Annotated in this window: 59 protein-coding genes and 1 tRNA gene (1 of these 60 cut by a window edge); 22 read left to right on the top strand and 38 right to left on the bottom strand. The window is 68.3% G+C overall.

Annotated features, from left to right (window positions below; translation table 11 throughout):
* Window positions 1-112, bottom strand: partial view of a GyrI-like domain-containing protein gene (locus tag ON34_RS22815; RefSeq protein ID WP_040782680.1) — the start only. 332 nt of this gene lie to the left of the window's left edge; 112 of the gene's 444 nt are visible here — the first part of the coding sequence; the start codon lies at window positions 110-112; the stop codon falls past the left edge of the window.
* Window positions 113-340: 228 nt separating this feature from the next.
* Between ON34_RS22815 and ON34_RS22820 the strand changes: the two genes are divergently transcribed.
* The gene (locus ON34_RS22820) at window positions 341-1,096 is read left to right on the top strand and encodes a uracil-DNA glycosylase (protein WP_051022990.1); all 756 of its coding nucleotides are present in this window, start codon (window positions 341-343) and stop codon (window positions 1,094-1,096) included.
* 93 nt (window positions 1,097-1,189) lie between these two features.
* On the opposite strand, the gene ON34_RS22825 is transcribed toward ON34_RS22820, so the two are convergent.
* From ON34_RS22825 to ON34_RS22855, 7 genes are all read right to left on the bottom strand, one after another.
* Window positions 1,190-1,423 (bottom strand): metallothionein, encoded by a 234-nt coding sequence (locus tag ON34_RS22825; protein WP_040782682.1) that lies wholly within the window; start codon window positions 1,421-1,423, stop codon window positions 1,190-1,192.
* 155 nt (window positions 1,424-1,578) lie between these two features.
* Complete coding sequence (locus ON34_RS22830) at window positions 1,579-3,048, bottom strand: cytochrome P450 (RefSeq protein WP_040782895.1); 1,470 nt, start codon at window positions 3,046-3,048, stop codon at window positions 1,579-1,581.
* Window positions 3,049-3,141: 93 nt separating this feature from the next.
* Window positions 3,142-3,789: a TetR/AcrR family transcriptional regulator gene (locus ON34_RS22835; protein WP_051022991.1), complete on the bottom strand. Its 648-nt coding sequence runs from the start codon at window positions 3,787-3,789 to the stop codon at window positions 3,142-3,144.
* Between the two features lie 48 nt (window positions 3,790-3,837).
* On the bottom strand, window positions 3,838-4,317 hold the full coding sequence (locus ON34_RS22840) for an SRPBCC family protein (RefSeq protein WP_040782684.1): 480 nt from the start codon (window positions 4,315-4,317) through the stop codon (window positions 3,838-3,840).
* Entirely contained in the window at window positions 4,314-4,643 is a 330-nt protein-coding gene (locus ON34_RS22845; protein ID WP_040782686.1) for an ArsR/SmtB family transcription factor, read from the bottom strand. The genes ON34_RS22840 and ON34_RS22845 overlap by 4 nt, the downstream gene beginning before the upstream one ends.
* Before the next feature lie 43 nt (window positions 4,644-4,686).
* Complete coding sequence (locus ON34_RS22850) at window positions 4,687-5,451, bottom strand: glucose 1-dehydrogenase (RefSeq protein WP_040782687.1); 765 nt, start codon at window positions 5,449-5,451, stop codon at window positions 4,687-4,689.
* Between the two features lie 80 nt (window positions 5,452-5,531).
* Window positions 5,532-6,377 (bottom strand): helix-turn-helix transcriptional regulator, encoded by an 846-nt coding sequence (locus ON34_RS22855; RefSeq protein ID WP_040782689.1) that lies wholly within the window; start codon window positions 6,375-6,377, stop codon window positions 5,532-5,534.
* 159 nt (window positions 6,378-6,536) lie between these two features.
* On the opposite strand from ON34_RS22855, the gene ON34_RS22860 reads away from it, so the two are divergent.
* The gene (locus ON34_RS22860) at window positions 6,537-7,694 is read left to right on the top strand and encodes a phage tail tip lysozyme (RefSeq protein WP_040782691.1); all 1,158 of its coding nucleotides are present in this window, start codon (window positions 6,537-6,539) and stop codon (window positions 7,692-7,694) included.
* Window positions 7,695-7,782: 88 nt separating this feature from the next.
* Here ON34_RS22860 and ON34_RS22865 read toward each other — a convergent pair whose 3' ends face one another.
* Window positions 7,783-7,974, bottom strand: coding sequence for a ferredoxin (locus ON34_RS22865; RefSeq protein WP_040782898.1), 192 nt, complete (start codon window positions 7,972-7,974; stop codon window positions 7,783-7,785).
* Between the two features lie 36 nt (window positions 7,975-8,010).
* Complete coding sequence (locus tag ON34_RS22870) at window positions 8,011-9,237, bottom strand: cytochrome P450 (protein WP_040782693.1); 1,227 nt, start codon at window positions 9,235-9,237, stop codon at window positions 8,011-8,013.
* Between the two features lie 134 nt (window positions 9,238-9,371).
* Between ON34_RS22870 and ON34_RS22875 the strand changes: the two genes are divergently transcribed.
* Entirely contained in the window at window positions 9,372-12,533 is a 3,162-nt protein-coding gene (locus ON34_RS22875) for an ATP-binding protein (protein WP_040782696.1), read from the top strand.
* Here the strand turns inward: ON34_RS22875 and ON34_RS22880 are convergent.
* Together ON34_RS22880 and ON34_RS22885 are read right to left on the bottom strand one after the other, a co-directional pair.
* Window positions 12,517-13,260: an ABC transporter permease gene (locus tag ON34_RS22880; protein WP_040782699.1), complete on the bottom strand. Its 744-nt coding sequence runs from the start codon at window positions 13,258-13,260 to the stop codon at window positions 12,517-12,519. The genes ON34_RS22875 and ON34_RS22880 overlap by 17 nt on opposite strands.
* The gene (locus ON34_RS22885; RefSeq protein WP_040782701.1) at window positions 13,257-14,198 is read right to left on the bottom strand and encodes a daunorubicin resistance protein DrrA family ABC transporter ATP-binding protein; all 942 of its coding nucleotides are present in this window, start codon (window positions 14,196-14,198) and stop codon (window positions 13,257-13,259) included. The genes ON34_RS22880 and ON34_RS22885 overlap by 4 nt, the downstream gene beginning before the upstream one ends.
* A 179-nt stretch (window positions 14,199-14,377) precedes the next feature.
* Between ON34_RS22885 and ON34_RS22890 the strand changes: the two genes are divergently transcribed.
* The 4 genes from ON34_RS22890 (at window position 14,378) to ON34_RS22900 (ending at window position 16,646) form a co-directional block, all read left to right on the top strand.
* Window positions 14,378-15,190: an alpha/beta fold hydrolase gene (locus ON34_RS22890; RefSeq protein WP_040782702.1), complete on the top strand. Its 813-nt coding sequence runs from the start codon at window positions 14,378-14,380 to the stop codon at window positions 15,188-15,190.
* A gap of 92 nt (window positions 15,191-15,282) precedes the next feature.
* Entirely contained in the window at window positions 15,283-15,489 is a 207-nt protein-coding gene (locus tag ON34_RS37745; RefSeq protein WP_245548149.1) for a hypothetical protein, read from the top strand.
* Window positions 15,490-15,530: 41 nt separating this feature from the next.
* Window positions 15,531-15,689, top strand: coding sequence for a hypothetical protein (locus ON34_RS37750; protein ID WP_245548150.1), 159 nt, complete (start codon window positions 15,531-15,533; stop codon window positions 15,687-15,689).
* Between the two features lie 312 nt (window positions 15,690-16,001).
* A complete protein-coding gene (locus ON34_RS22900) occupies window positions 16,002-16,646 on the top strand; it encodes an HAD family hydrolase (protein ID WP_040782705.1) in 645 nt (214 codons plus the stop codon).
* Between the two features lie 163 nt (window positions 16,647-16,809).
* Here ON34_RS22900 and ON34_RS36225 read toward each other — a convergent pair whose 3' ends face one another.
* The 6 genes from ON34_RS36225 to ON34_RS22930 form a co-directional block, all read right to left on the bottom strand.
* Window positions 16,810-17,070, bottom strand: coding sequence for an acetyl-CoA carboxylase biotin carboxyl carrier protein (locus ON34_RS36225; protein WP_051022992.1), 261 nt, complete (start codon window positions 17,068-17,070; stop codon window positions 16,810-16,812).
* Window positions 17,071-17,531: 461 nt separating this feature from the next.
* Window positions 17,532-17,604: transfer RNA gene (locus ON34_RS22910), tRNA-Ala, on the bottom strand.
* A 91-nt stretch (window positions 17,605-17,695) separates the two neighbouring features.
* The gene (gene sepX, locus ON34_RS22915; protein WP_040782707.1) at window positions 17,696-18,790 is read right to left on the bottom strand and encodes a divisome protein SepX/GlpR; all 1,095 of its coding nucleotides are present in this window, start codon (window positions 18,788-18,790) and stop codon (window positions 17,696-17,698) included.
* Between the two features lie 263 nt (window positions 18,791-19,053).
* A complete protein-coding gene (locus ON34_RS22920; protein WP_040782902.1) occupies window positions 19,054-19,704 on the bottom strand; it encodes a GNAT family N-acetyltransferase in 651 nt (216 codons plus the stop codon).
* Between the two features lie 12 nt (window positions 19,705-19,716).
* Window positions 19,717-20,973: a molybdotransferase-like divisome protein Glp gene (gene glp / locus ON34_RS22925; RefSeq protein ID WP_040782709.1), complete on the bottom strand. Its 1,257-nt coding sequence runs from the start codon at window positions 20,971-20,973 to the stop codon at window positions 19,717-19,719.
* A 151-nt stretch (window positions 20,974-21,124) separates the two neighbouring features.
* The gene (locus ON34_RS22930; RefSeq protein WP_040782711.1) at window positions 21,125-22,081 is read right to left on the bottom strand and encodes a UTP--glucose-1-phosphate uridylyltransferase; all 957 of its coding nucleotides are present in this window, start codon (window positions 22,079-22,081) and stop codon (window positions 21,125-21,127) included.
* A 68-nt stretch (window positions 22,082-22,149) separates the two neighbouring features.
* Here ON34_RS22930 and ON34_RS22935 point away from each other — a divergent pair, with 68 nt between their 5' ends.
* From ON34_RS22935 to ON34_RS22945, 3 genes are all read left to right on the top strand, one after another.
* Window positions 22,150-22,755 (top strand): 5-formyltetrahydrofolate cyclo-ligase, encoded by a 606-nt coding sequence (locus ON34_RS22935; RefSeq protein WP_040782713.1) that lies wholly within the window; start codon window positions 22,150-22,152, stop codon window positions 22,753-22,755.
* A 69-nt stretch (window positions 22,756-22,824) separates the two neighbouring features.
* Window positions 22,825-23,115 carry an FmdB family zinc ribbon protein gene (locus ON34_RS22940; protein ID WP_040782715.1) on the top strand — a complete coding sequence of 97 codons (291 nt, stop codon included), beginning with the start codon at window positions 22,825-22,827 and terminating at the stop codon, window positions 23,113-23,115.
* Window positions 23,116-23,201: 86 nt separating this feature from the next.
* Window positions 23,202-23,867: an SAF domain-containing protein gene (locus ON34_RS22945; RefSeq protein WP_051022993.1), complete on the top strand. Its 666-nt coding sequence runs from the start codon at window positions 23,202-23,204 to the stop codon at window positions 23,865-23,867.
* A 130-nt stretch (window positions 23,868-23,997) separates the two neighbouring features.
* Here ON34_RS22945 and ON34_RS22950 read toward each other — a convergent pair whose 3' ends face one another.
* From ON34_RS22950 to ON34_RS22985, 9 genes are all read right to left on the bottom strand, one after another.
* Window positions 23,998-24,666 carry an MspA family porin gene (locus ON34_RS22950; RefSeq protein ID WP_040782717.1) on the bottom strand — a complete coding sequence of 223 codons (669 nt, stop codon included), beginning with the start codon at window positions 24,664-24,666 and terminating at the stop codon, window positions 23,998-24,000.
* A 66-nt stretch (window positions 24,667-24,732) separates the two neighbouring features.
* The gene (locus tag ON34_RS22955; RefSeq protein WP_040782719.1) at window positions 24,733-25,407 is read right to left on the bottom strand and encodes an MspA family porin; all 675 of its coding nucleotides are present in this window, start codon (window positions 25,405-25,407) and stop codon (window positions 24,733-24,735) included.
* Between the two features lie 317 nt (window positions 25,408-25,724).
* Window positions 25,725-26,393 (bottom strand): MspA family porin, encoded by a 669-nt coding sequence (locus tag ON34_RS22960; protein WP_040782721.1) that lies wholly within the window; start codon window positions 26,391-26,393, stop codon window positions 25,725-25,727.
* A gap of 65 nt (window positions 26,394-26,458) precedes the next feature.
* Window positions 26,459-27,127 carry an MspA family porin gene (locus tag ON34_RS22965; RefSeq protein ID WP_040782723.1) on the bottom strand — a complete coding sequence of 223 codons (669 nt, stop codon included), beginning with the start codon at window positions 27,125-27,127 and terminating at the stop codon, window positions 26,459-26,461.
* A gap of 496 nt (window positions 27,128-27,623) precedes the next feature.
* Window positions 27,624-27,812 (bottom strand): hypothetical protein, encoded by a 189-nt coding sequence (locus ON34_RS37755; RefSeq protein ID WP_083889653.1) that lies wholly within the window; start codon window positions 27,810-27,812, stop codon window positions 27,624-27,626.
* A complete protein-coding gene (locus ON34_RS22970) occupies window positions 27,813-28,370 on the bottom strand; it encodes a MogA/MoaB family molybdenum cofactor biosynthesis protein (RefSeq protein ID WP_040782907.1) in 558 nt (185 codons plus the stop codon).
* Window positions 28,371-28,399: 29 nt separating this feature from the next.
* Entirely contained in the window at window positions 28,400-29,821 is a 1,422-nt protein-coding gene (locus ON34_RS22975) for a S1C family serine protease (protein WP_083889635.1), read from the bottom strand.
* Window positions 29,822-30,132: 311 nt separating this feature from the next.
* Complete coding sequence (locus ON34_RS22980) at window positions 30,133-31,587, bottom strand: HAMP domain-containing sensor histidine kinase (protein ID WP_040782725.1); 1,455 nt, start codon at window positions 31,585-31,587, stop codon at window positions 30,133-30,135.
* A 9-nt stretch (window positions 31,588-31,596) separates the two neighbouring features.
* Window positions 31,597-32,283: a response regulator transcription factor gene (locus ON34_RS22985; protein ID WP_040782726.1), complete on the bottom strand. Its 687-nt coding sequence runs from the start codon at window positions 32,281-32,283 to the stop codon at window positions 31,597-31,599.
* 227 nt (window positions 32,284-32,510) lie between these two features.
* Between ON34_RS22985 and ON34_RS22990 the strand changes: the two genes are divergently transcribed.
* The 6 genes from ON34_RS22990 to ON34_RS23015 all read left to right on the top strand — a co-directional run bounded on the left by ON34_RS22990 (window position 32,511) and on the right by ON34_RS23015 (window position 38,476).
* A complete protein-coding gene (locus tag ON34_RS22990; protein ID WP_245548152.1) occupies window positions 32,511-35,411 on the top strand; it encodes a sensor histidine kinase in 2,901 nt (966 codons plus the stop codon).
* On the top strand, window positions 35,408-35,818 hold the full coding sequence (locus tag ON34_RS22995) for a roadblock/LC7 domain-containing protein (protein ID WP_039801134.1): 411 nt from the start codon (window positions 35,408-35,410) through the stop codon (window positions 35,816-35,818). The genes ON34_RS22990 and ON34_RS22995 overlap by 4 nt, the downstream gene beginning before the upstream one ends.
* A 7-nt stretch (window positions 35,819-35,825) precedes the next feature.
* Entirely contained in the window at window positions 35,826-36,197 is a 372-nt protein-coding gene (locus tag ON34_RS23000) for a DUF742 domain-containing protein (RefSeq protein WP_040782732.1), read from the top strand.
* A gap of 40 nt (window positions 36,198-36,237) precedes the next feature.
* Window positions 36,238-36,855, top strand: a complete 618-nt coding sequence (locus ON34_RS23005; protein ID WP_051023006.1) for a GTP-binding protein — start codon at window positions 36,238-36,240, stop codon at window positions 36,853-36,855.
* Complete coding sequence (locus ON34_RS23010; RefSeq protein ID WP_051022994.1) at window positions 36,848-37,651, top strand: MHYT domain-containing protein; 804 nt, start codon at window positions 36,848-36,850, stop codon at window positions 37,649-37,651. The genes ON34_RS23005 and ON34_RS23010 overlap by 8 nt, the downstream gene beginning before the upstream one ends.
* 381 nt (window positions 37,652-38,032) lie before the next feature.
* The gene (locus tag ON34_RS23015) at window positions 38,033-38,476 is read left to right on the top strand and encodes a coiled-coil domain-containing protein (RefSeq protein ID WP_157172379.1); all 444 of its coding nucleotides are present in this window, start codon (window positions 38,033-38,035) and stop codon (window positions 38,474-38,476) included.
* Window positions 38,477-39,236: 760 nt separating this feature from the next.
* Here the strand turns inward: ON34_RS23015 and rpmF are convergent.
* Genes rpmF through mrf form a run of 3 tightly spaced genes read right to left on the bottom strand, consistent with a single transcriptional unit; the run spans window position 39,237 to window position 41,018 of the window.
* Entirely contained in the window at window positions 39,237-39,410 is a 174-nt protein-coding gene (gene rpmF / locus ON34_RS23020) for a 50S ribosomal protein L32 (protein WP_040782737.1), read from the bottom strand.
* A gap of 1 nt (window position 39,411) precedes the next feature.
* Entirely contained in the window at window positions 39,412-39,672 is a 261-nt protein-coding gene (locus tag ON34_RS23025; protein ID WP_040782738.1) for a type B 50S ribosomal protein L31, read from the bottom strand.
* Window positions 39,669-41,018, bottom strand: a complete 1,350-nt coding sequence (gene mrf, locus ON34_RS23030; RefSeq protein ID WP_245548153.1) for a ribosome hibernation factor-recruiting GTPase MRF — start codon at window positions 41,016-41,018, stop codon at window positions 39,669-39,671. Before mrf ends, ON34_RS23025 begins: the two co-directional genes overlap by 4 nt.
* A 103-nt stretch (window positions 41,019-41,121) precedes the next feature.
* Here mrf and rpmB point away from each other — a divergent pair, with 103 nt between their 5' ends.
* From rpmB to ON34_RS23055, 5 genes are all read left to right on the top strand, one after another.
* Entirely contained in the window at window positions 41,122-41,358 is a 237-nt protein-coding gene (gene rpmB / locus ON34_RS23035) for a 50S ribosomal protein L28 (protein WP_040782740.1), read from the top strand.
* Window positions 41,359-41,369: 11 nt separating this feature from the next.
* Window positions 41,370-41,540 carry a 50S ribosomal protein L33 gene (rpmG, locus tag ON34_RS23040; protein WP_019049259.1) on the top strand — a complete coding sequence of 57 codons (171 nt, stop codon included), beginning with the start codon at window positions 41,370-41,372 and terminating at the stop codon, window positions 41,538-41,540.
* 1 nt (window position 41,541) lies between these two features.
* Complete coding sequence (gene rpsN, locus ON34_RS23045) at window positions 41,542-41,847, top strand: 30S ribosomal protein S14 (RefSeq protein WP_040782746.1); 306 nt, start codon at window positions 41,542-41,544, stop codon at window positions 41,845-41,847.
* Between the two features lie 34 nt (window positions 41,848-41,881).
* A complete protein-coding gene (gene rpsR, locus ON34_RS23050; protein WP_011211513.1) occupies window positions 41,882-42,136 on the top strand; it encodes a 30S ribosomal protein S18 in 255 nt (84 codons plus the stop codon).
* Window positions 42,137-42,238: 102 nt separating this feature from the next.
* Window positions 42,239-42,700 (top strand): hypothetical protein, encoded by a 462-nt coding sequence (locus ON34_RS23055; RefSeq protein WP_040782751.1) that lies wholly within the window; start codon window positions 42,239-42,241, stop codon window positions 42,698-42,700.
* A 60-nt stretch (window positions 42,701-42,760) separates the two neighbouring features.
* Here the strand turns inward: ON34_RS23055 and purH are convergent, their stop codons facing one another.
* The 6 genes from purH to sucC form a co-directional block, all read right to left on the bottom strand.
* Entirely contained in the window at window positions 42,761-44,329 is a 1,569-nt protein-coding gene (gene purH, locus ON34_RS23060) for a bifunctional phosphoribosylaminoimidazolecarboxamide formyltransferase/IMP cyclohydrolase (protein ID WP_040782754.1), read from the bottom strand.
* Window positions 44,326-44,988 (bottom strand): phosphoribosylglycinamide formyltransferase, encoded by a 663-nt coding sequence (gene purN / locus ON34_RS23065; RefSeq protein WP_373291973.1) that lies wholly within the window; start codon window positions 44,986-44,988, stop codon window positions 44,326-44,328. The genes purH and purN overlap by 4 nt, the downstream gene beginning before the upstream one ends.
* 53 nt (window positions 44,989-45,041) lie before the next feature.
* Complete coding sequence (locus ON34_RS36230) at window positions 45,042-46,547, bottom strand: cell division protein PerM (RefSeq protein ID WP_040782757.1); 1,506 nt, start codon at window positions 46,545-46,547, stop codon at window positions 45,042-45,044.
* 96 nt (window positions 46,548-46,643) lie between these two features.
* The gene (locus tag ON34_RS23075) at window positions 46,644-47,726 is read right to left on the bottom strand and encodes a DUF5336 domain-containing protein (protein ID WP_040782759.1); all 1,083 of its coding nucleotides are present in this window, start codon (window positions 47,724-47,726) and stop codon (window positions 46,644-46,646) included.
* A 441-nt stretch (window positions 47,727-48,167) separates the two neighbouring features.
* Window positions 48,168-49,082, bottom strand: a complete 915-nt coding sequence (gene sucD / locus ON34_RS23080; protein WP_040782761.1) for a succinate--CoA ligase subunit alpha — start codon at window positions 49,080-49,082, stop codon at window positions 48,168-48,170.
* Window positions 49,083-49,107: 25 nt separating this feature from the next.
* Window positions 49,108-50,274 (bottom strand): ADP-forming succinate--CoA ligase subunit beta, encoded by a 1,167-nt coding sequence (sucC, locus tag ON34_RS23085; RefSeq protein ID WP_040782763.1) that lies wholly within the window; start codon window positions 50,272-50,274, stop codon window positions 49,108-49,110.
* Window positions 50,275-50,813: 539 nt separating this feature from the next.
* Here sucC and ON34_RS33750 point away from each other — a divergent pair.
* Entirely contained in the window at window positions 50,814-52,115 is a 1,302-nt protein-coding gene (locus ON34_RS33750) for a M23 family metallopeptidase (RefSeq protein ID WP_051022995.1), read from the top strand.
* A 79-nt stretch (window positions 52,116-52,194) separates the two neighbouring features.
* On the opposite strand, the gene ON34_RS23095 is transcribed toward ON34_RS33750, so the two are convergent.
* Both ON34_RS23095 and pcrA read right to left on the bottom strand, forming a co-directional pair.
* Complete coding sequence (locus tag ON34_RS23095) at window positions 52,195-52,620, bottom strand: hypothetical protein (protein ID WP_040782765.1); 426 nt, start codon at window positions 52,618-52,620, stop codon at window positions 52,195-52,197.
* A 90-nt stretch (window positions 52,621-52,710) separates the two neighbouring features.
* Window positions 52,711-55,302, bottom strand: coding sequence for a DNA helicase PcrA (gene pcrA / locus ON34_RS23100; RefSeq protein ID WP_040782768.1), 2,592 nt, complete (start codon window positions 55,300-55,302; stop codon window positions 52,711-52,713).
* Window positions 55,303-55,469 lie beyond the last annotated feature (167 nt).

The raw sequence follows: 55,469 nt of genomic DNA on the forward strand, positions 1-55,469 counted from the left end.
CCCAGGCGGCCTCCAGGTCGCGGTCACGCAGTTCCCCGAGCGCACGCTTTGGGCTGCGCACCGGCAGCCCGGCAACCCACGTCTCGTCCCGCTCGACGATTTCAAACTGCATGGAAGACTCTTTCGAATGAAGCCGGCGGTGAGCTACCCGCATCCGGTCGGTCGGAACCGCCATGCTACCAACCCGGACCGGGTGGTACCGATCACATCTCCGGCTCGATATCCGGCCCGCCACGCCGCTGAACTGGACAGATGTCCGAGGGCGTCGGTCGGGATGGGACGGATCGGCTGTGAACAACCGAGCTGAGGCAGAGTGGGAGTACCTCCGAACGGAATTCCGATGAACAACAGTGAGATCTCCGGCCGCGTGTGCCGCAGCGTCGCCGAACTCGACGCCGCGGTCGCGGATTGCTTCGCCTGCCCCCGCCTGGTCGCCTGGCGCCAACTCGCGGCCGAGCAGAAGCGCCCCGCCTTTCGCGACCAAACGTATTGGGGACGTGCGGTTCCCGGATTCGGCCCGGACGACGCCCGGATGCTCATCGTCGGGCTCGCGCCCGCCGCGCACGGCGGCAACCGGACCGGGCGCATGTTCACCGGCGACCGCAGCGGGGACGTGCTCTACGCCGCGCTGCACGCCGTGGGCTTGGCCAATCAACCGACGTCGACGAGCATCGACGACGGGCTGCGGCTCACCGGCGTACGGGTCACCGCGCCGGTGCACTGCGCACCGCCGGACAACAAGCCGACCCCGGCCGAACGGGACCGGTGCGGTCACTGGTTGGACACCGAAATTCGCCTGCTGACCCCGACCCTCCGCTCGGTGGTGGTGCTCGGAGCATTCGGCTGGCAGGCGCTGTTCCCGGTGCTGGCGCGGGCGGGCTGGGTCGTCCCGCGTCCGCGACCGAAATTCGGCCACGGCGCGCACGTGGCACTCGCCGCGACCGACGTGGAACGGACGCCGCTGGAGCTGTTCGGCTGCTACCACGTGAGCCAGCAGAACACCTTCACCGGACGACTCACCCCGGCCATGCTCGAGGCGGTGCTCGGCGAAGCAGCGGCGGCAGCCGGGCTCCACGCGCCCGCTCAGCGCGAGTGAGCCGGTCTATCCCTCACGACTGCGCCTCGCTGGCGCTCGGCTCCGTCGTGCGCGAGAGCGCACTGTGTCCTCGGTTCGCTCGCTGACGCTCGCTCACACGTGATCGACCAGGGCCGGGTGGCCTGCTTCGTGGGCGCAGTGCGCGCAGCAGAAGTACTCACCGCGCGCCTCGACACCGTGCCCCAGGATTCGGCACGAACAGTGCGTGCACGTCGGGGCCATCGCGTTGATCGCGCATTCGAAGCTGTCGAAGATGGCGGATTCGCCGTCCCGGGTGATGGTGAATGTCTTGTCGTACTCGTTACCGCAGGTGGCGCAGGTGGCCATGGGAAATCACCGGTCCTCTCGAGTCGATGGACAGCTCGTCGAGATTCGCGGTACCCGCCGGAGACGACGCAAAACGAAGCGCGGCAGGTATCGCTGCGACGCGAGCGCTTCGCACATGCCATGGCCCGCGCAGACGGTGCGATCGGCGACGATCCTCATCGGCCGATCCGTTCCAGCCGGATCGGCAGACCGTCGGCCGGCATCGGGCCGGTCCCCGCGACCAGCGGTACCCGGTAGCCGTCCGGCACACTCCAGCGGTATCGCAACAGCATTTGGTGCACAAGGGCTTTCACCGTCATACCGCCGAAGTAGAGGCCGATACATTTGTGCGCGCCACCGCCGAACGGCGCCCACGCGAAGCGATGGGACTTGTCCTCACGGCGGTGGTCGGCGAAACGCTCCGGGTCGAACTCGTCGGCATCGTGCCAGTACTCCTCGGTGCGCATGATGGCGTAGGTGCCGCACAGGACGAGCGTCCCTTTCGGGACGTAGTAGCCGAGGATGTCGGTGTCGGTGACCGTCTCGCGGATCTGCTGGGCCACCGGCGAATAGATCCGCAACGCCTCCTTGAACGCGAGATCGAGCGAGGGCAACCGGTCCAGATCGTCGTAGCCGAGTGCGGGCTTGCCCAGCGCGACGGATTCGGCGCGCAGCCGCTGCTGCCATTCCGGATGTCGGCCGAGCTCGTAGACCAGCATGGACGCGGCGATGGTGCTGGTGTCGTGGGCGGCCATCATCACGAAGATCATGTGCTCGACCACCTCGGCGTCGGTGAAGGTCTCGCCGTCCTCGGTGCTGGCCCGGCACAGCACGCTGAACAGGTCGTTGCCGTCGCCGGCCCGTTTGGCGGGCAACGCGCGGCGGAAGTGTTGTTCGAGCACCCGCCGCCCGCGCAAGCCGCGAGCCCACACCCCACCGGGGACGTTGGTCCGGATCAGCGCCGCGCCACCGCGCACCGCGTCCTCGAAGGCACGCTCCAGCCGGGCGGCCTCCGCGCCCAGCTCAGCGCCCGCGAAGACCTCGGTGGCCTGCTGGAGCAGCAGTTTCTTGATCGCACGATAGACGCGGAAGTCCGCGCCCGGCCGCCAGTCCGCGATGCCGCGGGTGATCCGCGGCGTGGTCAGGTCGAGATAGCCGATCAATCGCGGCCGGGTGAACGCCTGCTGCATGATGCGCCGATGGAACCGGTGCTCGTCGAAATCACGCAGCAGCAGCCCGCCGCGAAAGAACGGGCCGATCAGGAATTCCCAGCCGCGCTGGGCCGACAGCGCCTTGTTCCGGTCCAGCATCACCGCCTGGAGTCCCTCCGGGCTGGCGATCCCGACCATGCGGCGCCCGAGCAGGCCGAACCATTGGATCGGACCCAATTTCTCCGATCTCGTCCGCGCGAAGTGGATCGGGTCGGCCAACGCCTGCAAGGTGTAGCCGATGCCGGGCAGTCCGAAGTCACCCGGCACCGGTTTGAGTCCGCTGCCGGGTGGCGGATCGGCCAGCGGCCGAACCGGCGCCGGATAACGTTCGGCGAGCCGCGCGCCCGCCCGCTGCGCATGCCAGGCCCACGTCGCCCGCGCCTGGCGGACCGTACCGGAGACCTCGTTGATCGATTGCGGCACAAGCAGACTCATGACGGTCATCCCTTCGCGACACTGCGACGGTTCGACCCTATAGGAAACAGCCGTATGGGACTGCTCGTCCGATAGGCGCAGGGGCCGCTCGTCTCACCGGGCGGCCGGATCCTCCCGCACCAGCTTCGTGATCAGCTGCGACATCAGCGGTTCCCGCAAACCCGGTAGGCCGCCGAAATCGCCCGCGACGATTCGGTTGGTCGCCAGCGCGACGACCGCGCCGATCACCGCCTCGGCCACCACCCGCTGCTCCGGCAGGCTCGCGCCGAGCGCCGCGGCGAATCCATCCACCAAACCGGACTGTGTGGCCAATCGCCGCTGCAGCACCGCCGTCCCCGCCGCGTACACCTCCACCAGGAAGACCTTGGCCACCTCGGGTTCCTGCGCGAGCGTCGAGAAGTAGGCGTCCAGTGCGCGGTCGATGCGTTCCAGCGCGGGACCGCTGGACGTGAGCGCGGCCCCGATCCGGCTCATCACGATCTCCACGGCCATGTCGTAGGCGGCGAGAAAGCATGCCTCCTTGTTCGCGAAATGCTGATAGAACGTCATCCGGGAGACACCGGCACGCTCGAGCACGTCCGCGACCGTCACCGCGGCATACCCTTTCCGCGCCGCGGCCTCGATCATGCCCACCAGCATGCGAGCCCGCTGCGCGGCCACCACCTCTTCCGGCGCGATCCCATGGTTGCCGCCGTGCAGCTTCCCGCCCGCGCGCGCCTTCAGTACCGATCCTGGCTCCACCATCCGATGCTAAGCACTCGCGCGGCCACGGTGCCCGTAAATGGCCGGTCAGCCTTGTGCTTCAGCGGTTTCGGCGAACAGCTCGAGCACCGTGCCCCATCCGCCGCCACGTTCGACGATCGTGTCGTGGATGGCTTTGCCGTCGACGAGGCGGTCGAGATGGCGGTGTTCGAGTTCGACGCTGGTTTGATTCGGGCCTTCCGGGGTGAAGCGGACCTCGATCTCGCTCGCATGCGCGGGATCGGGGTCGTATTGCCAGTGGCCGTTGATCTGCCAGGTCACGACCAGCCGGTGCGGTGGCTCCCAGGTGAGTACGCGGCCCCAGTCGCATTCGGTCCCGTCGACGCCGCGCTCGTACCAGCGTCCGCCCTCGCCGGTTTCGAGGATCGCGTCGGCCATCTCGGCCTGGCCGATGTGGTAGGCAGCGGGCCACCAGCTGCCGAACGATTCGGTGAAGAAGGCGAAGGCTTTCTCGATCGGCATCGCCACGCTGGCTTTGCCTTGCAGGGTGGGAAGGGTCGTGGTCATGAGGTCTCCTGTTCGGGATCGGCCGCCGCGTCCGCGGCCTTCTGAAAACTGGTCAGCGCGTCGTCCCAGATCCGCTGGAAGTACGCCTGGATCGCGGCCAATCCGTCCGGGTTGATCCGGTAGATGCGCCGCGTGCCCTCCGGTGTGGCCACCACCAGTCCCCCGTCCTTGAGCACCCGCAGATGCTGGGAAACGGCCTGGCGGGTGATCGGCAACGACTCGGCCAGATCGCCGACCGAGGACGGTCGCCGTGCGAGTCGTTCGAAGATCGCCTGCCGCATCGGATCCCCGAGGATCGTCAGCTCGACATCTCTGAAAGCAGCCACGTACGCAAGTCTGCGCTTTCAAAAGCTCCCTGGCAAGGGTTTGTCACAGCATCCCCGCCGGGATGGCGGAGATCAGGCCGCCGTCGACCAGCAGGTCCTGTCCGTTGATGTAGGACGCTTCATCGGAGGCGAGGAACGCGACCGCGGCGGCGATCTCGCCGGGCTCGCCGATGCGGCCTGCCGCGACCCCGCTGCCGATGGCAGCCTGGGCCTCGGCCGAGATCTCGGCCCGGAACGCCGGCGTATCGACGTAGCCGGGGCTCACCGAGTTGACCCGGATCCTCCTCGGCGCGAGTTCGGCCGCAAGGGTCCGGGTGAGGTTGTGCACCGCTGCCTTGGTCGCCGAGTAGAGAGCAGCGGAAGGCATCCCCCGATGCAGCCCGAACGACGAGTTGATCACGATCGCGGCTTGATCGGACAGCAGCGGCAGCGTCTTCTGGATGGTGAAGAACGCCGCTTTGAAGTTGATGTCCACGACACGATAGAACTCCGCCTCGGTGACCTCTTCGATGGGCTGGAACGCGCCGATTCCCGCGTTGGCGAACACGACATCCAGCCGCCCATACCGATCCTGAATGGTTGTCGCCAGTGTTTCGAGATCGGCGAGACTCGCTGCGTTACCGGGGATCGCGAGGACCCGCTCGCCGAGCTCCTCGACTGCGGCATCGAGCCGGGTCTTGTCGCGTCCGGTGATGATGACCAGCGCGCCTTCGGCGAGCAACCGGCGCGCCGCGGCCAAGCCCATGCCGCTGGAACCTCCGGTGATCAGTGCGATCTTGCCGTCGAATCGGAAGCTGTTGTGTGCCATGGCCACAGCGTGCCAACCCGCGCGGCGGGCAAACAGTGCGCAGTTATCGTGGGTTCGGCACCACCACGTTCGGACTCCGGTCAAGCCGGGGCGGCGAGACGGATGCGGTGCAGTCGTTCGAGCCGGGCCGCGGTGTCGGTGCCCGGTCGCGGGTTGTACAACACGAGGTGCCAGCAGGGATGATCGGCGACCGTCAGGGTCGTCGCGTCGAAGAACAGCGCACCGGCCTCGGGATGGCGCAGCGCGTTCACCGCCTGGCTCGCGACGCCGACCTCGTGGCGCGCCCACAACTCCGCGAATTCGGGGCTTGCCGCGCTGAGGTCGTCCACAATCCTCCGGAACTCGGGGTGGTCGGCGCAGTGCGCCGTATCGGCGCGGTAGGCGGCCACGACCGCGGGAGCAGCCGCCGCCCAGACATCGCGCATGGCGCGGTATCGGGGATTGGTGAAGAACGTGACCAAGCAGTTGTGTTCGGAGTCGTCGTAGCCGAACACCGTCCGAGCACTATCGTTGAACGCCAGCACATTCCAGTACCGGTCGCGCAACACCGCTGGTCGCCGCTCCCACCCATCGAGCAGTTGCCGCACTTCGGGAGTCACCTCGGCAGCGGGCGCCGCACCGGCGGGCGGCGGATTGAGACCCGCCAGCAGATACAGGTGCACCCGCTCCGGCTCACTCAGCAGCAGGGCCCCGGCGATCGCATCGAGGACCTCGGCCGACACCGTGATATCGCGCCCCTGCTCGAGCCAGGTGTACCAGGACACCCCGACACCGGCCAGCGCGGCGACCTCTTCGCGCCGCAGCCCAGGAGTACGTCGCCGCCCCGCCGCGACGAGACCGACATCACTCGGCGCCAGCCGCGCCCGACGAGAGCGCAGAAAGTCCCGGAGCTGCTCGCGGCGCCGATGCGCGGGTTCGCTGGTCATGATTCACGGTAACAACGGCGGCACGCACAGTTCCACGTCGACGGCCAGCCGGGCCTTTGCCCGGTTCACCGGACCAGCTCGGCAGCCGTTCCCACAACCGGGAACATCCGATACTCGACGTGTATCGACGTGGTCTGCCTGGGTGAGAGCGAGGCGCCGATGAGTCCCGACGGCACCAAGCGGCTGGGCGATTTGCACGAGCTTCCGGCCTGCGCACCGGCGGGATTGAAAGCTCTGTTCACCGCGGCCGAGGGGATTATTCAAACCCAAGTCCAGTTGCTGGGGTCGGGCACACCGTCCAAGGCTCCCGATCTGCGTCAGCTGCTGCGCGCTCGAGGAATCGCCAAACCCGAGGACCAGTCGACAATGATCGACCGATATGGCGACAACAAAGACAAGATGGAGAACGTCACGTCGGGCATCAACCGCAAGGACGACGGCATCGTCGTGCAGACCGCTGGGATCGGGGAGGTCGTCACGAAGGCTTACGGCGCCATCGACACCGCGGTGGGGGAGCTCAACGGAAAGATCGATGCCTCCCACAACGCGGTGCGGACCGTGACCGAAAAAACCGGCGAGCCGGAGACGGATGAGCACGGAAACGTCAAGAAAGAACTGCCGAAAGAAATAATCAACGGCCTGTTCACGGGTGTCTGGAGTACGTTGAACACGACATACACCCAGGTCAGCGGCGTCTCGGACCAGGCAGCGGCCGCGGCGCTCCAGATCCGCGGCGACGAGCCGAGCTTCACCCCCACATCCGGCAACAACAACAGCGGCATTCAGCCGGTGTCGTACCCCACCTCGGGGTACAACGGAACCACCCCGTGGACCCGCAACTCGGGTTCGATGGGCACCGCGATCATTCCCACCGCGGACAAGCCTGACGCGATGGCAATGATGGAATACCTCATCAACACACACCATTTCACCCCGGCGCAGGCGGCGGGAATCGTCGCCAACGCGAAGTTCGAGTCAGGTTTCCGGGTCGATGCCACGGGTGACGACGGAACGGCCAAAGGCATCTTCCAGTGGCGTTTCGACCGAGAAGCGGGGCTCAGGACGTTCGCGAGCAAGCCAGGCGAGAGTCTCGGCAACTGGGAGACCCATGTCGACTACATGGCTCAGGAATTGCGCACCGACCCCGCCTATCAACGCGCCGAAACCCTTATCGACTCGAACCCGAACGACCCCCGTGCGGTGGCGGAGGCCTTCGACCGGTATTACGAGAAGAGCTCCGGATCCTCGATCAACGACCGGCGCGAATACGCGGCGGGCCTCCTGAACGAGTGGAACAAATCCCACCTCGCCGTCTGAAGCCGGGGACGTGAGCACCCATGTCAGCTATTGCTGACCGGCGCGCTCACGTGAGCCGTGCCCGCGCAATACCGAACAGCGTCCAGCCTCAGGACTCGTCGAGTGCGAGTGCCCCGGACGGGCACGCCTCCACGGCCTCCCGCACAGCGGCGTGACTGCGCTGCGGTTCTGGGTCGACCAACCGCACCCTGCCGTCGTCCTCCTGATCGAAGACCTCGGACGCGATGAGAGCGCACATGCCCGAGCCGATACAGCGCTCCCGATCCGCAACGATTCGCATTCTCGTCATCTCCTTCGTGTCGCTCGGCCGACGGTTCTATCGGGCCGATTCCGTCCAGGTGACCGGCAGTTCATGGACGCCGTAGATGTTCATGTCGGTCCTGAGTCGCACTTCGCCGGCGGGGATGGCGAGTTCGAGGGTGGGGAAGCGACGCAGCAGTCCGGCGAAACCGGCGCGCATCTCGATGCGGGCCAGTTGCTGACCGAGGCATTGGTGGACGCCGTGGCCGAAGGACAGGTGACCGCGGGCCTTGCGGTGGAAGTCCAGGGTGTCGGGGTTGTCGAAGCGCCGCGGGTCGCGGTTGGCGGCCAGCAACGAGACGACGACGGTCGATCCCTTGGGGATCGTCTCACCGCCGAGTTCGATGTCGTCGGTGGCGTAGCGATAGAAGATGTCGGCAACGGACAGGTAGCGCATGAGTTCCTCGACGGCGTCGGGCAGCAGATCCGGGTCGGCGCGCAGTTCCGCCAGCTGCTCGGGGTGCTCCAAGAGCGCGAAGGTGCCCAGTGCCAGCATGTTGGCGGTGGTCTCGTGGCCCGCGAGCAGCAGCAGGAAGGCGATGCCGGTCAGCTCCTCGATGGTGAGGTCGTCATGGCGGGCCAAGTCGGACAGCAGGTCGTCGCCGGGTTCGGCGCGTTTGCGCGTGACCAGTTCGGCGAGGTACGTGGTCATCGCGCCGTACGCGGCCATCTTCTCCTCGAGCGACTGGTCCTTGACCAGGAACTTGGCGGAGTTGACCTGGAAGTTCTCCCGGTCCGCGTAGGGCACACCGAGCAGTTCGCAGATCACCAGCGAGGGCACCGGCAGCGCGAACTCCTTGACCAGGTCGACCGGCGGCGCGAGGCGCGCCATCTCGTCCAGTCGCCGCTCGACGATGTCGCCGATGTGCTCTTCGAGCATTTTCATGCGTCTGACGGTGAAGGCGCCGATGAGCTTGCGCCGCAACCGGGTGTGGTCCGGCGGGTCCATGGCGATGAACAAGCCCGGTATCTGCGGGGACGGCTCGGTAGCGGCGGGTATGCCGGGGGTCTCGTACGGCACGTGGACGATGCCGATGTCCTGGCGGGAGCTGAATCGGGTGTCGGCCAGGAGCTGGCGGACCGCGTCGTAGCCGGTGACGAGCCAGCCCTCGTGACCGTCGGGGAAGAGGAGGGGACTGACCGGGCGAACCTCGCGCAGCCGGGTGATCTCGCGGGGCGGGTCGAAGGGCCCCGCATCGCGAGTCATCGGGAGGCCGCGCGGGATGGAAGACGTTTCACTCATGCGACCACGATCACCAGCGAACCTGACATACGACTGTCACGGCTCTGACACCGGCCTGATCGACCAGCCCAGGGGCCGGTACCGCGGCAACTTTCCGCGCCGCGTCAGCAGATCGCCGTGGCAAGATCTGCCAGGTGCAGATCGGGATACTCGGACCATTCGAGATTCGCACGGACGACGGCGCTTTCGCCGACGTACCGGGCGCGCGGCTGCGCGGGCTGCTGATCGCGCTCGCGCTCGAACCAGGTCACCCGGTCCCGAAGGCGACGCTCATCGACTGGATCTGGGGTGAACGGCCGCCATCCGACGCGGCGAATGCCTTGCAACAGTTGGTTTCCCGGCTGCGAAAGGTGCTGCCGGAAGGGCTGGTCGAGGGACAGACGGACGGATACCGGTTGCGGGTGGAACCCGACGCTGTCGACGCCGTGCGGTTCGAACGCCTCATCGCCCAGGCGCACAAGGACGAGGACCTACGACGGGTAGAGCGGCTGCGCGAGGCTCTCGCATTGTGGCGCGGTGCGGCGATGCAGGACGTCGGTCTGCAGGAGAGTGCGGCGTTCGACGCGGCGGTCACCCGGCTGGAAGGGCTGCGCCTGGCTGCCATGGAGGACCGGTTCGACGCGGAGATCGGTCTCGGCCACGGTGCGGAGCTGGTCACGGAACTGACCGACTCGGTGGCCGCGCATCCGGTGCGTGAACGGCTTGTCGCCGCGCTGATGCGTGCCCTCGTCGCGACCGGTCGCGACACCGATGCGCTGCTCGTGTACGAGCGCACGAGAGAGACCCTGGCCGACGAGCTGGGCGTCGACCCCTCCCCCGAGCTGTCCGCATTGCACGTCGCACTGCTGCGGGGTGAGCTGGGACGGCGGGAGAAGAACCGCAAGACCAACTTGCGTGCCGAGCTGACCAGCTTCGTCGGCAAGGACGCTGATGTCGCCGCGGTCCGCGAACTCAACGCCGACCATCGGCTCACCACCCTGATCGGGCCGGGCGGCTCGGGGAAGACCAGACTGGCCACAGAAACCGCGCGCACACTGCTCGGCGACCTGCCGGACGGGGCCTGGCTGGTCGAACTCGCGGCCGTCGGCGCCGACGGTGACAAGGGGGCCGGGAACAACGTCGCGCAAGCGACGCTCGCCGCGCTCGGACTGCGGGACGCGCTGCTCGGCGAGGCGCCGGACGCGGAGCCGACGGATCGGGTCATCGCCGCGGTCCGCGAGCGGGCGATGCTGCTGGTTCTGGACAACTGCGAGCACGTGATCGAGTCCGCGGCGACCTTCGCCCATCGAATGCTCGGAGAGTGCAGGCGGCTGCGGATCCTCGCGACGAGCAGGGAACCCCTCGGCATCACCGGCGAGGCGCTGTGGCCGGTCGTGCCCCTGGCCCTGCCGAAGGGGGACGCCGGGCCCGGCGAGATCGAGTCCTCCCCGGCCGTCCAGCTGCTGTTGGACCGAGCCAGGGCGGTGCGCAAGGACCTCGCGACCGACGCCCACACATTGTCGACTTTGGCCCGCGTCTGCCGGGCGCTGGACGGGATGCCCCTGGCGATCGAACTCGCCGCGGCCAGGTTGCGCACCATGTCCCTCGATCAGCTCGCCCATCGGCTCGACGACCGGTTCCGCTTGCTGACCGGCGGCAGCCGTACCGCTCTGCCACGGCACCGGACGCTGCGCGCGGTGATCGATTGGAGCTGGGAGCTGCTCACCGACGCCGAACGGATGGTCCTGCGCAGGCTCTCGGTGTTCTCGGGCGGGGCGAGTCTGGAAGCAGCCGAGCGGATCTGCGCGGGCACGGGGGCGGGCGAGGAGTGGGAAGTGCTCGAGTTGCTCACCGCGCTGACCGAGAAATCGCTCGTGGTCACCGATGGTGAGGGGGCGCCGCGCTATCGGATGCTCGGCACGATCAAGGAGTACGCCGAGCAGCGTCTCGCGGAGGCAGGGGAATCGGATCCGGCACGCCGGGCGCATCTCGCGTACTTCACCGAACTCGCCGAAACAGCGGATCCGCATCTGCGCCGCGCCGAGCAATTGGAATGGCTCGCCACGCTCGACGCAGAGCACGACAATATCGCTGCCGCGATGCGCGGTGCGCTCGCGGCCGGCGAGGCAGATGGGGCGATGCGGCTCGCCGCTGCCGCCGGCTGGTACTGGTGGCTCGGCGGACACAAGGCGGAGGGCAACGAGCTGATCATGGCGGCCACGGCCCTGCCCGGCGAGGTTGCCGACGAGGTCCGGGCCGTGGTGTACGGATTCGTCATCCAGTTCGTGATTTCCGGGCCGCAGAGTGACCAGTACCGGGCGGAGGAGTGGATCCGCAAAGCTTACGAACTCAGCCGACGTGTACAGAGCCGCCATCCGGTGCTGAGGTTCGCCGCCCCACTGGAACGCATGTTACAAGGGCCGGACGCGATCCTGCCCGCGTGGGAACCGCTGCTGGGCGACAAGGATCCCTGGGTACGCGCCATAGGTCGGCTACAGCTCGGCAAGATGCGGATCCAGCTCGGCCAGGGCGGCCGGGATGTGGACGCATGTCTCGACACGGCGCTCACCGAGTTTCGCGCGCTCGGCGAACGGTGGGGTATTTCGTTCGCCCAAACCGAGCTGGCGAATCGAATCGCCATGCGCGGCGAGTTCGCCGGTGCCTGCGAGCTTTACGAACAGGCGATCGCGGTCGTCACCGAAGTCGGCGCCATCGAGGATGTCGTGCCGATGCGGTCACGGCAGGCCCAGTTGTACTGGCTGCTGGGCGATGCGGACTCGAGCGCGGCGGCCATGGCCGAAGCGCAGCGGTCCGCGGAACGAGTCGCCTGGCCGAATGTGCTGGCCGAGCTGGCGCTGTCGAAGGCGGAGCTCGCGCGCTGGAGCGGCGACGCCGAGCAGGCACACCGGCAACTCGACGTCGCGACAGCGCTGCTGGGCGATGACGCCGATCGGGCGATCGGCCGCGTAATGAAACACGATCTGCTCGGCTACCTTGCCGAGGATCTCGACGAGGCCCGTGAACACCGCGTCGCAGAAGTTCAAGCGGTGTCCGAGGCGGGGCACGCGCCCTTGATCGCCCAGGTGCTCGTCGGGATCGCGGATCTGGCGCTGCGTGAGCACCAGTACGAGCAAGCCGCGCGCCTGCTCGCGGCGAGCGCCGCCGTGCGCGGTCTGCCGGATCGCTCCCAACCGGATGTGGCCAGGATCGAGCAGGCCGCGCGAAGTCGCCTCGGTGACACGCGGTTCACCGAGGCGACGCAGGAGGGGGCGCAGGCCAGCTGGCAGGAGTTGGTCGCGGTCACGCTCGCTTGCTGAACGTGGAACGCGCCCAGAGGTACCCGACGAGAGCGATCCCGGTGCACCAGGCGACGGCGATGATCGCATCGCCGGTGTCGGGTGAGCCGCCCAGCAGTCCGCGCAAGGTTTCGATGATCGGCGTGAAGGGCTGGTACTCCGCGAACTGCCGCAGGCCCGGCCCCATCTTCTCCGCCGGCACTATCGCGCTGCTGAAGAACGGCAGCATGACCAGCGGCACGGAGGCCATACCCGCCGTTTCCGGAGACTTCGCCGCCAATCCCAAGGCGACCGTGAGCCAGCTGGCCGCGAAACCGAGCAGCACGACGATACCCGCCACGCCGAGCCAGTCGAGGAAACTCGCCGCCGGGCTGAATCCCAGCAGGAAAGCCACTCCGATGAGGGCCACGATGGCGATCAGATTGGTCAGCACCGTGGCGATCACATGACCGCTCAACACCGCGCCACGGGAGACGTCCATGACCTTGAATCGGTTGATGATGCCCGTCGTCATGTCGGAGTTCACCGACGTCGCGGTGGCCCCCAGCCCGTAGCAGACGGCCAGCAGGATCAGTCCCGGTGTCGCGTAGTCGATGTAGTCGACACCGACGTCGAAGGCGTCGCCGAACATGTACACGAACATCAACATGATGATGATCGGCATCAGGACCGCGTTGAACACCGAAGTCGGGTTCCGGGCGATGTGTTTGACGTTGCGGCGCAGCATCACCATCGAATGGGATTTCATTTCGCTTCCGCCTCCGTGGCGTGGCCCGTCAGGGCGAGGAAAACGTCGTCTAGGTCGGGTGTGTGCACGGAGAACTCGTCGGCGCTGAGCGAGTACTCGTCGAGCCTGTCCAGCAGAGCCCGCAGCGATGTCGTCCCGCCATCGCTGGGAACCCGCAGGGTCAGTGCCTCGTGGTCCGCCGTGGAGTCGGGGAAGAGACGCGCGGCCGCGTCGAGTTGGGAGACGTGGGTGAACCGGAGCCGGACGTGCGTCCCGGGGATCTGGCGCTTCAGGTCGTCCGGAGTGCCCTGGGCGACCAGGCGGCCCTGGTCGAGCACCGCGATCCGGTCGGCGAGCTGATCGGCTTCCTCGAGGTACTGGGTGGTGAGGAAGATGGTCACGCCGTCGGCCACCAGGTCACGGATGATCGACCACATCGTGCGACGGCTGCGCGGGTCCAGACCCGTCGTCGGCTCGTCCAGGAAGATGATCCGCGGGTTGCCGACGAGCGTCATCGCCAGGTCCAGCTTCCGGCGCATACCGCCGGAGTAGGTCGACGCGGGTTTGTTCGCCGCCTCCACCAGATCGAAGCGTTCCAGCAGCTCCGCGACCGTCTGCTGGCCGTCTTCGGCGGAGACCCCGTTGAGGTCCACCATCAGCCGCAGGTTCTCCTGCCCCGTCAGCAACTCGTCCACCGCCGCGAACTGGCCGGTGACTCCGATCGCCGCGCGCACCGCCTTCGCCTCGGTCGCGATGTCATGTCCGGCAACGCGTACCGACCCGCCATCGGCTTTTATCAACGTGCTCAGCACATTCACCGTCGTCGTCTTACCCGCTCCATTCGGACCGAGCAGGGAGAAGACCGTTCCCGCACGGACATCCAAATCGATGCCGTCGAGCACAACCTTGTCCCCATATTTCTTCCGCAGCCCTGACACCGCGATCGCTGTATTACTCATGCGACCACCATCGGCACCCGGCCTGACACCGACCTGTCACGCGCCTGACACGGTGTGCTACCGCGTCGTGCCAGGCCGCGCAACGTCCTGTCCTGGCGCGACCAGGCGTAACACCGTCTCAGTGGCAGTGTCAGGCGGGTGTCAGGGGGGTGTCAGGCCAGACGCCGACAGTGGTTGCCATGACGAAGAACAGCACGTCCTCGACCGATTCGAAGTGGACCGGCATGGTGCCGGTCGACGATACGGCCCTGGCGGTCACTGACACCGGCGGTTCCGGGATTTCCGTGGTCTATCTCAATGGCCAGTTCGCCACTCAGGGTTACTGGCGGAAGGTCATCGCTGAACTCGGCCCCGGGTTCCGGCACATCACCTACGACGAGCGGGCTCGCGGCAAATCGCTGTGTTCGGCGGACTATTCCTTCGAGGCCGCCGTCCGGGATGTCGATGCCGTTCTTGCGGCCAGGGGCGTGGACCGGCCGCTGGTGGTGGGCTGGTCCTACGGGGCAGTCGTCGCCGCCCACTGGGCGGCCCGGAATCCGGACCGTGCCGTGGGCGCGGTCCTGGTGGACGGCGCGTTCCCCTACGACTGGCTCGACGAGGCCATGGAGCAGCGGATCCGCAAGCTGTTCAAGCGGCTGGGCTGGGTCACCCCGCTGCTGCGTCCCACCGGGCTGACCCCGCGGATGAACGCCGAACAGATGGCCGACAGCAACATCGAGCTCGGCAGGCTTTCCCGCGAGCGCGAACTGGGTCCCGTGCTGGACGACATCACCGTCCCGGTGCGGTATGTGGTTGCTTCGGGGACGTCCTTCGGAAGCCGCGGCGATGAGCAAGAACGGATTCGCGCCAGCCTCGATTCGCTGACCGACCGCAACCCGAACATCCACAGCGCGAAGGTCGCCAGCAACCACGGCGCCATTCTGCGCAAGGACTTCCGCGCGATCGCCGAGTCCGTGCGCGAGGTCGCCGCTTTCGACCGCTCGGTCCGCTGAGACCCTCTCGGGCTTCGGTCGGCACCAAAACGAACACCTCCGTCTTTATTCAATTCACTTTCAGCACAACGAATTCGAAGGAGCACACCACCATGTCCATCACCCTCACCGACCAGGACAAGACCACCCTGCGGACCGCCGCGTACGGCGCCATCGCACTGCTGGCAGCCGCCGATGCCATCGGCTCGCCCCATAAGATCGCCACCGCCGGCTCCATCGCGCTGGGCTCGGCGACCGGCCTGGTCGGGCACGTCCTCGCCGAGAAAGCAAGGGCGTTGAAATCAACGGCAAGTCCGTAGCCGCCATCGCCGACCAGGTACTGCCCGCCCTGACGGAAGCCATGAGCCTGCTCGACAAACAAGACCCGGCCGAAGCCGACAACTTCCGCAACACCATCAACGTCGCCATCGAAGCAGCCACCCGCGCCCGCAAAGGCGAGCCCAGCCCCATCATGGCCGACATGACCCGCAAAATCACCGAAGCCCTCAACGCCGCCTGATCGAACCCCAACGCGCGCAACCAAAAAGGCGAGTGCTCTGCGCGAGCACTCGCCTTTTGGCCGTCTCCTCGGCCACGTCGCCGGTCAGACCTTCGAACAGCACTTTGTGGAGCGGATCACCGAGGCCCGTTTCGAGTGGTAGCTTGCCGTACCCCTTGGTAGGTTTCGGCTTGTTCGCTCAGCGTCGCGCACCACCTTCAGCCTTCGACTCGCGGAACCTTTCCCCCGATCCACAGTTCGTGCGCCTCTTTCGTCGTGGAAGGAGGCGGGAATCGTCATACCCGCCCTGTCTCATCGAGCCCTGGAGAACCGGTGGTAACTGCCCTACCTCACCAGCCCGCGCAACTCGACGCGGTCATCTTCGACTACAACGGCGTCATCGGCCTGCAGCCCACCGTGCCCATGTGGAGCAGGCTCGCCGAACTTGCCGGATGGCACACCGACCAGCTCGGACTCTTCCAGAATGCTTTCTGGAGCGCCCGCGAACCCTACGACTCCGGCGAGTTCGACGACGTGGAATTCTGGACCGCCGTGCTCGGCCATCGCCCCGACCCGGAACTGCTCACCCAGTTGCGTGCCGTCGACACCGCGCTGTGGACCCGCACCGACGACCGCGTCGTCGCACTGCTCCACCATGCCCGGCGGGCAGATCTCCCGATGGTGCTGCTGTCCAACGCACCCCACCCGGTCAGCGACGCCCTCGACGCCTCCGACTGGCGCACTCTGATGACCGACGCCCTCTACTCGGCCCGGCTCGGCATGAACAAACCGCACCCCGACACCTATCGAAACGCGCTCGCCGCGACCGGAGTTCGCGACCCCGGCCGCGTCCTGTTCGTCGACGACCGCGCCGACAACTGCCAAGCCGCCGCTCGCCTCGGCCTGCGCGTCCTCCACTACACCGGTTCACCCGCCGATCTCGAGAATCACCTCCGCCCCGCTACCCTCGCCGCGTAATTCCCGGCGTCGCCACAAAATTTCCGGGTTCGGCGCGACGCCGCTACCGGTCGGTGGCGGCCACGAACCCGGCCAGACGCTCGGCTGGAGTACCCAGCCGAGCGTTTCGCGTGGGGCGCGCTATACCGGTTGCGCGGAGCCGGGCTTCTCCGCGGCTGTGGGGTCAGGGACGGATGATCATCAGGGCTTGACCGTACTCGACTTCATAACCGTTCTCGAGGATTTTCACCACGGTTCCGGCGATGTCGCTATCGACCTCGTTCATCAGTTTCATGGAATAAACAAAGCCCACCGCATACCCCTCGGGCACGTAATCGCCGACTTCCACCAGAGGTTGCGCATCGGCATTCGCGGCCCGGTAGAACGTGCCATTGAGGGGTGAGGTGATGACATGGCCGTCGGATTCCGACGAAGCAGATCCCACAGCAGAGCCTCCTTCGGTCGATGATGCCACCTGGCACCGTCTGATGATGCCCGACTCTTGCTGCAATAAACTCGTACCATCCATGGGACACGCCGCTACCGACATCGGCGCCCCTAGTGCCCCGATACCAGCGGTACGGGTATCGACTCGGCCGGTGATGTCGTGGCCGGACGATTCGCCGATCCCCTCCGCGTCACGAATGCGATGCCCGGCCCGGCGGCATGAAGGCCGACCCGCTGAAAGCCCGTCTGCGTCCGGCGACGCAACATCCGGACTGAGCCCAGCACGGGGGTCCCGGGAAGGCGAAGCCGACCAGGGCACTATGGCGACGCCGAAGGCGAGCCCGAAGGGGGGTCCCGGGGGGCGAAGCCCCTCCGGGCTGGGGTGTGGGGGCTCGGCCCCCACAAAACACGCGGAACGCAAAAGGCTCATGCTCTCTATGAGCATGAGCCTCCGATGCGTGGAGCTAAGGGGAATCGAACCCCTGACCTTCTCGATGCGAACGAGACGCGCTACCAACTGCGCTATAGCCCCGTGCGGTTCCGGGGAACCGCGCTGTGACACTGTATCAGGCCATGCCCCCGGACTCCGAATCGGTGCGCTGACCTGCTCTTATGGTGGTGGTCTATGCGCCCTCCGCGCGGCGGGCGTCACCGGTGGTGCGGCTGCGGAGGGCGCGGGCGGTAGCGGGGTCGAAGGGGTCGAGGTGCTCGAAGAGGGGGTCTTCGTCGTCGGGGTCGACGAGTGCGGAGCGGCGGCGGAGGGCGCGGGCGGTGTCGCGGTCCATGGTGCCGTGCGGGGTGGCGGCTCGGCGCGCGCGTGGGTCGGCTGCGCCGCGGCCGCGGTTGAGGCGGGCGGCGCGCTTGCGGCGGATCTCCTCCTCCATCCGCACTTGCTTGCGCAGGTAGGCCAGGTAGGTCACGAGCACGACGGAGGAGAGCCCGGTGCCCCACCACAGCACGGGAGTGAGCACCAATGCCAGCGCGCCGCTGAGGATGGCGGTGAGCACAAGGCCGAGCACGGCGCGCTGCCGGAAGGTGTAGCGGGCGGCGCGGGCGATGGCGTCGGCCTCGGGGTCGAAGCCGCCGCGGCCGCGGCGGGTGGGGACGAATTCCGTTTCGTCCGAATCGCTTTCGTCGTAGTCGGGGTAGGTCACGCGGGCGGGCGCGGTGGAGCGCGCAGGCGGGATTCTGGCCGCGGCCGGTGCTGGGTGGTGTGCGCCCACGCCGTCATCATCGGTCGCCGCGTCGATCTTCGCAGCGACTTCGGCCGCTTCCTCGTCGTCTTCCGACTCTTCGTCCGGCGCGGCGGTCGCGTCGGCAGCGTCGTCGGCGTCGAGCGCGTCGATGCCCTCCGGTTCGGCGTCAGCGATGTCGGATGCCGCGGCGTCGAACGGCACGGGCAGGTTGTCCTCGTCGGTCTCGGTGACGGGCTCGTCGGCCGGTGTCGTCATCCGGTCCTCCGCATCATCGCTGTGGGAATACTCTCTCGCTACGCGGCGTCCAGCGTGTCGCCCACGGGGCCGCCAGTTCGGATCGGTTTCGTGCCCGGCAGCCGGGCCTTTTCTGAGACGTCGTTTGCCTCCGCCGCGGTGCAGGACCCGGGTCGCCAGCGCGGCGTCGGTGGTCCGGCGGATTCTCGGGTGACGGTCGGCGAGCATCGGGAACAGGACGAAGACCCAGAGCACGACAAGACCGATCCACAGGATCGAATTCGGCATCGCGTCAGCACCTCCGTCCCCGCCTGGATTTCGTCCGGCTCGGCCCGCGAGCGGCGCGTGATACGCCGCGCTCGTCCGGCTCCCCGTCCGACGCAACCGCGTCGACGCCGGACGCCCGCAGGCTCCCTGCCGATGACGCAGGACGCACCATCGACGTCCGTAGGCTAATTCCGGGTAGCACCAAGTTCCGGCAGGCGCGCCGTGCACATCCGCCACACCTGTCACATTTCCACCAATGCCACCGTGTTCGGTGGTAGCGAGCGCTACAGCAGGGTGACGCGCCCCTCTCGCACCAGCCGGTCCAGAACCGTCCCGACCACCTCCTCGATGGTCATGCCGACCAGGAGATGGTCGCGCCAGGCGCCGTCCACGTCGAGGTAGCGCCGTAGTAGCCCCTCCTCCCGGAAGCCGACGTTGCGCAGCACCGCCTGACTGGCCAGATTCTCCGGTCGCACGGTCGCCTCGACCCGGTGCAGGCCCACCGGCCCGAAGCAGTGGTCGAGCCCGAGCGCCAACGCCGCGGTCGCGACGCCCTGCCCGCTGAGATCCTTGGCCACCCAGTAACCGATCCAGGCAGAGCGCAGCGCGCCACGCACGATATTGCCGACGGTCAACTGCCCGCTGAACGCGCCGTCCACCTCGATCACCAGGGGGATCATCGCGCCACGACGAGCCTCCGCCTTCAGGCTCGACCACAGCGAAGGCCAATTGGACGCGTGGTTGCGCGCCTCCCACGACCCCCGGCCGGTCGGCTCCCACGGCTCGAGATGGTCCCGGTCCCGCAATCGGATCCGGCTCCACGCCGCCGCGTCGCGCAGCCGCACCGGACGCAAAGTCACCTGTCCCGCGGCCACCCGGACCGGACCGAGTCGCGCGGGCCACCCTGGATGCTGCGTGACCCGGAAAACGTTCATCGCGTCCACGTCTCAGCCGCGCTGCGCGAGAAAGGCGACCTGAACCTCGTCACCGGTGCGGATCTCGGTGTCGTCCGGGTCGATCACGATCAGGCTGTTCGCCTCGGCGAGCGTGGCGAGCAGGTGCGAGGACGAGTTCGCGCTGCCCAGCGGTTGCACCAGGTATTCGCCGGTCGCCTCGTCTCGCATGAGTTGCGCGCGGAGGTATCCCTTGCGTCCGGCCATGGAACTGATCGGCATGATCGTGCGCGCGCGGACGATCCGGCGCATGGGATGCCTGCGCCCCAACGCGATTCGGATCAGCGGCCGCACCATCACCTCGAACACCACCAGCGCGCCGACCGGGTTGGACGGCAGCAGGAAGGTCGGCACCTCGTCGCGGCCCAGCTTGCCGAAGCCCTGCACCGAGCCGGGATGCATGGCCACCCGGGTGATTTCGAGCTCGCCGAGCCCCTCGAGCGCCTCCCGGACCTGCTCGGAGGCCCAGCCGCCGACCGCGCCCGCGATGACCACGACTTCGGCGCGCACCAACTGCCCCTCGACCACGTCACGCAACCGGCGCGGATCGGAACTCACGATGCCGACCCGGTTGACGTCCGCGCCCGCGTCCCGGGCGGCCGCGGCCAGCGCGTAGGAGTTCACGTCGTAGACCTGGCCGGGGCCGGGCGTTCGGTCGATGTCGATCAGTTCCCCGCCCACCGAGATCACCGACAAGCGCGGTCGCGGATGCACCAGCACCTTGTCCTGTCCGACCGCGGCCAGCAGGCCGACTTGCGCCGCGCCGATGATGGTTCCCGCCCGGACCGCGACATCGCCCGGCTGGACGTCGTCGCCGACGCGCCGGACGTAATCCCCGGAGCGCACCGGCTCGTACACCTTGATCCTGGCCCGTCCACCGTCGGTGAAATCCAACGGCAGAACCGCGTCGGCCAGGGTCGGCATCGGCGCGCCGGTATCCACCCGGACGGTCTGGCGCGGCTGCAACCGGATCGGCTGACGCGATCCGGCGACCACCTCGCCGACCACGGGAAGGGTCAAGTCGACGAGATTGCCCTCCTCGTCGCGGATGTCGGCGCCCGCGGAGGCGACGTCGACGCTGCGCACCGCGTAGCCGTCGATCGCGGCCTGATCGAAGCCGGGCAGCGGACGCTCGGTGACGACGTCCTCGGCACACAGCAGGCCCTGGGCCTCGGAAATCGCGACCCGGACCGGCCGCGGCGCGACGGCCGCGGCGGTCACCTTGATCTGCTGATCCTCAACCGAGCGCATCCAGCCCTTCCTGATCCTCTCCGCACTCCATCCGATTCCGCCTGCGCCCGCGTGCGGGATCGCACCGCGGCGCAAGCGCGTTCGCGCGCACCGCGGTGAACCACCATTCGTACCCGACGGTCCACTCTCGGCGAAACCCCGGACGGTCCCGTCAGTCGTCGGTAGTCAGCTGCGGATCCCAGTCCGGACCGAGGCGGTGCTGCAGCCACTCCCGGAGGGCGGGGCCGTATTCCTCTCGTTCCAGTGCGAAATCGACCGCAGCACGAAGATAACCGCCCGGGTTGCCCAAATCGTGGCGCGACCCACGGTGCACCACCACATGAACCGGATGCCCTTCGGCGATGAGCAGGGCGATGGCGTCGGTGAGTTGCAGCTCGCCGCCCGCCCCTGGCTCGATCCGGCGCAGCGCGTCGAAGATGGCGCGGTCCAGCAGATACCTGCCCGCGGCGGCGAACGTCGACGGCGCGTCGGCGAGCGCGGGCTTCTCCACCATTCCCTTCACGCGCAGCACGTTCGGATTCACGGCGTCCGGCACCGGCGCCACGTCGAATACGCCGTAGGCGCTGACCTCGTCCTTCGGCACATCGATGGCGCACAGCACCGTGCCGCCGCGCTTGCGGCGCACCCGACTCATCACGTCGAGCACACCGCAGGGCAGCACGAGGTCGTCGGGCAGCAGCACCGCGATCGCGTCCTCGTCGGCGTCGAGGACCTGCTCGGCCTGGGCGACCGCGTGACCGAGCCCGAGCGGCTCCTCCTGCACCACCGAGGTGACGTCGAGGAGCGCCGGCGCCTTGCGCACCTTCTCCAGCAGCTTGTACTTGCCGCGCTCGGCGAGCGTGCTCTCCAGCACCAGGTCCTCGACGAAGTGGGCGACGACGCCGTCCTTGCCCGGCGACGTGACGATCACCAGGCGCTCGGCGCCGGAGTCGGCCGCCTCGCTGGCGACCAGCTCGATGCCGGGGGTGTCCACCACCGGAAGGAGCTCCTTGGGCACCGTCTTGGTCGCGGGCAGAAACCGTGTTCCCAGCCCGGCCGCGGGCACCACGGCCGTGCGGAAGCACGACACCGCCGCGGTGTCAGCGGGCTGTCCGGCCTTTGCTGTCATGCGCTTACCCTATCCATCCATCACGCCGCCGGATCGGCGTCGCGCCGACCCGGTACCGGGGTGAGCCTATGGTGATCACTGTGAAGATGCCCGGCGAGCGCGATAAACATGCATGGCGCATCGAACTGGCGGCCCGGCGAGCTGTGATGAGTGCCACTGTCCACGCGGACGAGGCGCTTGCCTTGGCCGCCGCGGTCGGCGCGCTCGGCGCGCGGGAGTGGGTCTGCGCGTACGTGCCGGTGGACCGGGAGCCGGGCTCGACGGCCATGCTGGACGCGCTGCTGACCGGCGGCGCGCGGGTGCTGCTGCCGGTCACCGGGCCGCCAGGGCCGCTGAGCTGGGCCGAGTACACGGGAACGGACGCCATGCGCCGCGCCCGCTTCGGGCTGCTGGAGCCGATCGGCGCGGTGCTGCCTCCGGCCGCGGTGGCCAGGGCCGAGGTGATCCTGGTGCCCGCGCTCGCGGTGGACCGTCGCGGCGTCCGGCTCGGCCGCGGCGCGGGCTACTACGACCGCACCTTGGCGGCCGCACGCCCGGAAGCGCGGCTGATCGCGGTGGTGCGGGACGAGGAAGTGGTCGAGCGGCTGCCCGAGGAGCCGCACGACCTGCGGATGGGTTGGGCTCTGACACCGCGCGGCGGCCTGCGGCGACTCGGCGATAGCGCCGCGGAATGAAATGCCGATTGGCGGTGTTGGCACTGTCGGCTGTAGAGTGCCAGATTGACGAATACCGCGGAGGATCCTGTGCCAACTTACTCGTACGCGTGCACCCAGTGTGACAACCGCTTCGACATCGTTCAGTCCTTCACCGACGAAGCTCTGAGCGTCTGCTCGGAGTGCTCGGGAAAGCTGCGCAAGCTGTTCAACTCGGTCGGCATCGTCTTCAAGGGCAGCGGCTTCTACCGCACCGACAGCCGCGGTGGCGCGTCCACCGCGAGCGAGCCCGCGAAGACCGACGGCGGTTCGAGTTCGTCCTCCGACTCGAGCTCGTCCAGCGGGACGACCTCGGCCGCCACCACGGCCGTGGCCAGCTGATTCGACGTTTTCCACAGGCTCATCGCCATCCACAGCCCCCGGTGACCCGAGGCGGCTGAGTGTGAGTTCGGCCATAGGATCCGGCCATGACTCGCGCACTCGCCGACCTCGGCCGGGGCGGCTGGAATCCCTCCGGATGGCAGCGTCCGCCCTGGGCCGACGCCGTCCTCGCCCGACGGCTGCTCGCCGCCGTCCTCGCCGCGCTCGCGGCCGTCCTCTTCGTGCGGGGTGACCCGGACACCGAGAGCACGACGGTCGTGATCGCGGCCCGGGATCTGGCGCCCGGACGGCTCCTCGAGCCGGGCGACGTGCGCTCCGCGCCGCGTGCGGCGGGCACAGTGCCCGCGGGCGCGCTCGCCGATCCCGCCGCTCTCGTCGGCGCGACGCTGACCGGCGCGATGCGTCAGGGCGAACTCTTCACCGACCTGCGCGTCATCGGTCCGCGGTTGGCCGCGGCAGCCACCGGAGCGCGCGATGCCAGGATCGTTCCCATCCGTCTTGCCGACACCGCGGTCGCGGACATCCTCCGTGCGGGCGATCGCGTCGACGTGATCGGCGCGGAGGACTCGAACGGACCGGGTACCCGCCCGGCCCACACTCTGGCCACCGACGCCGCCGTCATCCTGGTCTCGCGGCCGGGTGACGAACGGGGCGCCTCCGAACGCGTGGTCTTGGTCGCGATGGACGCCGACCACGCCACCACGGTGGCCGGGGCTTCGTTGCGCACCGCGCTCACCGTCGTCTTCCATTGACGCGGGGCGCTGATTCGACTCCGTGTCTGCTCGCCGAGCGTCAGACCAGCGCGAGATCTCACCTGGCACAAGGGAACGGGCCCGTCATGACGACGGACCCGTTCACGTTAAGCGGGTGGATGTTCAGCGCTCAGCCGAGGCTGAAGGGCTGGCCCCACAGCGTCACCCAGGTGATGACATTGTCGGTCTCCACCTCGACGCTGACGAAAGCCCGCGCCTGGGCGTAGCCGCCGCAGCCGTTCAGGCCGATGGTCTCATCGGCCCAGGTGACCGAACCACTGGTGCCCTTGAAGGCGTTGCGGGTCTTGTGCGATTCGTTGCCGAAGTCGTCGGCCTGCTCCAGATCGAGCACGTAGAACGACTTCGCCTGGCCGGGGCCGAGCGACAGGTTGCCGCCGCTGTTGGCGCCGACGCCGCCGGTGACGGTGTCACCGCTCCAGTCCACATTGCCGTCCACACCGCCGGTGGCGCCGCCGCCGGCGATGTTGACCTGGCAGCCGACGGTATAGCCCGGGAAGATCTTGCCACCGGCCGTACCCGACAGCTCGACCTGCGCGCTACCGGAGACCCACGCGTTGCGGTGCAGCGGCGTCGCGCCCATGGACGGGCTGATGGTGGCCGACTCCCCGACCAGACGGATCGTGACCACGGTGCCGTCGGACAACGTCTTGACGAGTTCCCCGCCCGGCAGCGGGACGAAGGTGTCGGCGTTCGCCGCACCCGTCGAGAGCAGACCCACGGTGATGGCCGCGGACGCGCACAGCCCCGCCGCACGCGCCAGTATTTTGCGATCGAACATGATGGTAATACCCCTAGAGGATCGAGTTCGCTTCAGCGAAAAGAGATTTGGCAGGTCGGAGCGGTGTCAGCCGATGCTGAACGGCATCCCGTAGAGGGTGGTCTTCGAGTAGTGATCACCGATGATCTCGACAACCGTGTACGAACGCGCCTGCGCGTAACCCGCACAACCCTGGATCTGAATCTCGGCATCCTGATACTCCACCGAGTACACACCCGGCTTCAGAATGTCCTTGTAATCGATCTGAACGAACTTCACCTCACCCGGCCCGAGGTTGATACCGATCGACCCACCAGCACTCGCGCCACTCAGATTCACACTCCCGGACACACCCGCGGAGATCGCGTCGTCGGCGATGCTGATCTGGCAACCCACGATGTACCCAGTGCTCAACTGCGAAGCACCATGCGTCGAAGAGTTATTCGTCCCCGGATTCCCCGTAGGACCATTGTTCGGACCGATCTCACCTTCCGGCGTCACAGCCACATCGGCAATGGCGTTCCCCGACACCCACACGACACGGCCGGCACCGTTCGCGGCGAGAGAAGGGGAGATCACGGCGCGCTCACCCATGCGGGCGATGCTCACGCCAGGGCCGTTCTTGTGGCCGTCCGGCAACGGCACGAAGACATCGGCATCGGCGGCACCGGTCGACAACAGACCGGTGGCTACGGCCGCCACGGCGGCAGCGCCCGCGACGCGGGCGCCTCGAGACAGACCGTTGGTGCGGTACTTCCTCATCTTTTCCTCATCAGGTTGATCCGCCGCCCCAGGGTGTCGAGGCGGACATGTCCTCCAAGCCGACGCCCGGGTGGTGGAATGTGAAGTCCACCAAGCGATCCGCCGACCATCGCGTCATCGAGCGATATCGGACGAAACAATGCTATTCGGTTTCAACCAGACTTTTCCGGAAATTCGGGCAAGTTACCGCGGCGCGGCAGCGATCCCGCTAGGATCGCCGAACTGTTGCGCGGCAAGAGAATTCATGACGAAATGGACCCGCCGCCGACGCGACGGGCCCATTTCCCTGATGGCTACGGGTTTTTACCCGCCTTCACTCAGCCGAGGCTGAAGGGTTGGCCCCACAGCGTCACCCAGGTGATGACATTGTCGGTCTCCACCTCGACGCTGACGAAAGCCCGCGCCTGGGCGTAGCCGCCGCAGCCGTTCAGGCCGATGGTCTCATCGGCCCAGGTGACCGAACCACTGGTGCCCTTGAAGGCGTTGCGGGTCTTGTGCGATTCGTTGCCGAAGTCGTCGGCCTGCTCCAGATCGAGCACGTAGAACGACTTCGCCTGGCCGGGGCCGAGCGACAGGTTGCCGCCGCTGTTGGCGCCGACGCCGCCGGTGACGGTGTCACCGCTCCAGTCCACATTGCCGTCCACACCGCCGGTGGCGCCGCCGCCGGCGATGTTGACCTGGCAGCCGACGGTGTAGCCGGGGAAGATCTTGCCGCCCGCGGTGCCGGAGAGCTCGACCTGCGCGCTACCGGAGACCCACGCGTTGCGGTGCAGCGGGGTCGCGCCCATGGACGGGCTGATGGTGGCCGACTCCCCGACCAGACGGATCGTCACGACGGTGCCGTCGGACAGGGTCTTCGTGAGCTCGCCGCCCGGCAGCGGGACGAAGGTGTCGGCGTTGGCCGCGCCGGTGGAGAACAGGCCCATGGCGATGGTGGCAGCGGCGCCGACGCCGGCCATCCGTGCCAGGTTCTTACGGTTGAACATAATTGGTTTCCCTCGAGGATTGAGTCCGCTTCAGCGGGAGGATGGTTCGTTGGATTCGACAGACGTCAGCCGATGCTGAACGGCATCCCGTAGAGGGTGGTCTTCGAGTAGTGATCACCGATGATCTCGACAACCGTGTACGAACGCGCCTGCGCGTAACCCGCACAACCCTGGATCTGAATCTCGGCATCCTGATACTCCACCGAGTACACACCCGGCTTCAGAATGTCCTTGTAATCGATCTGAACGAACTTCACCTCACCCGGCCCGAGGTTGATACCGATCGACCCACCAGCACTCGCGCCACTCAGATTCACACTCCCGGACACACCCGCGGAGATCGCGTCGTCGGCGATGCTGATCTGGCAACCCACGATGTACCCAGTGCTCAACTGCGAAGCACCATGCGTCGAAGAGTTATTCGTTCCAGGGTTTCCGGTCGGACCATTGTTCGGACCGATCTCACCTTCCGGCGTCACAGCCACATCGGCGATCGCGTTACCCGAAACCCAGACCACGCGACCGGCGCCGTTGGCGGCCAACGACGGCGAAATCAGGGCCCGCTCTCCGGTCCGGGTGATCGTCACGCCAGGCCCCACCTTCTGGCCGTCCGGCAACGGCACGAAGGTGTCGGCATTGGCGGCACCGGTCGAAAGCAGGCCCATGGCAACGGCCGCGGCAGCGCCGATGCCCGCGACGCGGGCACCGCGGCGCATGGTGCGGTTCTCGCTCATACTTCCCCTCATCAGGTTCAAACAGTCAACCTCGACCGTCGAGGCTGGACGTGGTCCTCTCAGGCCCAGCTCAGTGTGTCGCTCCTTTGTTGCCGGTGTGTAACCGGTTGTTATTTCGTCGCAACGTACTAGCTGGCAACGGAACCGAGCCCAGTTCCGCCGAGCGGCCGCATGCGTGCCGATACCCGGGCCTGCGGGGTCCAAATGTGCGTGGCTCGATGGGGACATTAAACGGTGGATAACGGCGCTCGCAACGCGGCGGTTCGTAAAGTTCAGAGTGACCTAAGTCACAGGTGCGAACATTTGAATATCGCGTGACGTGCATAAATGCAGGTTCGCTACAGCCGAGGCGATCCGAAGCCTACCCAGGGGAGCCGTCGCCACATACGGGACAGGGCCGTAAAAATCTCGCTCGAATTACTTTCGGCCGGAAGCGATCACGGCAGAATCACGAGCAGGATGGTTCGAATACGTAGCTACTACGTAGATAACGCCCTCAGCCGTGGTGCGGAGGGACTTGAGCGCGGAGCCAGTCGTCGGCGGACCGGGCGTCGCCGGGCTCCTCGCCGCGCTCGTCGCTGGTGGTCTCGGGCAGGGTGTCACCGAAGATCTTCGCCAGGCGCGCGGCATCCCTCGCCCGGCGCGCCGCCGGGCGAGGGTCGTCGGAAGAAGCGTGAGCGGTGATCTACTCGACCAATCCGGAGAGCTCGCCGATCACCCGGCTGGCGAGCGGCCCGAGAGTCGCCATACCGTCCCGGATCGCGGATCTGGAACCGGGCAGGTTGACCACCAGGGTGCTTCCGGACACGCCCGCCACGCCGCGGGACAGACCCGCGTCCAGCGACCCGGCCACCCGGCCGGAGGAACGTAGCGCTTCGCTGATACCAGGCAGTTCGCGGTCGAGCACCTGAGAAGTGGCCTCCGGCGTGACGTCACGCGGGGACATGCCCGTACCGCCGACGGAGATCACCAGATCGACCCCGCCGATCACCGCGGTGTTGAGCGCGTTGCGGATCTCGACCTCGTCGGCCTGTACCGACACCGACGCGTCGACGAGGAAACCCGCCTCGGTGAGCAGCTCGGTGACCAGCGGGCCGAGCGAGTCCACACCTCCATGCGCCGTTCGATCGTCGACGACCACCACCAGAGCACGCCCCGCCACAGGAGCATCGATTTCCATGCTGCTCACCGTAGCGCTTGCGTCCAGCAACTCGGCGGCCGCGCCGAGAACGCCGGCGTCCATGTCGGTCAGCGCAGCACGTCCGCCCCGCATCATCGGCCGCCCTCCGCGGGCGCGCCGGACAGGGTCACCTCGACGGTCCTGGCGTTGTCGCCTTGGTCATCGGTGTAGGTCACTTTCACCTTGTCTCCTGGTTGATGAGACCGGACCGCGGCGACGAGCGCGTTTCCGGAATCGATCGGGCGGTCGTCGAGCTTCGTCACCACCGCACCCGGCGGAATGCCCGCCCGGGCGGCGGGGCCGTCCGGCGTCACGTCGCGCACCTTCGCGCCGGACACCTGCTGCGCCGGGTCCTGCTGGCGCGACACGGTGATCCCGATCTGGGCGTAGGTGGCTTTTCCGGTCTTGATGAGCTCGTCGGCGACCCGGCGCGCCTGATCGACCGGGATCGCGAAGCCGAGTCCGATCGAGCCCGTCTGCCCACCGACGGTCTCGGCGGGCCCGAGTGTCGCGATGGCGGTGTTGATGCCGATGAGCTTGCCGTTGCCGTCCACCAGAGCGCCACCCGAGTTGCCCGGATTGATCGCGGCGTCGGTCTGGATCGCGTCGATCACCGGGGTGACCGCCGGGCTCGGCTCGCTGCCGTTGCCCGAGGTTACGACGGGCCGGTTCAACGCCGACACGATGCCCGTGGTGACCGTGCCCGCCAGTCCGAGCGGCGAACCGATCGCGACGACCGGCTGGCCGACCTGCAGACTCGCCGAGGTGCCCAGCTCGATCGGCGTGAGCCCGCTGCGGCCGGACGCCTTGATGACGGCCAGGTCGGAGACCGGGTCGGCGCCGACCAGCGTCGCCGGTGCGCTGCTGCCGTCGGCGAACACGACCTCCATCTTGGCGTTCGGCCCGCCGCCCGCGGCCACGTGATTGTTGGTGAGAATGAGACCATCGGAGGACAGGATCACCCCGGAACCCTCGCCCTCGGCCCTGCTGCTGGCCACCTTGATCATGACCACACTCGGCAGGACCTTCTGCGCGACCGCCTGGGTGGATCCGGCCGGGGCGGTGGAGGCGTTGTCGATGTTCGGCTTCGGCGCGTCCAGGGCGTTCGTGACCGGGGCGCGTCCGTCATCGGTCCGGGTGACCAGCGCGCCGACCGCGCCGCCGACGCCGCCGCTGACCAAGGCGAGCGCGACCGCACCGGCGACAAGGCCGGTGCGGATCGGACGCCGGGGCGGCGTGCCATAGGCGCCGTCGTGCGGCTTGCCGTAGGGCGGGGCGTATCCCCCGAAGGCCTGAGTGGGATTGTGCGGGGGCGGGTACTGCGCCGACGGATGCTGCGGCCCCTGCGCGCCGTACCCGTGGACCTGCGCCTCTCCCGGCGCGAAGGGCCCGCCCTGCGGCGTACTCGCCGACCACGGCTCGGACGGCGCGCCGTGGATCTGCTGCGTCGGCTCCCGGTCCGCACCTGCACCGGCCGCCCCGGATTCCGGTCGGTCCTTCGAGTCCTCGGTCATCACTCCTCGTTTCCGCGCACGTCGTCACCTCGCTGGCGCTCGGCCCGCCGTGCGCATGGCGCGCTGTGTCCATGGTTCGCTCGCAAGCTCGCTCACGTGCCGACCAGGTTGGTCCGAGCGACTGAGAGCGGACTGAGACCGTGCTTTCAGTTTTCCGAGATGTCCCACCGAGACCAGCGTTAGAACCATTGACAAGGCGATGTCTCAAATCATGCGACAAACCCGATCAGTGCAATCTCGAATTATCGATCAATATTTCGCACAGAACTGACCATTGTGGTGGAAATAGACACCCATCGGGCGGTATTCCGTCAATCCGGCGCGGGAGCTCCCGGCTCACCCGGCAGCACGATGCGAACTACGGTGCCGCCGCGTTCGGAGGTATCGACGGCGATGGTGCCGCCGTGTTTTGTCACCACTTGCTTCACGATCGCCAGACCGAGGCCCGAACCCGGCATCGATCGGGACGAGGTGATCCGGTAGAAGCGCTCGAATACCAGCTCGCGCTCGGCCGCGGGAATTCCCGGCCCCGCGTCGTCGATGGACAGTTCCAGCAACCCCGGGCCGCTCTCCCGCATGGCGATGCGGACCTGTGCGCCCGCTGGGCTCCACTTGGCCGCGTTGTCCAGAACGTTGAGCACCGCGCGCTCCAGCCCCGCGTCGTGCCCGTAGACGAACCACGGCCGCAGATCCGCGACGAACTCGATACCCGCGCGGCGGCGGCGGGCCCGCTCCAGCGCGCGTTCCACCACTTCGCCGAGATCCACGCGCTCGTAGACCGTTTCCGGCGCGTCTTCCCGCGCGAGGTCGACCAGGTCGCCGACCAGTGTCGACAGTTCTTCGATCTGAGCCATGACGTCCGCGCGCAGCCCGGCCATGTCCTCGTCCGGTATCCGGGGCGCGCCCGGGCGGCTCGACGCGATGAGCAGCTCCATGTTGGTCCGCAGCGACGTCAGCGGCGTGCGCAATTCGTGCCCCGCGTCGGCGACCAGCCTGCGCTGCCGATCACGCGACTCGGCCAACGCGCGCAGCATCGTGTTGAAACTCTCGGTGAGCCTTGCCAGTTCGTCGTCGCCGGTCACCGGGATCGGCGTCAGATCGTCGGTGCGCGCGATGCGTTCGGTGGCCGCGGTGAGCCGGGCGATGGGTCGCAGTCCGGTCCGGCCCACCGCGGTGCCCGCCGCGGCGGCCAGCACCACGCCGCAACCGCCGACCACGAACAGCAGCCACGCGAGCCGGTCCAGCACCTCCCTGGTCCGGTCCAGTCGTTGCGAGATCACCAGCGTCGCACCGGAATTCGTGTGAACGGCCAGAACGCGCTGGTTGCCGACCGTGCGCAGCGAGGAACTGCGCTCCCCCTCCGCGACGTCCATCTCCTCCGCGCCGACCGGCGGGTCGGTCGACTGCGGTGGCGAATAGGGCTTGAGATCCGGATAGATCAACGCGATGCCCGTGTCGTCGTAGAAGGCCGAGGCGATCATCAGATTCTGGATGTTGAATCCGTACGGATTGCTGGCGATCACGGCGGTGGCGCGGCTGCGCAGCTGCGCGTCCACGTCGTCGTACAGCGCGCGCGCCACGAGGGCGTAGGCCGCGATCGACGTGACCGCCACCGCGATCGCCACCACGGAGGCCGCCAGCAGGGTCACTCGCCAGCGCAGCGAGACCGAGCGGGTCAGCGGCATCGGCGGACGCATGTCGGCGGTCTCGGGCGGTCGCTGGCCGAGTGCGGCGACGACGGGTCGCCTGGGAGGTGTCCGTGCCATGAAAGGGGCCTACGGGGGTGTTTCGCGTAGCACGTAGCCGACGCCGCGCACGGTGTGGATCAACCGCGGCTCGCCCTCGGCCTCGGTCTTGCGGCGCAGATAACCGATGTACACCTCGAGCGCGTTTCCCGAGGTTGGGAAATCGTACCCCCAGACCTCCTCGAGAATGCGACTGCGCGTCAGCACCCGGCGCGGGTTGGCCATCAGCATTTCCAGCAGTGAGAACTCGGTGCGGGTGAGGCTGATCGGGCGGGCGCCGCGGGAAACCTCGCGCGTCACCGGATCCAGCGACAGGTCGGCGAACTTCATCGCCTCCGATGCCTCACCCGGATCGGCGGCCGTGCGGCGCAGCAGCGCCCGCAGCCTGGCCAGCAGCTCCTCCAGCGCGAAGGGCTTCGGCAAATAGTCGTCCGCCCCGGCATCGAGCCCGGCAACCCGCTCGGACACCGAATCTCGCGCCGTGAGAACCAGAATCGGCAAATCATCGCCCGTGCTGCGCAGCCGACGGCAGACCTCGAGCCCGTCCAACCGGGGCATCATCACGTCCAGCACGAGCGCATCCGGTCGCTGGACGGTTGCCTTCTCCAGCGCGTCCACGCCATCCACCGCGAGATCGACGGAGTAGCCGTTGAAGGTGAGCGACCGGCGCAGCGATTCCCGGACCGCCCGATCGTCGTCGACTACCAGAATGCGCATGCCACCAGTTTGACCGCAGCGACTGAGAGGTAACTGAGAGGCCACCCCCGACACGCCGCGACGAGTCCGGCCGAAGCCTTCGGCGCGTCGCCCCGCTCCGACCCCGGGTGACCAGCGGGTTCCACGACCCTGCCGAGAAGTTGACGCGTCCTTAACGCATTCCACCGCGAAAGACGTTCTCTATAGCCATATTCGACAATTTGCGTACCGACTCCCCCGGATTGCCGATGACCACTCTGCACGGTATGTTCCGTGCGGTAAAAAGAAGACCTCTAGTTGGTTCTTTGCGGGTTGAATCAATACTGAACAGCCACGCGCAACCGAGGTCACTGGTGAAGCGGAGGCGACGGAAGCGGATGGAAGCTGCACCGCGGTCCTGGCAATTCAGCCTGTCGAACTGGTCGGTCACCCGCAAGGTCGGCGTGGTGCTCGTGCTTCCGGTGCTGCTGGCCACCGTCTTCGCCGTGCTCCGAATCAACAACGAACTGCGTACCATGACGCAGTTGGACGCGGCCACCGAACAAGCCATCATCATCCGTCCGATCGTCAAGTTCGGTACCGCCACCGAGCACCTCGGTGTCACCGCGACGGCCACCTGGGGCAACACCGCCGACCCGCAGACCGACGCGGCGCTGACGAAGTTCGACCAGGCGCTGGCCGAGCTGGAAGCGGCGCTGCAGAACACCAAGGCCAGCACCAGGGTCACCTCCGAGCTCGCCTCGGCCATCGCGACCGGCACCACGATGCGCAACAGCCTGCGCAACGGCTCGCCCGCGATGGTCGGCGAGCAGTCCGACGAGATCATGGTGCGCATCGGCAACGCGCTCGCGCTGTCACCCTCCGTGGACGACCTGGTGATCCAGCGGTACTTCCTGCAGCTGGCGTCGGTGCAGACCGCACGGCGCGTGCTCACCCAGCAGCGCATGCTGATCGGCTCCCCGGACGCGGGCCGCAACACCAGCGTGCGCCCGCGCGTGCTGGTCGCCGCGGGCGCCGAGATCACCATGATCTACCAGTACGCGCAGATCCTGCCGGACTACGCGGGAAATATGCGCCCGCTGCTGGACGCGGTGCAGACCCGCCTCGGCACGTTCAGCCAGAACGTCGCCGACCCGGCGACCAACCCGGCCGTCCTCGATTCGCTGCAGATCAGTTCGGACACCTACGAGAAGACCACCGCGCAGCTGATCGACACGATCGACGCCGCGCTGGCCGATCGAACCACCGAGGCGCAGATCGGCGCGCTGCGCGAGACGACGATCGTCATCGGCATGCTGCTTGCGGGCCTGGCGCTGGCCCTGTCGGTGGCGCGCACCCTGGTCGTCCCGGTCCGCAGGCTGCGGCGCGACGCGCTCGAGGTGGCGCACATCAAGCTGCCCGACGAGCTCGCCGTGGTGCGCGCCGGCGGCACCACACCGGAGATCACCCCGGTCGCCGTGCACACCACCGACGAGATCGGCCAGCTGGCCCGCGCCGTCGACGAGATCCACGAGCAGGCGCTCAACCTCGCCGCCGACCAGGCCCGGCTGCGCCTGCAGATCGGCAACATGTTCGAAACCCTCTCCCGCCGCAGCCAATCGCTGGTCGAGCAGCAGCTGGCACTGATCGAGGATCTCGAACACGACGAGGACGACACCGAGCGGCTGCAGAGCCTGTTCCGCCTCGACCACCTGGCCACCCGCATGCGCCGCAACGGCGACAACCTGCTGGTGCTCGCGGGCACCGCGCTGCGCCGCGGCCAGCTGCACCCGGTGCACCTGTCGGACATGCTCTGGAGCGCGGTCTCCCAGGTCGAGGACTACCAGCGGGTCGAGATCGGCACGGTGCCCGACGGCATCGTCGCGGGCGAGCCAGCGGTCGACATCGAGCACCTGCTCGCCGAGCTGATCGACAACGCGCTGCGCTACTCCCCGCCGACCACCCCCGTCACGGTGATGGTGTCGCGCGCGGTGGACGGCGGCTACCTGATCGAGATCACCGACCGCGGCCTCGGCATGTCCCTGGAAGACCTGCAGACGACCAACGACCGGCTGGCCTCCGGTGGTGAGGTCACCGTCGAGACGGCGCGCCGGATGGGTCTGTTCGTCGTCGGCAGGCTGGCCAAACGCCACACCATCACGGTCAGCCTGCGCCGCACCTCGACGATGGCGCAGCAGCCCGGCATCACCGCCAGCGTGCACCTGCCCGGCGCTCTGGTCGCGCCGCCGATGGACGCCACCGATCCGGCGGGCAAGCCCCTCGATCTCACCGCCGACCATCAGCTGCCGACGCTCGCCTCGTCGCCCACCGGAGCGCAGCCCCGCAATCTCGTACCGGTGCCGAGCCTGCCGCAGCGCGACGCCGCGCGCTTCGGCGTGACGAGTTCCGGGCTGCCCCAGCGTCGTCCGGCCATCCGGGTCGCCGATTCTCCCGACCAGCCCGCGGTCTCCGCGCCGGTCGGCCGCGCGGTCAATCCGGCGGACCAACCGCCCACCCAACCCTGGCCGGTGCTCGCTCCACGCACGGAGACCGATCGCCCCCCGACCGGTCCGTTCGGTCCGCTGCCGTCGGCCGGGAGCGAACAGTCCGGCGACGCCGAACAGCAGCCCGCGCCCACCGATCTGTGGACCGAGATCCAGGACGACGAGCCGGCCACCGGACCGAATCCGGTGGTGGCGAGGGACAGCGTCGCACCGCAGACCACCGCACGCTCGGGTCTTCCGATCCGCAAGCCGTCCACCGCACCCGCCGACCCACCGCAGGAGGTGGCACCCGAACCCGCGACGGTCACCTCATCCCGGCTGCAGCCGGTGGCCGGCGCCTCGCCCACCCCGATCTACCAACGCATGGTCTCGGAGTGGCTGGTCGAGCCCTCGACCGCGCAATCGTCGGACAGCACGTGGTCCTCGCCTGGTGACGCGGGCTGGCTGGCCGCCGAGGATGCCAGCCATCCGACGACCACCGCGCGCACCGCGGGCGGGCTGCCGATCCGCAGGCCGGGCGCCCAGCTGGTGCCCGGCGGCCTGGCGCCGGCGGAGGATGCCGGAACGCGTGACCCGGAAGAAATTCGCAACAACTTGACCAGGCATCTCAGTGGGGTCCGCAGCGGGCGGGCCAATGCGCAGTACAACGACGGAGGGCTTGCATGACCAACGCGAACAACAGCACCACGGACGAGAATCTGAACTGGCTGGTCGCCCGCTTCACCCGGGATGTGCCCGGCGTGTCCCACGCGGTACTGGTGTCGGCGGACGGCCTGCTGCAGGCCACCAGCCCGCATCTGCCCAGCGACCGCGCCGAGCAGCTCTCCGCCGTCACCGCCGGTCTGGCCAGCCTCTCCATGGGCGCGGCTTCCCTCTTCGACGGCGGCAAGGTGATGCAGTCCATCGTGGAGATGCAGCGCGGCTACCTGCTGGTGATGAGCGTCGGCAACGGCTCCCACCTGGCCGTGCTGGCGAACAAGTCGCACGACATCGGTCGCATCGGCTACGAGATGGCGCTGCTGGTCGATCGGGTGGGCTCGGTGGTCACCGCCACCGCCCGTACCGCCGTCTGAGTGTGAGATGTCCAACCCATACGGCCCCGGACCACGACCAACCACCCGCGTCCGGCCGTACGCCCTGACCTCCGGGCGTACCGAACCGGCGATCGACCTGCCGCTGGAGGCGGTCATCGAAACCTTGTCGTACACTGCACATCTCGACTGGCCGACCGGCGACATCCGCACCGAGATACTGCGACTCGGCACGCATCGGCTGTCGGTCGCGGAGATCGCGGCGCATCTGGACCGGCCACTGGGCATGGTGCGGGTGGTGATCGGCGACCTCGTCGTCGACGGCACCATGCGTGTGCATTCGACCCTGACCGAAGAGGCGAGCTATGACGAGCGACGTTCGCTGATGGAGAGGACATTGCGTGGACTCCGCGCCCTATAGGAATCTGGGGCCCAGTGGAAATCCCGGGCCAAGTGGGAATATCGGACCGGGCAGCGCCCCGGGGCCGGACGGCTTCGAGAACCGGGTCGCCTCGACGAAGATCGTCGTCGCCGGCGGCTTCGGCGCGGGCAAGACCACGTTCGTCGGTGCGGTGTCGGAGATCGTTCCGCTGCGCACCGAGGCGATGGTGACCCGTTACTCCGACGGCATCGACGATCTCGCCGAGACGCCGGAGAAGGAAACCACCACGGTGGCCATGGATTTCGGCCGGATCATCCTGCCCGGCAACCTGGTGCTCTATCTGTTCGGCACACCGGGCCAGCGACGGTTCTGGTTCATGTGGGACGACTTGATCCGCGGCGCGATCGGCGCCGTGGTGCTGATCGACACCAGGCGGCTGGAGGACAGCTTCGCCGCGGTCGACTTCTTCGAGGCGCGCAAGCTGCCGTTCCTGATCGCGGTGAATCGCTTCCCCGACGCGCCGCGCTTCCCGATCGCCGAGCTGCGCGAGGCGCTTTCGGTCCGCGAGGGTGTGCCGATCGTGGACATCGACGCCCGCAACGCGATCGAGGTGCGCCAGGCGCTGGCGGCGGTCACCGAGTACGCGATCGCCCAGCTGAAGGCGAGCGAACTGGAAGGAACCGCCCGGCATGCGTGAGGTCGCGACGCTGGCCGCCGCCGACGGCGCGTCCGTCGATCAGTTCGCACTCGGCTACTGGCTGGTGACGCTGACCTTGGGCGTCTCCGTGCTCGGCGCGGTCGTCGGCCTCGCGTGCCTGGTGCACAGCGCGCGCTCGGTTCAGTTCCGGCTCGTGTGGCTGATTTCCGCGTCCATCTCGCTCGGCGGCGTCGGGGCGTGGCTGGCCACATCGGTGGCCATGCTCGGCCTGCGCGTGCCGGGTAGCGCGATCCGTTACGACTCGGGCCGCCTGGTCGCGGCTCTGGTGGTGTCGATCGTGACGGTCCTGGCCGCGCTGCTGACCATCGGCCGCACACCGCGCCTGACGCTGCTGTTGCCCGGCGGGCTGGTTCTCGGCCTCGGTATCGCTCTCACGCACTACCTGGGCATCGGCTCGATCGCGATCCAGGGTTCGGTGCACGTGACGATCTGGCTGGCCGCCGTCTCCGCCGTGATCGGGGTGATCACCGCGACCGCGACGCTCTGGTCGTTCCAGACCGTGCGGTTCCCGCTGGCCCGCGCCGCGACGGTGCTGCTGTTCGGCGTCGGTGTGGCCGCGACGTACTACACCGCGCTGGCCGCACTGCATTTCGACGTGGACCGGTCGGCGAAGGTACCCGAGGGTGTGGAGTTGTTCGACTTCGTGTTCCCGATGTTCGTCATCGGCTTGCTGTCGCTGGCGGTCCCGATCTCCGCGGTGCTGATCGCTCCGGACCGCCGCGAATTCGCTAGCCCGCCGAAACCGCGCCGACCGAAGCTGCAGCCCGTCAGCTGACCCGCGGCAGCCCGGGCCGGCGAATCGCGCTGCGGTTGGTCCGGTTTCCGCGGCGGCGCTGGTCGACCGCCTGCTCGATTCGCGCTGAGCGTTGTCGGCGGGATTCGGCGATGACCCGTGAAGACCCGTCCGGTCGACTTACAGTGGGGGCCATGCGTTTCGGTCCTGGCTTCGCCACTGGAGGTCCAGCGCGCGCTGTGGAGTTCGATTTCGCGGTGCGAGCCGATGCCAGGGGCGCCTGCCCAGCGAGCTGCTCACCACCGCCGTAGCGTCGACACGCCGTGCGCCGGATGCGTTGCCCGGTGACGCTCGGCGGCACTGCGATGTGCGGCTGTGACCCCATCTCGGCCAGTGGATTTCTTCGAACGGGAGGATCCGGACGTGAATCCGGAACAAGAGGCAGTGCTGCGCGACATCCAGCTCCAGCTGCGCGGCCCGGGCTTGTCCGGCTGGCCGCAGCTGGGCAGCGACGCGGACGGCGAACATCGCACGCTGGTGGACGGTTTGGCCGCCGCGCTGACACGCATCGGCGAGTTGGAACACCAGTCCGCCGAATTGCGAACGCAAATAGTCGAATTGCGGACCGAGATCAGCGAACTGGAGGCGACGACAGCCGAGCTGACCGAGCAGGTGCGGCGGTTGGACGGGCCGCACCTGCCGTGGCCGCTCTCGCTGATCGAGGGTCCCGCCGCGCTGGTCGGTGAGCAGCTGGCGCGGTTGGAGGCGCTGCTTGCGGACTTGGCCGGGTTGCGCAGCCACGACGGCGCGGAGCGGCGAGAGGCCGACGGCGACACCGGTCCCGCGGAGCTGACCTCGAAAAACTGAGCCGCACACGGCCGCGACCGTGACGATGCGCAGATCCGCAGCGGGAGAAGGAAATAGGGAGAGCCGGATCGGCGAAACGCCGTTCAGATTGGCGATGAGCGGGTTCTCCTGGGAACCAGGAGAACCCGCCCTCGAGCACGAGGGTACCGCTGTCCGGCCGCGCGCGCATCATTTTCGGCAGACTTTTTCGTCGCCAAAAACCAACCGGCGGTATCGATTTCATGGCGTAGCTATTTGATCGCAACCGCGCCGGGCGCAATAGTGCGACGTGATGCAGTCCATACCGGTAGCTAGTTGATAGCTACAAGAGGTGTTGGTTCGTTACCAGGTCACGTGACCATTGGTTTTTCGGACAAGCGACCAGCAGCGCCGCGTTTGCCCGCTGTGAGAGCAAACGTTGAGCAGTAGCAAGCCGTCACTCGGAGTCCCACACCGAGGTTCGTCGAAGAAGTCCGTACGGCCGTCACTGTGGTGCTCGACACGACGCACGATCCCTCGCAAATCCTCGCGCCGACCAACCCTCATCTCGTGCGTGCTCGCCGAATCGCACGGGAAAGCAACTGCGACAGAGTGCGTTTGCCCTGGCGCAACGACTCAGGCCCGCCGCCGGTTCGAGCGCAGCGAGAGGCCGAGCATTCCCCGTTCGCGGCCCGGCTCGCGTCCGAGTGGCCGAGGCCTCCGTGACGAAAGCCAGCGGCGGTCACTCGAGCGCCAGCCACCAAGTGCCGCGAACACGCAGTGCCGCAGGCGCTGCCACGGATTACAGCCGATCGAGGTCTATCAGCCCGCGCCGCACGGCCGCGACCAGTCTGCGCGGCACCTGATGCACGACGCCCCCGACGGTGACCGGCACCAGGTCGACCGGTGCGGCCTTCCAGTTCGCCCTGCGGCTTCGAGTGTTCGATCGCGACATCTTCCGCTTCGGCACCGCCATGTCAGGCCTCCCCTCGGACGCGCTTGCCGTACTTGCGCTCGAACTTCTCCACTCGCCCCTGGGTGTCCAGCACGCGGTGCGCGCCGGTCCAGAACGGGTGCGAGTCGGCCGTCACGTCCACGGTCAGCAGCGGATACGTGTTGCCGTCACTCCACTCCACGGTGCGGGCGCTGGTGGCCGTGGAACGGGTGAGGAACCGCTTGCCTGTGCTGACGTCCTCGAAGACCACCGGGTGGTAGTCGGGATGGATTCCCTTTTTCATTTCGCCTCTCCTCTCGGGCTTTTCACGTCTTCGACCGCATGGGCGGCGTCGCCGTCCGAGCAGGGATCGGCGTGCCACTCCCCGAACGGGTCCTCCCACTGGGCCACCAGCTCGGGTGCGTGCTCGACCAGCCGCAGTTCCTCGTCCTCCACCAACGCCCAGTGCAGCGCCTCCCGGATCTCCGCCGGATCGGCGTCGTGCACGAGGATCGCCAGCGAGACGTCCCGGTCCCCGAAACGCTCGTCCCAGCGCAGGGCGGCCATCGCGCGGCGTTCCGGGTCGACCTCGGCCAGCTCGTCCGGGGACATCGCGGCCAGCCACCGCCCCGCGCCGCCCACCCGCAGGCCGCCGCCCGCCGATTCCAGCCAGACGACCTCGTCGGGCTGGGTCGCCAGCCACAGGCGGCCGCGCGCGGTCACCACGCCGTCGAACAGCACGTCGAGCGCCTCGTGCAGGCGGGCGGGATGGAATGGGCGTCCCGCGGCGAACTCCACGAGCACGACGCCGTAGTCGCTGGTCAAGGGCGGGGTGCCGCGCAGCAGCGGTGCGTGCGCGTCGAAGATCCGGCCGCGCCGCGAGTCGGCGGGTATACGCGCGAGCAGCGCTTCCACCCGGGCGGGCGTGAGTTCGCGCGGCTCGTCGATCCAGGCAACCGGCGCACCGGGGACCAGCCGCGCCAGCACCGCGGCGAGTTTTCCCCGATCGGCCCGCGCGTCGCCGAGCAGCGCCCCCTGGGCTTCGACAGCGCCGAGGACGATCACCGCGTCGGCGAAGTCGACCTGGCCGACCGCGACCTGCGCCACCGTGCGGTCGTCGTCGGCGCGGGTGAGGCCGCGTTCGGCGAGTGTCTCGTCCCCCGTCGCGTCGGCGAGCCAGGCCCCGGCGTCCAAGCAGGTGAGCACCGCGTCCACCCGCACGTCGCGACCGGCGGGGCCGTCAACGCGACCGTGCACGCCGGTGACCACGACGTGCTCGATGGCATGGCACACGGCTTCGGCCTCGAAGGCGGGATCGAGCGCGAGCACGATCCGGTCGACCGAATCACGCCGGGCGAGGGTGCACAGCAGCGGGAGCAGGTCCATCCGCAGCGTGCAGGAGACGCAGCCGTGCGCGAGCTCGAGCACGGCGGAGGTCTCCCCCGTCGCGGTGCGCACCGTGCGGTGCACGATGCCTTCGCGCAACTGGGCGAGGTCGTGGCGGACGACGACCGTGCCCGGCGCCGCGCCCAGCGCCGCGGCCGCGCGATCCACGCCCGCCGCGGCGAGTCCGGCGAAACCGGCGAGCACCACCACGGGCGTCCTCCGGTCGGACTCGGGTGGGAACAGGGTGGAATCCGCAGCAGCCACCAGGGAGCCCCTTTCGGTAACGATTTTCATTTGCCGTCGCACCACGGTACAGTCCCGGGCAGCCTTTGTCGAAAACGATTGTCATCTACTGGAGGGAGTCCGCATGTCGGCCCACTGCCAGGTCACCGGGCGCGCGCCCGGATTCGGCAAGTCCGTGTCGCACTCGCACAAGCGGACCAGCCGCCGCTGGAACCCCAACATCCAGCGCAAGACCTACTACCTGCCCAGCGAAGGCCGTCGCATCACGCTGACCGTCTCCGCCAAGGGCATCAAGACCATCGACCGGGACGGCATCGAGGCCGTGGTGGCCCGGATCCGGGCACGCGGCGACAAGATCTGAAGGAGCGACCCATGGCGTCGAAATCGACCGACATCCGCCCGATCGTCAAGCTGAAGTCCACCGCGGGCACCGGGTACACCTATGTGACGCGCAAGAACCGCCGCAACGACCCGGACCGCTTGGTGCTGCGCAAATACGATCCGGTCGTGCGCAAGCACGTCGACTTCCGCGAGGAGCGCTGAGATGGCCAAGAAGTCCAAGATCGCGCGCGACCAGCAGCGCAGGGCGATCGTGACGCGTTACGCCGCCCGCCGCGCCGAATTGAAGGAAATCATCCGGAAGCCGGGCACCTCGGACGCCGATCGGGCGGCCGCCCAGGCCGAACTGCGGCGGCAGCCGCGCGACGCGAGTCCGGTACGATTGCGCAATCGGGACGCCGCTGACGGACGACCGCGCGGTCATCTCCGGAAGTTCGGACTCTCCCGTGTGCGTGTGCGCGAGATGGCCCACCGGGGCGAGTTGCCCGGTGTGCACAAATCGAGCTGGTAGACAACCACTGATCTCCTGAGAAGGAACCCGTCATATGGCAGTCAAGCGAGCACCGTCGAAGAAGGTTCGCGCCGAGCAGGCCCGTCGCCCGAAGAAGAACCCGCTCATCGCCGCGGGTATCGAGACGGTCGACTACAAAGACGTGAACCTGCTGCGCACGTTCATCTCCGATCGCGGCAAGATTCGCAGCCGCCGGGTCACCGGGCTCACCCCGCAGCAGCAGCGCCAGGTCGCTGTCGCGGTGAAGAACGCCCGTGAGATGGCGCTGCTGCCGTTCACCAGCCGGTAGTCGGGCTTTCGCCGCGCGAGGGACCCCCGAGGAACTCGGGGGTCTTTGTCGTTCCCACACGAGGCCACCGATCGCGAAAGAGCTCGCGACTAGGGTTGCGGTATGGATCGGATATCGGCCGGACGCATGACCGCAGCTGTCGCCGTAGCGCTCGCCTGCCTCGCGACCACGAGTTGCGGCGACTCGAAAGACGCGGAGCCACAACCGAAAACGAGCACGACGCAGACCGCGGGGCCGAGCACACCGATCGAGGACCCGAAAGGTGACCAGGGGACGATACTCACCGCCGACCCGACCATCGTCGGCGCGCATCCGATCCCGTTCCGGTCCTGGACCAGGTTGGCGGACGACAGGATAGCGGTGAACTTCGAAACCGGGATCCCGGAGTGTTACGGCGTGGACGCCACGGTCACCGAAACCGATTCGACGGTGACGGTCGAACTGCGCTCGGGCACCCGCGCCGATGCGGTGGGCCGAATGTGCACGATGATCGCGGTTTTCGGCACGCTGGAGGTCCCGCTGAAAGCGCCGCTCGGCAACCGCGCGGTGCTCAGCGCGGTCTAGGGAACGGCGAAGGCCGCGCCGGACCTGGAGCCCGACGCGGCCTTTCGCTGCTGCCCTGCGTCAGTGGGCGAAGTGGCGCGCCCCGGTGAGGTACAGGGTGACACCCGCCTCGCGCGCGAGGTCGATGGTCTCCTGGTCGCGCACCGAGCCGCCGGGCTGGACGATGGCGCGGACACCGGCCTGGATGAGGGTCTGCGGTCCGTCCGGGAACGGGAAGTAGGCGTCGGAGGCGGCCACCGAGCCCTTGGCCCGGTCACCGGCTCGCTGCACCGCGAGGCCGACCGCGTCCACCCGGTTGACCTGGCCCATGCCGACGCCGACCGACGCGCCGTCGTGGGCGAGCAGGATCGCGTTGGACTTCACCGCACGGCAGGCGCGCCAGGCGAACGCCAGATCGGCCAGCGTCTGCGGGTCGGCGGCTTCGCCAGCGGCGAGGGTCCAGTTGGCGGGGTCGTCACCGGCGGCGTCGAGCACGTCGCGCTGCTGCAACAGCGCACCGCCGCTGATCGGGCGCAGTTCGGTGCCCGCGCGCCGCGGCGGCTCGGCGACGAGGATGCGCACGTTCTTCTTGCGCTGCAACACTTCCACGGCGCCGTCGGCGTAGGAGGGCGCGACGATCACCTCGGTGAAGATCTCCGCGACCTGCTCGGCCATCTCCACGGTGACCTCGCGGTTCGCGGCGATTACCCCGCCGAACGCGCTGACCGGGTCGCACGCGTGCGCCTTGCGGTGCGCCTCGGCGATGTCGGCGCCGAGCGCGATGCCACACGGGTTCGCGTGCTTGATGATCGCCACGGCCGGGTCGTCGTGGTCGAAGGCCGCTCGCCAGGCGGCGTCGGCGTCGACGTAGTTGTTGTACGACATCTCCTTGCCGTGCAACTGGCGTGCCTGCGCCAGCCCGAGGCTGCCGTCGCCGTTGGTGTACAGCGCGGCGGCCTGATGCGGGTTCTCGCCGTAGCGCAGCACCGCCGAGCGTTCCCAGGTGCCGCCCAGCCATGCGGGGAACCGGGTCGCCGCGTCGGCCTCGCCGTCGACGGCCAGCACGTTGGTCAGCCAGCTCGCCACCGCGACGTCGTAACTCGCGGTGTGCTGGAAAGCCTTTGCGGCCAAGGCGGCGCGCTCGGCCAGCGTGAAGCCGCCGGACGTCACCGCGGCCAGCACGTCGTCGTAGTCGCGGCTGTCGACCACCACCGCCACCGACGGATGATTCTTGGCCGCGGCGCGCACCATGGACGGCCCGCCGATATCGATCTGCTCGACGCACTCGTCGGGACTCGCCCCGCTCGCCACGGTCTGCGTGAACGGGTAGAGATTCACCACGACCAGCTGGAACGCCTCCACGCCGAGCTCGACCAGCTGATCGACGTGCTCCTGCTTGCGCGAGTCGGCCAGAATGCCCGCGTGCACGCGCGGATGCAGCGTCTTGACCCGGCCGTCGAGGGTCTCCGGGAACCCGGTCAGGTCCTCGACCTTGGTCACCGGGATGCCCGCGTCGGCGATCTTGCCCGCAGTGGACCCGGTCGAGACCAGCTCGATGCCCGCGGCGTGCAGACCGGTCGCCAGCTCGACGAGACCCGTCTTGTCGTAGACGCTCACCAGCGCCCTGCTGATCGGCTTGCGTTCACTCACCGGAGAACCTGCTCATCTGGGATAACTGCCTTTCGTCCGTCGGAGACAATGCCTCTCGTGGCGACGGCGGCGACAACCTCCGCCAGCAACCGTCGCTCGACAACCTTGATGCGCTCGTGCAGGGTGGCCTCGTCGTCATCGGGCAGCACCGCTACCGCCTCCTGCGCGAGGATCGGGCCGGTGTCCACGCCCTCGTCCACCAGATGCACCGTGCAGCCGGTGACCCGCGCTCCGTAGGCGAGCGCGTCGCGCACTCCGTGCGCGCCGGGAAACGCGGGCAGCAGCGCGGGGTGGGTGTTGATGATCCGGCCGCCGAACCGGTCCAGGAAGGCGGGGCCGAGCAGCTTCATGAAGCCCGCCGACACCACGAGATCCGGGTCGTAGGCCGCGACCGCGTCGGTGAACGCGGCATCCCAGGCGGCGCGGTCGGGAAAGTCCTTCAGCGCCAGCCGGAAATGCGGCACGCCCGCGGCGTCGGCGTGGCCGGTGGCGGCGCAGGTGCGGTCGACGCCGACGGCGACGATCTTCGCCGGATAGCCGGGAGCGGACGCGGCGTCCAACAGGGCGCGCAGCAGCGAGCCGGTGCCCGACGCCAGCACGACGACGGTGGCCGGCGCCGCTGCGGGCTTCCACGGGGCGTGCGAGGACGTCAGCGTAATACTCCTGCGATCGATCGGTATGGCGTACGGATGCGGCACCGCCGGGTTAGAGCCTAACGACCGTCCACCCGGTCACTGTCCGGCAGGTCCGTCTCGACCACCTCGGCGTCGAGGATGTCGGCCGGGTGGCCGCCATGGTGCGCATCGCCTGTCTCGATCGCGGGCGGTTCGTCGACGAGTTCGGCGTCGAGTGCGTCTTCCAGCTCCGGCCTGTCGTAGTCGAGGGAGCGATCGTCGCGGTAGTCGTAGTAGTCGTCGTCCGCGTAGTAGTCGTCGTGGTCGGAGTCGGCGTAGTAGTCGTCTTCGTCGTCGTAGTCGTCGTACGAATCGGTGTAGTCGGCAGGTGGGACGCCGAACGGCACGAGGAACCAGCGTGCGAACACCAGACCCGCGTAGCCGGGAATCGCGAGCCAGGCGAAGGTGACCAGCGTGAAGATCGGCAGATCCAGCCCGACCCGGCCGAACGTGCCGAGTTCACCGCCCGCCACCGCGCCGGCGACCGCCAACGCGAGCGACGCCAGCCCGGCAGAGCTGAGGGTCGCCCAGGGGCTGGTCATCTGGTCGGTGGAGGTACGGGCGCAATCGAGCCCGCCGAGCACGCCGACCGCGGCCGGGACGAGCAACAGCACCGGCCACCATCCCTGCGCGGGCCCCGTCGGTACCGCGGCGAGCAGTGGAAAGGCCGGGATCGGGCCGCCGACCACCGAGAACACGCTGAACGAGGCGGCGCCGATATGCGCGCTGGAGCCGACCAGCACACCGACCGCGTGCACCACCAGGTTCGGCAGGTACAGCAGCGCGAGCAGGGTCAGTCCGATCACGCCCACGGCATTGCCCGCCGCCTGGTAGGTGTCGTCGACCCGCGAGACGTGCGCGAGGAACGACACGACCACCACCGCGGTGGCGCAGCCCAGCAGGCGCAGGACCGACCGGCCCGCGCCGTACAGCCCGGAGACGGCCCAGTCGGGCACGGGCAGCAGCACGAACAGCAGTCGCCGGATACCGATGGCGATACCGGTGACGGCGGCCAGCAGGTACAGCACCGCGACCCACCCGAACGCGGCGAGGGTGTTCGGCGGTTGCAGCGCGATGACACCCGACGCGTCTTCGGCGACGGCGAGGCAGACCGACGTGACCAGTAGCGGGCCGCCTACCGCCGCGCCGACGACCCACCCGAGATCGGCCTTGGTGCAGTCCGGTTCCACGGCCCGGGCGCATTCCCGCCCGGCCAGCCAGACCAGGAGTGCGGTCGGCAGCAGCGGAAGCAGGCCGAGGGAGGTCTTGCCGATCACCAGGGGAACCTGGTGCGCGCCCAACCAGCTGGCGGCGACCGCACCCGAGGCGCCCGCGAGATCACTGCCCGAGGTCAGCAGCGTGCCGAGCACGAGGACGGCGAAAGTGGTCAGCCCGAATGCGGCGGGACGGGCCGCGACCGAGACGAGCACCCTGGATCGCTCCGGCGTCAGCGACAGAAACCCCGCCTCGTCCGCATCGGGGTGCGACTGCGGCGCGCGCGACGCGACGGTTCGCCGCGTCGAGGGGGTTCTGGGGGAGCTCATGGCTTTTCAGCGTGGCAGCTTCCCCAGCGCGAGCGGGTCAGGCGCGCCGGGGAAGGATCCGCCACACTGCCGTCGCGCCGGGGAGGCGGCGCGATGTTACTTGTTGTTGTCGTCCGAGGGGCGGAAGGCCTGGGTGGCGTCGGAGGACGGATCGCCACCCTGCTCGCCGCCGAACGGCTTGCTCGGCTGGCTGGGTTGACTCGGCTGGCTCGGCTGCTGTCCGAAGCCCTGCGAGCCGTAGGGCGACTGCTGGCCGGACGGCTGCCCGCCGAAGTGCTGGGTCACGCTCTCGTCCGGGCGCGGCTGCGCGCCGTAGGGCGATCCCTGTTGCGGGGACGCGCCGTAAGCCGTGGTGGGCTGGCTCTGCCCGTAGGGCGACTGCGGCTGGCCGTAGGGCTGTCCCTGCTGGCCCTGGCCCTGCTGCCCTTGGCCGTAGCTCGGCTGGCTCTGCCCGTAGGGCGAAGGCTGCTGCGACGGGAACTGGGGCGGGGCGGACTGGCCGTAGCCGGACTGCCCGTACGGCCCGCTCGGTCCGTAACCGGGCTGCCCCGGCTGCCCCCCGAAGGACTGCTGCGCCTGCCCGAACGACGGCGGCTGCTGGCCGTAACCGGCCGGGCCGAAACCACTCGGCGCGGCGGCCGGGCGCGGCGCGGGCGCCTTCACGATGCCCGCGTCGAACAGCGCAGCGGCGATCGCGACCGCGGTCTGCGCGAACGCGAGGACCAGCAGGATGTACGCGCCCACCTTCAGCTCGCTGCCGTCACCGAAGTTGAACGACTGGAACAGCAGCGCGATGAAGCCCGCGGTCGAGGCCGCGGCGGCAGCGCCGATCCAGTTCTGCTTCGGCAGCAACGACAGCCCGGCGAGCAGGCCGCCGAGCAGCAGCAGTCCGAGCAGCGGCGAGCCGGACGCCACCTCGAACAGGTTGGCCGTCTCCGGCTCGCTGACCCGCCTGCCGCCGAGATCGATCGGCTTGCTGCCGAGGAACGGCAGGAAGCCGAGCAGGAAGTTGATCACGCCGAGCGCCGCTACGCCGACCACCAGGAAGAACGGCAGACCTTTGGCATCGGAACCGGTAGCGCTCGAACCTGAACTGGCGCCACCCGCGGCCGGGCTCTGGCTGGATGGCGCTGAGGGCGAGGGTGTGTTGTACCCGGAGCCCCCGGTCGGGTATGACATGTCGTCGTCTCCTAAATCGAGTCGTTCATGGTCTTCACGGCTGGATTACTTCTGACGCTACTGCACTGCCCGGCCCAGGTCACCCTGCGCCAATTGCCAGGACGAGCGAATCCGCCCGGGTCCCGGCAGGTCGCCGCACGCTTCGGGAGACGTGTCCGACCGCAGCCTCTAGCGAGACCACCGACCGCCTACCTGACTGTTGCCCGCGGTGGCTGTTTTCACACTGCCCTGTTCTCGAGCACGGGGAATCCACAAGGCCGGTGAACCGATCGTCCCGCTGCCTCGTGTCATGAGAAGGAAAGTGCACGAGCCCGGAGACCATCGGTTCCACACGTGGCCGGTCAGGACGCTCGGCTGCTGCCCAAGCCTGAGCCCATCGGCCACACATGACGAAGGCCGCCCCCCGAATTCGGAGGCGGCCTTCGTGCGTGCTGGATCGGATCAGGCGCTGATGCTGGCCTTCTCCAGGATCTCGCGGGCCAGCGCGGCGGTCTCGGACGGCGTCTTGCCGACCTTCACGCCCGCGGCCTCCAGCGCGTCCTTCTTCGCCTGGGCGGTGCCCGACGAACCGGACACGATGGCGCCCGCGTGGCCCATCGTCTTGCCCTCGGGGGCGGTGAAGCCGGCCACGTAGCCGACGACCGGCTTGGTGACGTTGGCCTTGATGTAGGCCGCGGCCCGCTCTTCGGCGTCGCCGCCGATCTCGCCGATCATCACGATCAGCTTGGTCTCCGGGTCCTTCTCGAACGCCTCGATGGCGTCGATGTGGGTGGTGCCGATGACCGGGTCGCCGCCGATGCCGATGGAGGTCGAGAAGCCGAAGTCACGCAGCTCGTACATCATCTGGTAGGTCAGCGTGCCGGACTTCGAGACCAGGCCGATCGGGCCCTTGCCGGTGATGTTGGCCGGGGTGATGCCGACCAGCGACTCGCCGGGGGTGATGATGCCGGGGCAGTTCGGGCCGATAATCCGGGTCTTGGCGCCCTTCTCCACGTTGTAGGCCCACGCGTACGCCGTGTCCTGCACCGGGATGCCCTCGGTGATGACCACCAGCAGCGGGATCTCCGCGTCGATGGCCTCGATGATGGCGTCCTTGGCGAACTTCGGCGGCACGAACGCGATGGACACGTCGGCGCCGGTCTCCTTGATGGCCTCGGCGACGGTGCCGAACACCGGCAGCTCGACCGCGTTGCCGTCCTTGTCGGTGTGCGCGACGGTGGTGCCCGCCTTGCGCGCGTTCACACCGCCGACGATCTGGGTGCCCGCCTTCAGCATCAGGGCGGTGTGCTTGGTGCCCTCGCCGCCGGTGATGCCCTGGACGATGACCTTGGAGTCCTTGTTCAGGAAGATAGACATTCTTTTCGTCCTTACTCGGCCGTCGTTATCGGGCGGCTGCCAGTTCGGCGGCCTTGTCGGCGCCTTCGTCCATTGTCTGCGCCAGCGTCACCAGCGGGTGCGCGGCCTCGACGAGAATCTTGCGGCCCTCGTCGACCCGGTTGCCGTCGAGGCGGACCACCAGCGGCTTGTTCGCGTTGTCACCCAGGATCTCCAGCGCCTTCACGATGCCGTTGGCGACCGCGTCACAGGCGGTGATGCCGCCGAACACGTTGACGAACACGCTCTTGACCTGCTCGTCGTTCAGGATGACGTCCAGACCGGCGGCCATCACCTCGGCCGAGGCGCCACCGCCGATGTCCAGGAAGTTGGCGGGCTTCACGCCGCCGTGGTTCTCGCCCGCGTAGGCGACGACGTCCAGGGTCGACATGACCAGGCCCGCGCCGTTGCCGATGATGCCGACCTCGCCGTCGAGCTTGACGTAGTTGAGGTCGTTCTCCTTGGCCTTGAGCTCGAGCGGGTCGGTCGCGTCCTTGTCCGCGAACGCCTCGTGCTCGGGGTGGCGGAATCCGGCGTTCTCGTCGAGGGTGACCTTGCCGTCCAGCGCCAGGATCTCGTCCTGCGGGGTGCGCACCAGCGGGTTGACCTCCACCAGGGTGGCGTCCTCCGCGACGAACACCTCCCACAGCTTCTGGATGGTCACGGCCGCGGCGTCCAGCACGTCGGCGGGCAGGTGGCCCTGCTCGGCGATCGAGCGCGCGAACGCAAGGTCGACGCCCTTGACCGCGTCGACCGGAACCTTCGCCAGCCGCTCCGGCTTGGTCGCGGCGACCTCTTCGATCTCCATGCCGCCCTCGACCGAGCACATGGCCAGGTAGGTCCGGTTGGCCCGATCCAGCAGGAAGGAGATGTAGTACTCCTCCGCGATGTCCTTGGCCTCGGCGACGAGGATCTTCTTGGTGATGTGGCCCTTGATGTCCAGGCCGATGATGTTCTGCGCGTGCGTGAGCGCGTCGTCCGGGGTGGCGGCGTACTTGACGCCACCCGCCTTGCCGCGGCCACCGGCCTTGACCTGGGCCTTGATCATCACCGGCTTGCCGATTTCCGCCGCGATCGCGCGGGCGTCCTCGGCCGTGTCCGTGACGCGGCCCTCGGACGAAGGCACTCCGTGCTTAACGAAGAGCTCCTTCGCCTGATATTCGAAGAGATCCATGTACTCACCGTCTCGTCTGCGTTGTGATGACAACGTCTTTGTTGGCGGCCCGACGTCGGAAGCGGGTCGGGTCGGACTTTAACCAGTCACATGGAGGGCCAATCGGCCACGTACATCCTAAGTGGCGCAGGTCACGGACCGATGCCGCGCACCGGTAAAACCGCTGGCCAACACTACTGACGAGTAGGTCGCTGGCGACACGCCAGGTAGAGCCACGGAACCCGGAAGCGGGCGGCCTTCTACTACAACTTGTCGTCGACGAATCTCTCCGTCTTGCCCATATCGCGGTGAGATATTCGCCGCGCCAGAAGTGATCAATCTCACATGTTTGTTACGGAATGTCCTCAGCGCTTGTGGGGGTGCAATCGTTTCGTTACCGTCATTGCGGTCGATGTCACAACACGGTCACGACTAGGAGGACGGCAAGCTTTGACGCAGCACAGCGCTCCGCAGCCGGAGAGCCGCTCCGCATACGACCGATCGACGCCGCTGACCAGCGGATATTCGAGTTTTTCCCGCTTCACGATGTGGCACCGCGCATGAACCACCGCTCCACCTTCGCCTCCGATGATCGTCTGGGATCCGGACATCGTTACCGCCAGGACGACGAGTCCTTCGGCGCGGCGAGCCAGTACCCGGGCACCCAGATCGACGGATACGGAGACCCCCGGTACGGCGCGCCCGCGCCGTACGACTACCACGCGGCCGCGAGCCAGGATCCCGGTTTCGCCACCGATCACGCGTCGTTCGAGCCGCCGGTTCACGACGCGGGCTACGACCACGCGGCGTACGACCCCGCGGCGTACGACCCCGCGGCCTACCAGAGCACGGGCTACGACGAGCCCTGGGCCACGAACAACACCTGGTCCCAACAGGATTGGTCGCAGCAGGACTCGTGGTCCGACGGTGGCGCGTGGAACTCCGGCGACGCGTGGGCCGAAGAGCAGCCATGGGCGCCGGAAGCGAAGGAATGGGAGGACACCGGCTGCTGGGCCCCGGAGGAATCCTGGGCGTCGGAGACCGCCGAACCCGAGGGGACCGAAACCGGGACCGGCCTCCCGGCCGTGCCGACCGTGATCCCCGCCCGCCGCGCCGCGAACAAGCGCGGTGGCGCCCACCGGGTGCCCGCACCGCCCGCCGCCCTCAAGGGCCGCGCCGCGGTTGCCGCCGTCGCCGCGGGTGCGGTCGTCGCCGCCGGACAGGCCGCGTTCGCCGCGCCCGAGCAGCCGTCGCAGGCCGTCGACTACGAAGCCGCGGGGCAGATTCACGAGATCACCGCTCAGTCGATGAACGTGGCCGACCCCGGCGCCTCGACGGAATCACCACAGGTGCTGGCCGTTTCGTCGCCCGCCAACCTGGAGCAGTTCAACGACATCCTGCAGAAGGGCCAGAAGTACGCGGAGGATCTCGCCGCCCAGGAGGCCGCGAAACTCCGCCCCCTGTTCACCAAGTTCTTCGCCGCGGGCACCTTCACCTCCGGCTTCGGCGCCCGATGGGGCGTGCAGCACCTCGGCATCGACATCGCGGGCCCGATCGGCACCCCGATCTACGCCGTCGCCGACGGCACCGTGATCGAGGCCGGCCCCGCCGCGGGGTTCGGCATGTGGGTTCGCCTGCTGCACGACGACGGCACCGTCACCATCTACGGTCACATCGACACCGCTACGGTGTCGCAGGGCCAGCGCGTGCTGGCCGGTGACCAGATCGCCACGATCGGCAATCGCGGGTTCTCCACGGGACCGCACTGCCACTTCGAGGTCTGGTTGAACGGCGTCGACAAGGTGGACCCGGTCCCCTGGCTGGCCACCCGCGGCATCAGCCTCGGCCCGATGCGCGACTGAGCGACCCGCCCCACCGCACTGCGGACCCGAACACGGGTTTCGCGGTCAGTGCTGTCCGAATCGCCTGCGACGCGGACTTCTACGGCGCGGCGGCGATCGCGAGCCCGAGCAACGCGACCACTTTGGCGACCTCCAAGCCGATGTACCAGTAGTGGGCGTGCGAACGCGGCAGGTTCTCCCCTGCCAGAACGCGGTCGGCGCGGCGGGTCAGCGGCGGGCGCACCACCAGAATCTGGATGCCGAGCAGCGCCACGGCGACGCCGAGCCAGGACCAGGTGGCCGGACCGGGCGCGACGATCAGCGCGGCGACCACCAGCAGCGTGGCGAGCGCGGCCTCGACGATGTTCAACGCGCGAAACACCAAGCGGCCGATGCCGAGACCGAGCGGAAGCGTCACGCCGGGTGCGCGGAACTTCAACGGCGCTTCCAGGAACGAGATGGCCAGCACCATGCCCAGCCACAGCATGGGCAGAAACCACAGGAGGTGCTGCGCGACCGTGTCCATGCCGCGGACCCTACCGGCGCGGCGGCACCAGGGGCAGGGTCGAAAGGCCCTGCCGCACGGACCGGCCCCCGCTCGGCGCGGGCCGCACGCTCAGAGCTTGACCAGTGTTCGGCTGTACTGCGGGATCAGCCGGATCTTGCCCGCGGTGCCGAAATCTATCGTCACGGTGGCCAGCGGCCCGAAGCCCTCGGCGGCGATCACGCGGCCGAGACCGTATTTGTCGTCGCTGACCCGATCGCCCACGGCGAGCACCAGATTCGTGTTGTTGCGCGTCGCGCCGCCGGGTGCTGGCCTGCGCGGCCCCCGGTCCCGCAAGCCCGGCCGTGGCTCCGACCAGCCGTCGCCGCGCGTCCAGTCCCGCTCCAACCCGTCGTCGTCACCGCCGCGCCGCCGGATACCCCTGGTCGCAGGCGATCCGGCGGGCTCGAGGCGGCGCCAATCGATGAGATGACCCGGGATCTCTTGCAGGAAGCGTGATTCCGGATTGGAAACCGGCTGGCCCCAGCCGGAGCGCACCACCGCTCGCGTCACATACAGGCGCTGCCTCGCTCGGGTGATGCCGACGTAGGCGAGGCGGCGTTCCTCGGCCAGCTCGGTCGGATCGCCGAGCGCCCGCATGTGCGGGAACTGTCCGTCCTCCCAACCGGTTACGAACACAACGGGGAACTCCAAGCCCTTGGCCGTGTGCAACGTCATCATCGTGACGACACCGGAGCCCTCGTCCGGAATCTGGTCGGTATCGGCCACCAGGGAAACCCGCTCCAGGAACGCGGCGAGCGAACCCGGGTCTGGCTCGCCTTCGCCCACTTCGGGCACCAGCCCCTCCTGCCGGGCCGCCTCGGCGTTGTTGTGCGCCTCGGAACTGAATTCCCGAGCGACACTGACCAATTCGTTCAGGTTGTCGAGCCGTGCGCCGTCCTGGGGATCGTCGGAGGCCTCCAGTTCGGCGCGATAACCGGTGCGCTCGAGCACCGCCTCGACGACATTGCCCACATCCGGAAAAGCGGACTCCGCGCGTTCGCCCGCCGCCCGGATCTCGTCGAGCAGGTCGAGGAAGCCCGCGATGGCCCGCTGCGCGCGGGTGTTCAGCAGCGCCACCTTCCCGTCCGCCGCGTCGCGCAGCGCGGCGGCGAAACCGATCCCGCGCTGTTCGGCGTGCACCGCCACACACGCTTCGGCTCGGTCGCCGATGCCGCGGCGGGGGGTGTTGAGGATGCGGCGCATGCTCACCGCGTCGTCCGGGTTCTCCAGCACGCGCAGGTAGGCGACGATGTCGCGCACCTCTTTGCGCTCGTAGAAGCGGACACCGCCGACCACCTTGTAGGGCAGCCCCATCCGGATGAAGATCTCTTCCAGCGCGCGCGAGTTGTTGTTGGTCCGGTAGAACACCGCGACGTCGCCGTAGTTGGCCTCGCCTTGGTCGACCAACCGGTCGATCTCGCGCGCCACGAACGACGCCTCGTCGTGCTCGTTGTCGGCGACGTAGCCGGTGATCAGATCGCCCTCGCCGGAATCGGTCCACAGCTTCTTCTCGCGCCGGTTCTCGTTGCGGGAGATCACCGCGTTGGCGGCGGAGAGGATGTGCTGCGTGGAGCGGTAGTTCTGCTCCAGGAGGATGGTTTCCGCATCGGGGAAATCGCGTTCGAACTCCTCGATATTGCGGATGGTCGCGCCACGGAAAGCGTAGATGGACTGGTCGGCGTCACCGACCACGCACAGTTCGCTCGGCGGGACACGGTCCTGCGGCAGGTCCGCTCCGTCGTCATCCTGGTGCCCGACCAGCTCACGCACCAGGACGTACTGCGCGTGGTTGGTGTCCTGGTACTCGTCCACCAGGACGTGCCGGAAACGGCGCCGGTAGTACTCGGCGACCTGTGGATGGTTCTGCAGCAGCGCCACCGTCTCACCGATCAGGTCGTCGAAGTCCAGCGCGTTCGCCGAACGCAACCTGCGCTGGTATTCGGTGTAGACCCTGGCCACCAGGCCGGGCAGCTCGGCATCGTCGGATTCGGCGTCCGCGGTGGCCCGGGCCGGATCGATGAGCTCGTTCTTCAGATTCGAGATCGCGGTCGCGAGCAGGCGCGCCGAGTACTTCTTGGCGTCGATGTCCAGATCCCGGCTGATCATGGTGAGCAGGCGCCGGGAATCGTCGGCATCGTAGATCGAGAAATTCGAATTCAAGCCGGGCAGCAGCGCGGCCTGGGTACGCAGGATCCGGACGCAGCTGGAGTGGAACGTGGACACCCACATGGCGTTCGCACGCGGGCCGACCAGCCCGCTCACCCGCTCCCGCATCTCCGCGGCGGCCTTGTTGGTGAAGGTGATGGCCAGCACCTGGCCGGGGGTCACTCCGCGCGCGGCGAGCAGATAGGCGATGCGACGGGTGAGGACGGCCGTCTTGCCCGACCCCGCGCCCGCCACGATCAGCAGGGGCGATCCGGTGTGCACAACCGCGGCGCGCTGCTGCGGGTTGAGTCCGTCGAGCAGCCGTTCGGCCTCCTCGGCACGCCGCTTCTCGCGCTCGACCCGCTGCTGTTCGCGCTCGTCGTCCGTCAGCGGCGCCTGCGGCACGAGGGCATGCTGCGGCCGCTCCGCGTCGTTCCACGCGACCAGCGGTTTCGATGTCGGATCCGGGTGCACGACCCGACCCGTCTGCGTCTTGGGAGCCACCGTGATGTCCATCGCCCATCCACGCTACCGGCGGGCACCGACAGACCTGAAGCCCCGGGCGCTTCGGAATCCGTTCGGCACCGGCTCGCAAACGGGATGATCCCCAGTCGTGGGAAGCCGCGGTGAAACGACCTGGGCTTCTCGGGCGATTCACAAATGTAGTCGTTTTGCATACCCCC

The sequence above is a fragment of the Nocardia pneumoniae NBRC 100136 genome, from assembly GCF_000308755.1.
Lineage (GTDB): Bacteria > Actinomycetota > Actinomycetes > Mycobacteriales > Mycobacteriaceae > Nocardia > Nocardia pneumoniae.

Bases quoted from the DNA above. Each gene is read 5' to 3' on its own strand.
- ON34_RS22820 (WP_051022990.1), top strand. From the start codon at position 341: ATGAACAACAGTGAGATCTCCGGCCGCGTGTGCCGCAGCGTCGCCGAA.
- ON34_RS22825 (WP_040782682.1), bottom strand. From the start codon at position 1,423: ATGGCCACCTGCGCCACCTGCGGTAACGAGTACGACAAGACATTCACC.
- ON34_RS22830 (WP_040782895.1), bottom strand. From the start codon at position 3,048: ATGAGTCTGCTTGTGCCGCAATCGATCAACGAGGTCTCCGGTACGGTC.
- ON34_RS22840 (WP_040782684.1), bottom strand. From the start codon at position 4,317: ATGACCACGACCCTTCCCACCCTGCAAGGCAAAGCCAGCGTGGCGATG.
- ON34_RS22850 (WP_040782687.1), bottom strand. From the start codon at position 5,451: ATGGCACACAACAGCTTCCGATTCGACGGCAAGATCGCACTGATCACC.
- ON34_RS22855 (WP_040782689.1), bottom strand. From the start codon at position 6,377: ATGACCAGCGAACCCGCGCATCGGCGCCGCGAGCAGCTCCGGGACTTT.
- ON34_RS22860 (WP_040782691.1), top strand. From the start codon at position 6,537: ATGAGTCCCGACGGCACCAAGCGGCTGGGCGATTTGCACGAGCTTCCG.
- ON34_RS22865 (WP_040782898.1), bottom strand. From the start codon at position 7,974: ATGCGAATCGTTGCGGATCGGGAGCGCTGTATCGGCTCGGGCATGTGC.
- ON34_RS22870 (WP_040782693.1), bottom strand. From the start codon at position 9,237: ATGAGTGAAACGTCTTCCATCCCGCGCGGCCTCCCGATGACTCGCGAT.
- ON34_RS22880 (WP_040782699.1), bottom strand. From the start codon at position 13,260: ATGAAATCCCATTCGATGGTGATGCTGCGCCGCAACGTCAAACACATC.
- ON34_RS22885 (WP_040782701.1), bottom strand. From the start codon at position 14,198: ATGAGTAATACAGCGATCGCGGTGTCAGGGCTGCGGAAGAAATATGGG.
- ON34_RS22890 (WP_040782702.1), top strand. From the start codon at position 14,378: ATGACGAAGAACAGCACGTCCTCGACCGATTCGAAGTGGACCGGCATG.
- ON34_RS37745 (WP_245548149.1), top strand. From the start codon at position 15,283: ATGTCCATCACCCTCACCGACCAGGACAAGACCACCCTGCGGACCGCC.
- ON34_RS37750 (WP_245548150.1), top strand. From the start codon at position 15,531: ATGAGCCTGCTCGACAAACAAGACCCGGCCGAAGCCGACAACTTCCGC.
- sepX (WP_040782707.1), bottom strand. From the start codon at position 18,790: ATGCCGAATTCGATCCTGTGGATCGGTCTTGTCGTGCTCTGGGTCTTC.
- ON34_RS22920 (WP_040782902.1), bottom strand. From the start codon at position 19,704: ATGAACGTTTTCCGGGTCACGCAGCATCCAGGGTGGCCCGCGCGACTC.
- glp (WP_040782709.1), bottom strand. From the start codon at position 20,973: ATGCGCTCGGTTGAGGATCAGCAGATCAAGGTGACCGCCGCGGCCGTC.
- ON34_RS22930 (WP_040782711.1), bottom strand. From the start codon at position 22,081: ATGACAGCAAAGGCCGGACAGCCCGCTGACACCGCGGCGGTGTCGTGC.
- ON34_RS22935 (WP_040782713.1), top strand. From the start codon at position 22,150: ATGGTGATCACTGTGAAGATGCCCGGCGAGCGCGATAAACATGCATGG.
- ON34_RS22945 (WP_051022993.1), top strand. From the start codon at position 23,202: ATGACTCGCGCACTCGCCGACCTCGGCCGGGGCGGCTGGAATCCCTCC.
- ON34_RS22950 (WP_040782717.1), bottom strand. From the start codon at position 24,666: ATGTTCGATCGCAAAATACTGGCGCGTGCGGCGGGGCTGTGCGCGTCC.
- ON34_RS22955 (WP_040782719.1), bottom strand. From the start codon at position 25,407: ATGAGGAAGTACCGCACCAACGGTCTGTCTCGAGGCGCCCGCGTCGCG.
- ON34_RS22960 (WP_040782721.1), bottom strand. From the start codon at position 26,393: ATGTTCAACCGTAAGAACCTGGCACGGATGGCCGGCGTCGGCGCCGCT.
- ON34_RS22965 (WP_040782723.1), bottom strand. From the start codon at position 27,127: ATGAGCGAGAACCGCACCATGCGCCGCGGTGCCCGCGTCGCGGGCATC.
- ON34_RS22970 (WP_040782907.1), bottom strand. From the start codon at position 28,370: ATGGACGCCGGCGTTCTCGGCGCGGCCGCCGAGTTGCTGGACGCAAGC.
- ON34_RS22975 (WP_083889635.1), bottom strand. From the start codon at position 29,821: ATGACCGAGGACTCGAAGGACCGACCGGAATCCGGGGCGGCCGGTGCA.
- ON34_RS22980 (WP_040782725.1), bottom strand. From the start codon at position 31,587: ATGGCACGGACACCTCCCAGGCGACCCGTCGTCGCCGCACTCGGCCAG.
- ON34_RS22985 (WP_040782726.1), bottom strand. From the start codon at position 32,283: ATGCGCATTCTGGTAGTCGACGACGATCGGGCGGTCCGGGAATCGCTG.
- ON34_RS22990 (WP_245548152.1), top strand. From the start codon at position 32,511: ATGACCACTCTGCACGGTATGTTCCGTGCGGTAAAAAGAAGACCTCTA.
- ON34_RS22995 (WP_039801134.1), top strand. From the start codon at position 35,408: ATGACCAACGCGAACAACAGCACCACGGACGAGAATCTGAACTGGCTG.
- ON34_RS23000 (WP_040782732.1), top strand. From the start codon at position 35,826: ATGTCCAACCCATACGGCCCCGGACCACGACCAACCACCCGCGTCCGG.
- ON34_RS23010 (WP_051022994.1), top strand. From the start codon at position 36,848: ATGCGTGAGGTCGCGACGCTGGCCGCCGCCGACGGCGCGTCCGTCGAT.
- rpmF (WP_040782737.1), bottom strand. From the start codon at position 39,410: ATGGCGGTGCCGAAGCGGAAGATGTCGCGATCGAACACTCGAAGCCGC.
- ON34_RS23025 (WP_040782738.1), bottom strand. From the start codon at position 39,672: ATGAAAAAGGGAATCCATCCCGACTACCACCCGGTGGTCTTCGAGGAC.
- rpmB (WP_040782740.1), top strand. From the start codon at position 41,122: ATGTCGGCCCACTGCCAGGTCACCGGGCGCGCGCCCGGATTCGGCAAG.
- rpmG (WP_019049259.1), top strand. From the start codon at position 41,370: ATGGCGTCGAAATCGACCGACATCCGCCCGATCGTCAAGCTGAAGTCC.
- rpsN (WP_040782746.1), top strand. From the start codon at position 41,542: ATGGCCAAGAAGTCCAAGATCGCGCGCGACCAGCAGCGCAGGGCGATC.
- rpsR (WP_011211513.1), top strand. From the start codon at position 41,882: ATGGCAGTCAAGCGAGCACCGTCGAAGAAGGTTCGCGCCGAGCAGGCC.
- ON34_RS23055 (WP_040782751.1), top strand. From the start codon at position 42,239: ATGGATCGGATATCGGCCGGACGCATGACCGCAGCTGTCGCCGTAGCG.
- ON34_RS36230 (WP_040782757.1), bottom strand. From the start codon at position 46,547: ATGAGCTCCCCCAGAACCCCCTCGACGCGGCGAACCGTCGCGTCGCGC.
- ON34_RS23075 (WP_040782759.1), bottom strand. From the start codon at position 47,726: ATGTCATACCCGACCGGGGGCTCCGGGTACAACACACCCTCGCCCTCA.
- sucD (WP_040782761.1), bottom strand. From the start codon at position 49,082: ATGTCTATCTTCCTGAACAAGGACTCCAAGGTCATCGTCCAGGGCATC.
- sucC (WP_040782763.1), bottom strand. From the start codon at position 50,274: ATGGATCTCTTCGAATATCAGGCGAAGGAGCTCTTCGTTAAGCACGGA.
- ON34_RS33750 (WP_051022995.1), top strand. From the start codon at position 50,814: ATGAACCACCGCTCCACCTTCGCCTCCGATGATCGTCTGGGATCCGGA.
- ON34_RS23095 (WP_040782765.1), bottom strand. From the start codon at position 52,620: ATGGACACGGTCGCGCAGCACCTCCTGTGGTTTCTGCCCATGCTGTGG.
- pcrA (WP_040782768.1), bottom strand. From the start codon at position 55,302: ATGGACATCACGGTGGCTCCCAAGACGCAGACGGGTCGGGTCGTGCAC.